Origin of the sequence: Caballeronia sp. LZ024 (genome assembly GCF_031451455.1) — a bacterium.
In the GTDB taxonomy this organism is placed as follows: Bacteria; Pseudomonadota; Gammaproteobacteria; order Burkholderiales; family Burkholderiaceae; genus Caballeronia; species Caballeronia telluris.
Genome location: NZ_JARUXL010000004.1, coordinates 738,281 through 793,421 on the forward strand (window position 1 = coordinate 738,281; position 55,141 = coordinate 793,421).

Below are 55,141 nucleotides of genomic sequence, written 5' to 3' on the forward strand. Positions count from 1 at the left end.
ACGAAACGCCCATTCTGCATCGGCGGGCACGCGGCCGAGCGCTTTCCTGTTAAATAGCGGGCATGTTCCACCGACCCGGACCCGCCATGACCCTCGATTCCACCCTGCTGAACGCGTTCGCGCCCACGGGCAAGCTGCGCGCGTCGATCAATCTCGGCAATCCGCTGCTCGCCAATCGCCACGCCACGACGGGCGAGCCCGGCGGTATCTCCGTCGATCTCGCGCGCGCGTTCGCGGCGCGGCTCGGTGTCGAAGCCGAACTGGCCGTCTTCGATACGGCGTCGAAATCCGTCGAGGCCGTCACGACGGAGGCCGCCGATATCGGCTTCTTCGCGATCGATCCGGTGCGCGGTGCGGGCATCGCGTTCACGGCGCCTTACGTGCTGATCGAAGGCTTGTATCTCGTGCGCGACGATTCGCCCGTGCAGTCCAACGGCGACGTCGATCGCGAGACGAACCGCGTGGTGGTCGGCAAGGGCAGCGCCTACGACCTTTTTCTCACGCGCGAGCTGAAGCATGCGCAGATCGTGCGGGCGGCGTCGTCGCAGGCGGTCGTCGAGCAGTTTCTGCGCGACGGCGCCGAAGTCGCCGCGGGCGTGAAGCAGCAACTCGAAGCCGATTCGGCCGGCAAGCCCGGTTTGCGGCTGCTTGGCGAGCGCTTCATGGTCATCCAGCAGGCGATGGGCGTGCCGAAGAGCCGCGGCGAAGCGGCCGCGGCGCATCTGCGCGAATTCGTCGAGGAGATGAAGCGCTCGGGGTTCGTCGCGGAGGCGCTTCTGCGGCACGGCGCGAAGGGCGCGTCGGTGGCGCCGTTGGCGGGCGCATAGGCTCCGCGCGATGGACGACGTGAAAATCGAAGTCGCCGACTGGATCGACGCCGAATTCGAAGCGGACGTGAGCGGCGGCCTCGCGGCGTTCAATGCACGGGAACTCGGGCCGTCGGGGCAGCGCGATCTGGCGGTGTCGGTCTATCGCCGCGACGAGTTCGTCGGCGGACTCGCGGGCTTCACCGCGTGGGACTGGCTCTTCGTCAAGTGGCTCTGGATTCGCGACGACGCGCGCGGCGCCGGCCTCGGCGCGCGCGTCGTGCAAGCGGCGGAGCGCGAATCGATCCGGCGCGGCTGTCGCGCGGCGTGGCTCGACACGCTGAACCCCGCCGCGAAGCAGTTATATGAGCGCGCGGGCTTCGCGGTTTTCGGCGAATTGCCCGATTTCAGCGCCGGCCGCACGCGCTATTTCATGCAGAAACGGTTCGACGCGGGGCCGGCCTGACGCGCCAGTTCAGCTTGTGGCGGCGAGCCGCGCCGCCACCCGCTCCACGATTGTCGCGCGCGCCGCGAGCGAAGCCGCCGAGCGTTCGCGAACCGTCTCGACCACGCCGCGCGGCGCGCGCTCCGGCGATCCGGCGTCGAACGGCGGCGCCGGCGCGTATTCGATTTCGAGCTGGATCGCCTGCGCCTCTTCCTCGCCGACGAGTTCGGCCGCGAGCGTCAGCGCGAAATCGATGCCGGCCGTGATTCCGCCGCCCGTCAGCAGGTTGCCGTCACGCACGACGCGCTCTCTGACCGGCACCGCGCCCAGATCGCCGAGCAGCGAATGGAACGCCCAGTGCGTCGTCGCGCGGCGCCCGCGCAAGAGGCCCGCCGCGCCGAGCACGAGCGAGCCGGTGCACACCGAACTCACGTAGCGCGCGCTTTCTGCCCGCCGCCGGACGAAAGCGAGCGTTTCCTCGTCCTCCATCAGCGCGCCGACGCCCGAGCCGCCCGGGATGCAAAGCACGTCGAGCGGCGGGCAGTCGTCGAAGGTCGTGTCGGGCGTGAGCAGCATTCCGCTCGACGATTCAACGGCCGCGCGGGTCTTCCAGACCAGATGCACGGTGGCGCCGGGAATCTGCGCGAAGACGTCGTGCGGACCGGTCAGGTCGAGTTGCTGGACGCGCGGAAACAGCAGCAAGCCGATATGAAGCGTCATTTCGATTCCTCTCGTTTTCGTCAATGGGATGGACGAGTTGATCCTACGCCGCTAGGCTATGGCGAAATTGACACTAAACCCACTTTTCACGCCAACATGACGACCGAATCCTCCACGCGTCGCATCGACGTGCTCGCTTTTCCGAACGCGCAGTTGCTCGATGTCGCCGGGCCGTTGCAGGCGTTCGCGTCCGCGAACGAACTGGCCTGCGCCGCGGGCGCCGCGCCGCCTTATCTGCCGCGCGTCGTGGCAAGCGACGGCGGCGCGATCACGACGTCGGCCGGGCTCGGCATCCTGACGCATCCGCTGCCGCCCGCCGACGATCCGCCCGACACGCTCGTCATCTCCGGCGGCTGGGGCGTGTACGAAGCGGCGCGCGACCCGGCGCTCGTCGCGTGGGTGCGCGCGCAGGCGGGACAGACGCGGCGCACGGCGTCGGTGTGCACCGGCGCGTTTCTGCTCGCGGCGGCCGGTCTGCTCGACGACAAGCGCGCCGTCACGCACTGGACGCGCTGCGCCGAACTGCGCGAGCGCTATCCCGCCGTGCGCGTGGAGCCCGATCCGATCTTCATCCGCGACGGCGCCGTCTGGACCTCGGCGGGCGTGACGGCCGGCATCGACCTGGCGCTCGCCCTGATCGAAGACGATCTCGGCGCCGCGCTCGCGCTCGACGTGGCGCGCCATCTCGTCGTGTTTCTCAAGCGCCCGGGCGGACAGGCGCAGTTCAGCACCGCGCTGTCGCTGCAAAAGGCGGGCGACCGTTTCGGCGAACTGCACGCGTGGATCGCGGAAAACCTCGCGGCGGATCTTTCGCTCGCCGTGCTCGCGACGCGCGCCGGCATGAGCGAACGCAGCTTCGTGCGCCATTACCGTGCACAGACGGGCGTGACGCCCGCGCGTTCCATCGAGCAATTGCGGCTCGAAGCGGCACGGCGCCTGCTCGGCGATACGCGGCTGCCGGTCAAGCGGATCGCCGCGCGCTGCGGTTTCGGCTCAGAGGAAACGATGCGGCGCGGCTTCCTGCGGGCGATCGGCGTGACGCCGCAGGCTTACCGCGAGCGGTTCGCGTCGGGCGGCGCGTGAAAGTCGGGCGAAGACATTTGTTTCCGGGATGCTCCCGCTTTATTCTTCATACGAAACGAGCTTTCAATCGCTTACGGGTTTTCCACGATTCGGCTCAAGGCTCCTGCGCCGCTGCCGTTAGCACGAGTAGATCGAGCCATTGACACGGCCAAACGATAGCCCTTTGCCGAACCCGAACCCGACGCCGGCCGCCGACCGGATCACTCCAAAACTGGCTTTTGGCTCCAACCGCCGATGAGTGTTTTTCCCATGATTGACGCGCTGCCGGACACGAACGATGCAATGCGCCCGGATGCCGGCGCGCCTTCGATCGACGCGCTGCTCGACGCCGCGCGCGGCTGCGGCCGGCCGGGCGCCTGGGCCTGGTATCGCGCGGGCGAGCAGTTGCATCTGGCGGGCCAGGGCGACGCGTCGTTCGACTGGCCGCAGAGCATGACCGAGGAACGGTTCGCGCAGCTGTGCGCGGCGCGCGGCTGGCATCGCTGGGCGACGGGCCGCGGCGAAAGCGTGCTCGGCTGGCTCGTCGCGCCCGAGGCGCTCGCGGGCGAGGCGTGTCTGCGCGACCTCGCGCGGCGCCTCGGCGAACGCGTGCAGGCGGACGCCCTCGTACGCGCGCAGAACACGCAGCGCGTGCTGTACGAAATCGCCTATCTGGCGAGTTCGGTGCCCGAGCGCGCCGCATTCCTGCAGGGCGTGCACGAACGGCTCGGCACGCTCATCGACGCCGAAAACTTCTATCTCGCGCTCTACGACCGCAAGAGCGGCCGGATCACCTATCCGTACTACGTCGACGTGATCGACACGGAAGTGGTCGCCGCCGAGAACTACGACATCCTGAATCCCGCGCGCCTTTCGATGACCGGGCACGTCCTCACGACCGGCCAGCCGCTCCTGATCGACGCCGCGATGATCCGCGCGGCCGAAGCCGAAGGCCGCTTCTACTGTATCGGCGACCGCCCCGAGTTCTGGATGGGCGCGCCGCTCAAGAACGCGTCCGACGAAGTGTTCGGCATGCTCGCGATGCAGGTCTACGACGTCTCGCGCGTCTACAGCGCCGAGGATCGCGCGCTCTTTCTCGTGGTTGCGCGGCACGTGGCGATGGCGCTCGACCGCATCCTGCATCGCGCGGATCTCGAAGAGCAGGTCGCGCGGCGCACCTCCGAGCTGTCGCGGGTGAACGCCGCGCTGCGCGAAGGCATCGCCGAGCGCGAGCGCGCCGAGCATCTGCAGGCGGCGCTGTTCCAGATCGCCGAATTGTCGAGCCGTCCTGGCGACATGGTCGAGTTCTTCCGGAGCCTGCACGGGATCGTCGGCGAACTGCTGTATGCGCGCAATTTCTACATCGCGCTCTTCGATACCGACACGCGCGAAGTGTCGTTCCCGTATTACGTCGACGAGATCGTTCAGGACCCGCCGCCGCCGCGACGCGGTCAGCGCGGGCTGACCGAATACGTGATCCGCCAGCGCCGTCCGTGCCTGATCGACGCCGACGAAGCGCGGCGCCTGATCGCCGGGCACACCATCGACACGGGCAACGAGAACGTGCGGCTGCGCTCGTGGCTGGGCATCCCGCTCTTCGACGGCGACGACGTGCGCGGCGTGCTCGCCGTGCAGAGCTACGCGCCGCTCGTGCGTTATTCGCAGCGCGACCAGGAACTGCTGACCTTCGTGTCGCGCCACATCGACACCGCGCTGTCGCGCCGCCGCGCCGCGGAGGCCCTGCACGTGGCGAACGCCGAACTCGAAGCGCGCGTGCAGATTCGCACCCGCGAGCTCGACAACGCCAACGCGCGGCTGCTGCACGAGAACTCGCACGACTCGCTGACGGGCCTGCCCAACCGCAGTCATCTGTTGCAGCAGTTGCAGGCCGCGTGGCGTGACTATCGTACATATGGCGATCAGGTGACCGTGATGTTCATCGACCTGGACCGCTTCAAGGTCGTGAACGACAGCCTCGGCCATCATTACGGCGACCTGCTGCTGATCCAGGCGGCCGGGCGTCTGCGGGACTGCCTGCGTTCGGGCGATCTGCTCGCGCGTCTGGGCGGCGACGAGTTCGCGGTGCTCTCGCCGAATACGTCGCAAAGCGATGCGGTGGCGATCGCCGAGCGCATTCTCGCCGCGTTCGACCTGCCGTTTCACATCGACGAGCATGTGGTGTTTTCGTCGTGCAGCATCGGCATCGTGAGCGCGGACAGTCAGTTCCACACCGAACCCGCCGACCTCTTGCGCGACGCCGATACCGCGATGTATCGCGTGAAGAACGCGGGGCGCGACAGCTTTGTCGTGTTCAATCAGGAATTGCGGCGCGAGGTGTCGGATCAGGTGGAACGCGAAGGCGCGCTGCGCAATGCGCTCAAGCGCGACGACGAACTGCTGCCCTACTTTCAGCCTATCGTCGATGTGAGGAGCGGCGAGGTCGTCGCGCTGGAGGCGCTCATTCGCTGGCGTCAGTCGGACGGGCGCATCGTCGGGCCGGGCGAGTTTCTGCCGGCGGTCGAAGGCCTGCGGCTGATCGGGCGGCTCGATCTGTACATGCTGACGCGCGTCGCCGTGATTCTCTCGGACCCGCGATTCGCGAACTGGCCGCCCGTGCACGTGAACTGTTCGAGCTACAGCATGACGCGCCCGGATTTCGCCGACGACGTGCTCGCGTTACTGCGCCATCATGGCGTCGCGCCGTCGCGCGTGTGTCTGGAGCTGACCGAAGGCGCGCTCGTCGCCGAGCCCGATCTCGCGCGGCGCACGATGCAGCAACTCGCGGACAACGGCATGTCGGTCGTGCTCGACGACTTCGGCGCGGGCTTCTCGTCACTCAGCTACGTGCATCAGTACCGCTTCAGCGGCCTCAAGATCGACAAGTCGTTCATTCTGGAACTCACGGCGAGTGCGCGCAGCCGCGCGATCGTCCGCGCGATCGTGCGCATGGCGGAATCGCTCGACCTGACGCTCGTGGCCGAAGGCGTCGAGGATGCGGAGACGCTCGCCGTGCTACGCGACATGGGCGCGGCGCAGGCGCAGGGCTACTTCTTCGACAAGCCGATGCCGCTCGACGCGCTCATGCGCTCGCCCGCTGCGGGCCGGCTCGCGCACGGCTACACGGCCGCGCCGACGCCGCTTTTCAGGGCATCCCGCCGAGCGACGGGGAGATGATGCTGCCGGGCTCGCCTTCGGCGGGCCCGCTGTCGACGTGCGCGGCGCGCGTCCCGATGGGCGGATGATGCGCCTTGCATGCATCGACGCTATCGGGGCCGAGGCATTGCTGGAACGCATCGGCGACGTCCTTCGATTCGAACGTGTAGATGGTCTGGTCGACTTTGATTTCGGTGTCGGAAATGCGGTCGGCGGTGATGGTCATGGTGCTGTCCTCGCGTGGTGGCTGGGCTAACGTGGTTCATCTAAGCATCAAGCGCGCCCGCACGCGGCGACGCGGCGGGTACATGCGTTGCTGCAGTGAACGATGCAGTTCCTGCCAACTCACACGACTCGAGCAAAGGAGAAGGACATGTCCCAGCATCCCGCTCACGCCCAGAACCATCGTCATCCCGACGAACCGCGCGCGGAGGAAATCACGAGTGCGCTCAAGGGCGCCGCTTACCCGATGGGCAAGGAAAAGCTGCTCGCGCTGGCGAAAAGCAATGGTGCGGACGGCGAAGTGATGGCGGTGCTCAACCGCATGAGCGACCGCAATTTCGATAGCCCGTCGGCGGTGTTGCGCGAAGCGACCCGCGTCGAATGACGTAACGGTCTGAACAATCTGCGCGGTCCTTGTAAACCACGGTAACGATTTTCCCAGTGATGCAACCTGCGAAGAAGGTTTAGGATAGGGCTAGCGTCGGATAACACGGACGCGCGACTTGGCACGGCGCTTGCAGCACGAATTGCAGTCAACAGTCGCGCAACGGTCACGCATCGGCATGGCCGGCCATTGCAAAAGGAGGCTTTATGAAGTGGGAAACCCCGAGTTTCACCGACATGCGCTTTGGCTTTGAAATCACGATGTACATTGCCACGCGTTAAGTCCGATGCGGCCGCTCACGCGGCCGCTTTTTTTTGCGTTTCTAATCGTTTTAGTCGGCTTTCGGGTTCTTCAGGTCCGCGTTCTGCGCATCCAGCCCGCCCGCGCCCGCCGGTTCCGGCCTGTCGCCCGAGCCATACGGCACTTCCGCCGTCTGATGCGGATGCTGATCGAGACGCCTCGAGTCCGGTTCCACTTCCCCTGCATTCGGCTTGCGCACACCTTGCTTCGGGTCGCCTCCCGTCGCCGAGCCCGGCCCCGGCTGGTTGCCTATCGAGCCGCCTCCGCTCGCGCCACTGCCCGGATCGCCGAGCGGCTTGTCGGTGCTGTCGTCGCGGCTGGTTTCGTTGCGTTCGGTGGTCGCCATCTCGTTCTCCTTCGTCAGTGTCATGAACGAAGAGCAACGCGCGTACCCGTTGAAACGCAAAAGCCCGCGCTCACGCGCGGGCTTTTTCGCTAAGGCTTGCTGCTATCGCCTCAATGCGCGGCGGCCGTTCCGATCACCTGATTCGCCACCTCATCGACCGCCTGACGCACGACGCCGACGATCTCGTCGACTTCCGCGCGCGTCGTGACGAGCGGCGGCGCGAAGCCGAGGATGTCGCCGTGCGGCATCGCCCGCGCGATCACGCCGCGTTCGAGCGCCGCCGCCGACACCTTCGGCCCCACCTTCAGCGCGGCATCGAAGGGCTTGCGGCCTTCCTTGTCGGCCATGAATTCGAGGGCCGCCAGCATGCCCGCGCCGCGCACTTCGCCGACGAGCGGATGGCTGTCGAACGCGGCGTGCAACTGCGCCTGCAAATAGCCGCCGACCTCGGCGGCATTCTGCGTGAGGTTCTCGCGCTCCAGGATATCCAGATTCGCGAGCGCCGCCGCCGCGCAGATCGGATGGCCCGAATAGGTCCATCCGTGACCCATCGCGCCGTATTCCTGCGAACCTTTATCGATCACGTCCCACACGCGCTCGCCGACGATCACGCCCGACAGCGGCGCATAAGCGCTCGTCAGCCCCTTCGCGACGGTGATCAGGTCCGGCTTGATGCCGTAGTGCTGCGCGCCCATCTTCGAGCCGAGACGCCCGAAGCCGCAGACGACTTCATCGGAGATCAGCAGGATGTCGTGCTTCCTGAGCACGTCCTGGATTGCGGGCCAGTAGCCTTCGGGCGGCGCGATGATGCCGCCCGTGCCCATCACCGGCTCGGCGATGAAAGCGGCGATGGTGTCCGCGCCTTCGCGCGCGATCAGCTTCTCCAGTTCGTCGACGCAATACGCGGTGAACTGCGCCTCGCTCATGCCGGCGGGCGCCTGACGATACCAGTGCGGGCAAACCGTGTGCTTGATGCGATCGAGCGGCAGGTCGAAGTGCTGGTGAAAGCTCGGCAGGCCGGTCAGGCTGCCCGTCACGATGCCCGAGCCGTGATAGCCGCGCTGACGCGAGATGATCTTCTTCTTGTTCGGACGCCCGAGCACGTTGTTGTAGTACCAGACGATCTTGATCTGCGTTTCGTTCGCATCCGATCCCGACATGCCGTAGTAGACCTTCTTCATGCCCTCCGGCGCCCAGCCGATGATCCGCGACGACAGTTCGATGATCGTGTCGGTCGAGTGGCCCACGTAGGTGTGGTAGTACGCGAGCTTCTTCGCCTGCTCGTAGATCGCGTCCGCGACTTCGGTGCGGCCATAGCCGATGTTCACGCAATAGAGGCCCGCGAATGCGTCGATGTAGGTCTTGCCCTGATGATCCTCGATGCGGATGCCCTTCGCGCCCGTCACGATCTTGCCCGGCAGCGCGCCGCTCGCGTGATCGTGGGCGTGCGTGGACGGATGCATGAAGTGCGCGCGGTCTTCGTTGAAGAGTTGGTCGAGTTGGGTCATGTGCTTCTCCTTGTTGGTCCGGTTCAGTCAGGCAACGGCCGTGCAAAGCGGCAGGCCGAGATTGCCGAGGCAGAAATACTTGGTTTCGACGAACGGCTCGAAGCCTTCCGCGCCGCCCTCGCGGCCGAGGCCCGACGCCTTCATGCCGCCGAAGGGAATCGGCGCGCCGGTGAACTTCACGCCGTTCACCGAGACCATCGCGAAGTCGAGCCGTCTCACCAGCTGAAAAATCGTGTCGATGCGCCGCGCGCACACGTAGGCGGCGAGGCCGTATTCCGTGTCGTTCGCGAGCGCCACGGCTTCGTCGAGCGTTTCGAACGACGAGATGGCCGAGGTCGGCGCGAAGTTTTCCTCGTCGTACATGCGCATGCCCGGTCGGGCATCGGCGACCACGGTAGGTTCGAAAAACCATCCGCCCAATGCATGCGGCTTGCCGCCCGCCGTGATGCGCGCGCCTTTCGCGCGGGCGTCCTCGACGCGCGCGACGGTCGCATCGAACGCCGCCTGATGCATGAGCGGACCGACATCGACTTGAGCCTCGAACGCCGGCCCCACTTTCAGGCGCGTCACCGCCTCGCTGTATTGCGCGACGAAACGCTCGTACAGCGGCGATGCAACGAAGATGCGATTGGCCGCGCAGCAGTCCTGGCCCGAAGTCTGGAACTTCGCGCCCACGGCGATCCGCACCGCCTGATCGAGATCCGCGTCTTCGGTCACGATGAAGGGCGCGTTGCCGCCGAGTTCGAGCGCGAGCTTCTTGATGCCCGATTCCGCCGCCGCGCGCGCGACGAGTCCGCCTACGCGCGTCGATCCGGTGAAGCTCACGGCGCGCACGCGGGTGTCGCGCACGAGCGTGTTCATTGCCATCTGCGGCTCGCCGAGGACGACGTTGAAGACGCCCGCCGGAAAGCCCGCCTCTTCCGCGAGTTGCGCGAGCGCGAGGGCGGAAAACGGCGTCTCGTGCGCGGGCTTGATGACCGTCGTGCAGCCTGCGGCAATGGCCGCCGCGGCCTTGCGCGTGATCATCGCGACCGGAAAATTCCACGGCGTGATCAACGCCGCGACCCCGACCGGCTCCATCATCGTGCCGAGATGCGCGCCTTCGATATGGCTCGGAATCGTGCGGCCAGTCAGTCGCTTCGCTTCGTTCGCGAACCATTCGACGAAACTCGCCGCATACGCGATCTCGCCGCGCGCTTCGGCAAGCGGCTTGCCTTGTTCGAGCGAGAGAATGCCCGCGAGGTCGTGCTGATGACGCAGGATCAGTTCATGCCAGCGCAGCAGCACCGCGCTGCGCTTTTGCTGCGGCACCCAGCGCCACGCTTCGAACGCGCGGTGCGCGGCATCGACGGCGGCTTTGATCTGCGATGCATCGAGCATCGGCACATGACCGATCACGCTCTGGTCGGCGGGATTCTGCACGGCGACGCTCGCGGCGCTTTCGCTATGCACCCAGCGGCCATCGACATAGCACAGCGACTTGAAGAGGATGGGATGACCCAGCATCATGAACGGCTCCTGTTTGTCCTGGTATGCATCCAATGTAAGGCTTCTGCGTGCTGCGAACTTTTGGTTATCGAGCGCTTTGCTTGCGGTTTTTTCTGTTCTTCAGGTCCAGTCGGGCATATCGTCCGGCATGCTCTTCACGACCTTCGTCACGATGTAGGTGAAGTACTTCTCGATGCCGAGTTCGTCGACGAGCAGCGAGTCGATGAAACGCTGATAGTGGTCGATATCGCGCGATACGACGTGCAGCACGTAGTCCACGCCGCCGCCCGTCGCATAGCACTGCGCGACTTCCGGCGCCTCGGTCACGCGCGCTTCGAAGCGCCGCATGTCCTGCGCGGTATGCCGCGCGAGCGTCACTTCCACGACAATGCGGCTGCCCCTGAACGCCGCCGCCCAGTCGATCTCCGCGCGATAGCCGCGAATCACGCCGCTCTCTTCGAGCTTCTTCACGCGCTCCCAGGCGGGCGAGATCGAGAGGTTCACCTCTTCGGCAAGCTTCGACTTCGTGATGCGGCCATCCCGCGCGAGGATGCGCAGGATGGCGAGGTCGTAGCGGTCGAGTTTGAGCAACTTAGATCGCCACCGGAATGTTGCGCTCGACGATATCCGCGACAACGGCCACCGCATCGCCGATCTGCACGAGGCCCGGGAAGTGGCGCGCCGCCAGCAGGCCGCCACGCTTCGCCCGGTATTCAACGGGCGCGGTGCCGGTGCGCGTCGCATCGTAGACGCGCGCGAGCACATCGCCTTGCTGCACGATGTCCCCTAAATCACGGCACATTTCGAGCAAACCGCTATGCTCGCTCGTCGTGTAGCAGGAGCCGTCGGGCATGTCGAGCAGCATCGTGGTGCGCGCCTTTTCGCCGTTGTCGAAGGTCTCCTTCGACAACACGCCCGCATGCGCGAGTAAGCCGTACACGCCGCGCTCGGCGATCGCTATGCTCGCCGCCGTCGCGGAGCCGCCGCCGCCCAGTTCCGTCGACACGAACACCTTGCCCGCTTCTTCCACCGCGCTGTCGAAAAGGCCGACGCTGTCCAGTTCGAGCATGCGCATCGAATACGGCGCGCCGAACGCGCGCATCGCGGCTTCGCAACGCGCCTGCTGGGTCGAATCCGGCAGTAGATGGATCGCCGCGAACGGCACGAAGTCGAGCGTTCTGCCGCCTGCGTGAATGTCGAGCACGTAGTCGGCAAGCGGCAGCAAATGACGCTGAAAGTAGTCCGCGATCTTCTCGGTCACGGTGCCGTCGGGCTTGCCCGGGAAGCTGCGGTTCAGGTTGCCCGCATCGATCGGCGACGTGCGCGTGCCCGCCTTGAACGCCGGGAAATTCATGAACGGCACGATGATCACGCGGCCGCTGATGTCGCCGGCCTTGAGCGTCGAAGCGAGCTTCGAGAGCGCAATCGGACCTTCGTACTCGTCGCCGTGATTGCCGCCCGTGAGCAGCACGGTCGGCCCTTCGCCGCGCTTGACGACAGTGACCGGAATCATCACCGCGCCCCACGCGGAGTCGTCGCGTGAATACGGCAGTTTGAGAAAGCCGTGCTGCTCGCCGTCGGCGGAAAAATCGACCGTCGGCTGGATCGGGGACGCGCGCATGCGCTACTCCTTCACGAACAGTTTGCGAGGCGTGTTGCAGAAGGTCTCGACGCCGGTGTCGGTAATCAGGATGCTCTCCGTGATTTCGAGGCCCCAGTCGTCGAGCCACAGCCCCGGCATGAAGTGAAACGTCATGCCGGGTTCGAGGACGGTCTTGTCCCCGGGACGCAGGCTCATCGTGCGCTCGCCCCAGTCCGGCGGATAGCTTGCGCCGATCGGATAGCCGCAGCGGCTGTCCTTCTCGATGCCCGACTTGCGCAGCACCGCGAAGAACGCGTGGGCGATGTCCTCGCAGAGATTGCCGGGCTTCGCTGCGGCGAGCCCCGCTTCGATGCCCTCGACGACCGCCTTCTCCGCTTCGATGAAATGCTGCGGCGGGCGGCCGAGATACACGGTGCGCGACTGCGGGCAGTGATAGCGCTTAAAGCACCCGGCGATCTCGAAGAACGTGCCGGCGTTCGCGGTGAACGACGAGTCGTCCCACGTGAGGTGCGGCGCGGCCGCGTCCGACCCGGTCGGCAACAAGGGAACGATGGCCGGATAGTCGCCGCCATAGCCTTCGACGCCGGTGATGCCCGCCGCGTAGATTTCGGCGACGAGATCGCTCTTCTTCATGCCCGGCTCGACCTTGTCGAGAATGCGTGCATGCATCTTCTCGACGATGCGCGCGGCCACGCGCATGTACTCGATCTCGCGCGGCGACTTCACCGCGCGCTGCCAGTTGACGAGCGCGGTTGCATCGACGAACTGCGCCATCGGCAAGTGTTGCGTCAACGACGCATACGCCTTCGCGCTGAAGTAATAGTTGTCCATCTCGACGCCGATGCGGCACGTGTCCCAGCCGCGCGCCGCGATCACTTCCTTCGACAGGTAGTCCATCGGATGGCGCACTTGCGACTGCACGTAGTGATCCGGGTAGCCGACGATATGGTCGTGCTGCATGAACACGGTGCGCTTCGCGCCGTTCGCGTCCTGGCCGCGGCCGAACCACACGGGCTCGCCTTCCATCGAAAGCAGCACGCACTGATGCACGTAGAACGACCAGCCGTCGTAGCCGGTGAGCCACGCCATGTTGGTCGGGTCCGTCACGATCATGAGATCGACGCCGGCCTTTAGCATCGCACGCCGCGTCTTCGCAATGCGCGCCTCGTACTCGCTGCGCTCGAACGCAAGGCGCACGTTCGGTCGTTCCTGTTGCGTTGTTTCTGACATCGTCCCCTCTCAGAGCGTCACGTCGTTGGTGAAAATGGTGCCTGCGCCCGCCGCCTTCGCACGCGTAATCGCGAGCGCGGCGATGGCCGTGTCCTGCGCGCCCGTGCCGGTCAAGTCGCAAACAGTGATGTCCGCGTCGTCCGTGCGGCCCGGCATCTGCCCTGCGATCACTTGCCCGAGTTCCGCGAACGCGCGGTCCGCCGCGACGGCGCCTGCTTCGATCGCGTGATGCAGTTCGCCGAGCACGCGCGTTTGCTGCACGCGGTCGCAGATGTAGCGCGCGGCCGCGAAGACGTCGGGCGCGAGTTCGTTTTTGTGCTCCGCGTCCGAACCCATCGCGGTGATGTGTAATCCCGGATGCAGGTCGCGCGCGTGGATCAGCGGCTCGCGGCTCGGCGTCGTCGTGATGGCGATGTCGGCGTGCCTGAGCGCGTGATGCACGCTGTCGGTGACGTCGCACGGCACGCGTGTCTCTTCAGCAAAGCGCGCCGCGCGTTGCGGATCGCGCGCCCAGACGCTCACGTGCTCGATCTTGCGCACGAGCATCAGCGCGTTCAGTTGCAGTCGCGCCTGCTCGCCCGCGCCGATGATCGCGACACGCGTTGCCGTTCGCTTCGCGAGCCAGCGCGCGGCCACCGCGCCCGCTGCGGCGGTGCGCACGGCGGTGAGATAGCCGTTGTCGAGCAATACGGCCTCGGTCAGTCCGGTACGCGCCGAGAGCACGAGCATCAGCCCGTTCAGGCTCGGCAGTCCGAGCGACGGATTGTTGAAGAAGCCCGGGCTCACCTTGATCGCGAAACTGTCGAAGCGCGGCAGATAAGCGGTCTTCACATCGACCTCGCCCGCGTGCTCGGGAATGTCGAGACGAAGGATCGGCGGCATCGCGACGGCTTCGGTCGCAAGCGAGCGGAACGCGGCCTCGACCTGGTCGATGGCGGCGAGATCGAGCGGCACCAGCGCGCGCAGTTGCGCTTCGCCCAGAAGGGATATGTCGGCCATGTCACGAGGCTCCAATGATGCGGCGATGCGTTTCGATGTCGATGTTGCAGCCGCTGACGACGATCACGAGCGGACCGCGCGCGTCCTTCAGCACGCCGTCGAGTACGGCCGACATGCCCACCGCCGCCGCGCCTTCGACGACGAGCCGCTCCTCGCGATAGGCATGCACGATGCCGCGCGCAATCGACGCTTCGTCGAGCAGCACGACGCGATCGATCAGTTCGCGCGTCATCGCGAACGTGTGCCGGTTGTCGAGACCGATGCCGCCGCCGAGCGAATCGGCCAGCGTCTCCAGCTCGTCAACGAGGACCGGCTTGCCCGCCGCGAGGCTCGCGTGCATCGCGGCGCCGCGCGCCATCGTCACGCCGATCGTCTGCACATCGCGATTGATCTGCTTCGCCGCGAACGCGACGCCGCTGAAGAGTCCGCCGCCCGAGAGCGGCACGAGGATCGTCGCGGCATCGGGCAGCGTTTCGAGGATTTCGAGGCCGATGGTGGCCTGCCCGGCGATCACGCGCACGTCGTCGAAGGGCGGCACGAACGCGAAGCCTTCCTCGCGCACGAGCCGCAGCGCCTCGACCTGCGCGTCGTCCTGGCTCTTGCCGGCGATCACGACGCGCGCGCCGAGCGCCGCCACCGCATCGACCTTGTTCTTCGGCACGAGCGACGACATGCACACCGCCGCTTCCATCCCGAGCGCGCGCGCCGCGTGAGCGACGGCGCGTCCGTGATTGCCCGTCGATGCGGTCACGACGCGCGTCGCGCCTTCCTCTGAGAGTTGCGCGAGCGCATTGGTCGCGCCGCGCAGCTTGAAGCTGCCGGTCGGCTGCACGGTTTCGAGCTTGAGATGCACCGGCACGCCGGCGACCCGCGAGAGCGCTTGCGATTGAACGAGCGGCGTGCGGCACACGCGCCCTTCGATGCGCAGGCGCGCGCGATAGACATCGGCAAGCGAGATGACGGACATGTGAGCGCGGCTGCATTGAGTTCCAGTGCAACCGAGTCTAATGTCCTAAAAAATCGATTTGGAATGTCCTAGATCATTTCAGTTGAAGTCGTGCACATGCGGGTATTGCTCGAACACGGCGCGGATCGTTTCGATGGCGTTGCGAAAGGTCGCGTCGGTCACTTCGGCGCCTACGCAGAGGCGCACCGCGTTCGGACGCTCGGCGCCGCGCACGAGAAACGGATCGGGCGAAGTCACCGCGATGTCGCGATTGCGCAACTCGCGCGTGATGCGCTCCGCCTGCCAGTAGTCGGGCACGCGCAGCCAGACGGAAAGCGCGTGCGGATGACTGCCGAGCACGTAGCTGCCGAGCGCTTCGCGCACGATGGCCTGGCGCTTGGCGAGCCGCTCGCGCTGGATTTCGACTAGGCGTTGCGCGGTGCCGTCGAAGATCCAGCGCGTCGCCACTTCCGCGATCGGCGAGGTCGCCATCCAGCTGCTCACGCGCAGCACACTTTCGGCGCGCAGCGCGAGGCGCGGCGGCATCGTCAGGTAGCCGGTGCGCAGGCCGCTCAACACCGACTTCGTCATGCTCGTGCAGTAGAACGCGCGTTCCGGGATCAGGCTCGCAATGGGCGTCTGCGCCTTCGCGGGCAGCGCGCCGTAGACATCGTCCTCGATCACGTAGACGCCGTAGCGCTCCGCAATGCGGGCGATCGCGCGACGCCGCGAATCGGGCATCATCGCGACGGTCGGATTGTTCAGCGTCGGCGTGCAGACGAGCGCGGAGACGCGCTCGCTGTCGCACATCTCCTCGAAGTGCTCGGGGCGGATGCCGTGCTCGTCGATCTCGAGCCCCTTCAGCGTAAAGCCCAGCACGTTCGCCGAGCCGATCACGCCGTGATCCGTGAGGCTTTCGCACAGCACGGTATCGCCCGGACCGACGATGGAAGCGAGCGCGAGAAAGATGCCGTGCGCCGCGCCGTTCGTCACGAGTAGCGTGTCGGCGTTCGCCGGCATATTGAGCGACGCGAGCCATTCGACGCCCGCCTGGCGATGATGCTCGAAGCCCGCGATGGGCCGGAACGCGCGTATCCACGGCTGGTCGTCGACGGTTGCGAGCGTCGCGCAGACCTTGCGCCACATCGCGTCGTGCTCGGCGGTATGAACGATGCGCGCGATCGAGAAATCGACGACGGAGCGCTCGGCCGTATCGAGCATGTAGTTCGACATGGTCTCGGTGACGCGTTCCGCGACGAAGCTGCCGCGCCCCACCTCGCAGCGGATCAGGCCTTGCCGCTCCAGTTCCTTGTAGGCGTTCGTGACCGTCTGCACGCTGATGCCGAGGTCCGCCGCGACATCGCGCTGCGGCGGCAAGCGCGCGCCGGAAGCGAGTGCCGCGTTCTCGATGTCGTTCGCTATCGCCTTCACGAGGCGCTTGTACTTGGACTGCGCGCCTTGCACGGTTTGCACCGCCTCGCGCCATCGGTCGTTCACTTTCGCTCCTTCGATGTTCACATGTCTTTGATCGTTTCTGTGCTTCTATGGAAGCCCTTCAGCATCAAACTGCTCCGAACACCCCGGCCCGAGTGCGGCGCCGAGCCCCTTCATAGTGGCACCAAACCCGCGCGGAAAATAATTGTCCTAGAGCAATCGGAACAAATATATGGCTTTGTATGCTGCGTTCATGGCTGTGTTACGCAACACCCGCAATACCTTGCCAGTCAAGGTCGGCTAAGGGTTAGCGAGCATCCGGCCAGGGCGCCGGAAGAGTGTGCGGCGCAACCCACCACGCTGAATAACGAACCACCGAACGGGATCAACATGCAAATCAAGCGAGTGTCTGGAATGCTGGGGGCGCTGTGTGTCGTGGCAGCCACGGGGTTGGCCGCACATGCGCCGGCCGCGAGCGCGGAAACCACCTTGCAGCGCATCCAGCGCACGGGCGAGGTGCGCATCGGTTACGCGAATGAAAACCCGTTCGCCTACACGACGCCCGATGGCACCGTGACGGGCGAGTCGCCGGAGATCGCCAAGAAGATCTTCGCGAAGCTCGGCGTGAAGAAAGTCGATGCCGTGCTGACCGAATGGGGCGCGCTGATTCCCGGCCTGCGCGCAGGCCGCTTCGACGTGATCGCGGCCGGCATGTACGTGACGCCCGAGCGCTGCAAGCAAGTGGCATTCGCCGATCCGCAGTACGAGATTCCCGACACGCTGCTCGTGCTGAAGGGCAATCCGAAAGGTCTGAAGAGCTACGGCGACGTCGCCAAGGCACCGGACACGAAACTTGCTGTGATGGCCGGCACGGCCGAACTGGGCTATTCGCGCGAAGCCGGCATCAAGGACGACCAGATCCTCCAGGTGCCCGACACGACCGCGCAACTGCAGGCCGTGCGCGCGCGCCGCGCCGATGCTGCCGTCGGCACCGCGCTCACGATGAAGGGTCTCGCCACGAAGGGCGGCCCGCAACTGGAAGCCATCGCCGACTTCAAGGACGATCCGAAGCACACCGGCTACGGCGCCCTGGCCTTCCGTCCCGACGACACGGACCTGCGCGACGCAGTGAACAAGCAGTTGCATGCCTGGCTCGGCACGGAAGACCATCTGAAGACGGTCGCGCCCTTTGGCTTCGACAAGAGCAACCTGCCGAAGAAGACCACCGCCGAGTTGTGCGGCGGCTGATGTGAAGTGAAGCGGCGTACCGTTACGCCGCTTCGCGTGATTCAGGGCGCACCGGATCTTCCGTCACGCGCCAGCCAGTTCAAGCGAGGAACCGCCATGCGTGAACTCATGCCCCTGTTGATGAAGGGCACCCTCGTCACCATCGAAATCGCGTTCTACAGCATCCTGCTCGCGATCGTGATGGCAGGCGTCGCGACCGTGCTGCGCACCGCGCCGTGGCGACCCGTGCGATGGCTGGGCAATGCCTACGTCGAAGTCTTTCGCGGCACGTCGCTGCTCGTGCAGCTCTTCTGGTTCTTCTTCGTGCTGCCGCTGCCGCCGTTCAATCTGGAACTGACTCCGTTCACGGTAGCCATTGTCGGCCTCGGGCTGCACTATGGCGCGTATGGCTCCGAAATCCTGCGCGGCGCGCTGCGTTCGGTGCCGGGCGGACAGTATGAAGCCGCCATCGCGCTCAACATGCCGGCGGCCACCCGGATGCGCCGCATCGTGCTGCCGCAGGCGATGATCAACGCGCTGCCGCCCGCGACCAACCTGATGATCGAACTGCTCAAGGGCACGTCGCTCGTCTCGCTCATCACGCTCTCGGACCTCACGTTCCGCGCGCGCCAGCTCGACGAATCGACGTTCAAGACGGCCGAAATCTTCGCGCTCACGCTCGTCATCTACTTCGTGCTCGCACAGGTCATCTCGCTCGTTATGCGGCACTTCGAACGGCGCTTCAGCAGCCACATCGCCCGCCGCACGCCGAGGACCGCGCCATGACCCATTTCTTCGACATGAACTATGCGCTGCACATCCTGCCGGCTCTGTTGCGCGCCTCGATGTACACCATCGGCATCACGCTCGTCGGCTTTGCGATCGCGCTCGTGCTCGGCCTCGTTCTCGCGATCCTGCGCCGCAGCGAGATTCAGGCGGTCTCGAAGCCGACCGCGCTCTTCGTCGAATTCATCCGCAGCACGCCGCTCCTGATCCAGGTCTACGTGCTCTTCTATGTCGCGCCGCTTTACGGCATCACGATGTCCGCGCTGATGGCGGGCACGATCGGCATTGCGGTGCACTATGCGTGCTACGTGTCCGAGGTGTATCGCGCGGGACTCAACGGCGTCGCGCGCGGCCAGTGGGAAGCGGCCTGTGCGCTGTCGCTCTCGCCGTGGCGCACGTATGGCGGCGTGATCCTGCCGCAGGCGATCCGTCCGATCATTCCCGCGCTCGGCAACTACCTCGTCGCGATGTTCAAGGACACGCCGGTGCTCTCCGCGATCACGGTCGTCGAGCTGATGCAGCAGGCGAAGAACATCGGCTCCGAGACGTTCCGCTATCTCGAACCGATCACGATGACGGGCCTGTTCTTTCTTTTGATCAGCGTGACGTTCGCCTCGGGCGTGCGCCACCTCGAACGACGCGTGAGGCTGCCATGATCTTCAATCCGCAAGTCCGTATGCTTCACGCAACCCAGACCCGGCCCGGCGGTGCCCGCTGATGGAACTTCAGGAGAAGCAGATGAAACGAGATCTCGACCCTGCGCTCGGCGCAGCCGCCGACGCAGCCGCCACCGCGCCGATGGTCCGCTTCCGGGGCGTGACGAAGCGCTATGGATCGCTGACCGTGCTCGACGCACTCGACCTCGACGTCGCGCGCAACGAGAAGGTCGCGATCATCGGGCCGAGCGGCTCGGGCAAGTCCACGCTGCTGCGCGTATTGATGACGCTCGATCCGCTGACCGATGGCGTGATCGAAGTCGAAGGCGAGCCGCTCACGCACCAGATGAAGAACGGCGCGCTCGTGCCCGCATCCGACCGCCACGTGCGTCAGGTGCGCAGCAAGATCGGCATGGTGTTCCAGAGCTTCAATCTCTTTCCGCACATGAGCGCGCTGCAGAACACGATCGAAGCGCCCTTGAGCGTGCTCGGCATGTCGAAGAAGGAAGCGACCGAGCGCGGCCGCGAACTGCTCTCGATGGTCGGTCTCGCGGACAAGTGCAATCACTATCCGTCGCAGCTGTCGGGCGGACAACAGCAGCGCGTGGCGATCGCGCGTGCGCTCGCGATGCGCCCGAAGGTGATGCTGTTCGACGAAGTGACGTCCGCGCTCGATCCCGAACTGTGCGGCGAAGTGCTCAACGTGATCCGCAAGCTCGGCCACGAGCACGACCTGACGATGCTGATGGTCACGCACCAGATGGGCTTCGCGAAGGAATTCGCCGACCGCGTGTGCTTCTTCTCGCAAGGGAAGATCGTCGAGCAGGCGCCGCCGCAGCAGTTCTTCTCCGCGCCGCAGCACGAGCGCACGAAGCAGTTCCTGCGCGCGGTGACCGAAGCCATGTAAGGCCGTCGGGGTCGCGGTCCGCGAATTGCTGCGGCGTGCTCATGTGATCCACACGCGAGACACGGGAGAACGCCAATGCAGCCCTCGATGGAAAAAGTCGCGCGCCTCGCCGACTTGCCACTGGAACGCGGCACGCGCGTGAAGATCGGCGAGACGCCGATCTTGCTGGTGCGCGATGGCGACACCGTTCACGCGTACACCGCCGATTGTCCGCATGCGGGCGCGCCGCTCGAAAAGGGCGCGCTTTGTCATGGACGGATCGTTTGCCCCTGGCACAAGGGAACGTTCGAGATCAGCGACGGCTCGCTCGTCGAACCGCCCGCGCTGCATGGACTGACGCGCTATGCGTTGGCTATCGAAGATGGCGACGTGTACGTATCGCCCGAGCCGCTCGACGCGAAAGCGCGCGCGCCGGCAGGCGGAACCGCCACGATGCTGGTGGCAGGCGCGGGCGCCGCGGGCGCCGCCGCATGTGTGACGCTGCGCGAAGCCGGATTCGACGGACGCATTGTGCTCGCGGGAACCGATGCGTCGTTGCCGTATGACCGCACCGCGCTGTCTAAATTCGTTCTGGCCGGCGATATGCCGCCCGGCGACGTTCCTCCTCTCTTCGATCCCGCGCTTTTTTCCGCACAGCGGATCGAGCGGGTCGAATCCGATGTGGTCGCGCTCGATGCATCGAAGCGGCGCGCGCAATTGGCGAACGGCACGACCGTCGATTACGACGCCGCGCTCGTCTGCACCGGCGGCACGCCTCAACCGCTCGGCGTGCCCGGCGCGAAGCTCGCGAACATCCACCTCCTGCGCAATCGCGACGATGCGAGCGCCATCGTCGACGCCTTGCAGCATTGCAAGCGCGCCGTGATCGTCGGCGCGAGCTTTATCGGGCTCGAAGCGGCTTCGTGCCTGCGCAAGCGCAACATCGAGACGATTGTCGTGGCGCCGCAAAAGGTGCCATTCGCGAAGCAGTTCGGCGAGCGGATCGGCGTCATGTTCAAACAACTGCACGAGCACAATGGCGTTTCGTTTCGCATGGAGCGGAACGTCGCCGCGTTCGAGGGCGATGCCGCAGTGCAGACGGTCGTGCTCGACGATGGCGAGCGCATCGCGGCCGATGTCGTGATCGTCGGCACCGGAGTGAAGCCGGCGACATCGTTCGTATCGGGCATCGCGCTCGCGGACGACGGCGGCATCGACGTCGATTCCGGCATGCGCGCGGCGCCCGGACTTTTCGCGGCAGGCGACGTCGCGCGCTTCACGCTGCCGCGCGCGCAAACGCGGTTGCGTATCGAGCACTGGCGCGTCGCGCAGCAGCACGCGCGCGTCGCCGCATACAACATGGCGGGCGCGAGCCGCGTCTACGAAGGCGTCCCGTACTTCTGGACCTATCACTTCGGCAAGCGCTTCGACTATGTCGGGCATGTCACCGAACCGGACGACATGGTCATCGACGGCGACCTCGACGCGCAGCAGTTCCTCGCGTATCTGCTGAAGGATGGCAAGGTCGGCGCGGTGGTCGCGTGCGAGCGGGAGGAGCAGACCGCGCGACTCGCCGAAGCGATGCGCGAAACGCTCACGCTCGATGCCGCCCGCGCGGCCGCGAAGGGCTGAACGATGGCGACCCGAACGCTTCCCGGCTTCGAACCGGATCAGGAACCGGCATCGCTCGATGCGTGCCGCCGCTGCCCGCTATGGAAGGACGCGACGCAGGCGGTGCCCGGCGCCGGACCGCGACATGCGCCGCTGATGATCGTCGGCGAGCAGCCCGGCGATCAGGAAGACCTGCAGGGCAAGCCGTTCGTCGGACCGGCGGGCGCGATGCTGGATCGCGCGCTCGAAGAAGCGGGCGTCGAGCGCAAGAAGGCCTACGTGACCAATGCGGTCAAGCATTTCAAATGGGAGCCGCGCGGCAAGCGGCGCATGCACAAGACGCCCGCGCAACGCGAGATCGACGCCTGTCATTACTGGATCGAGAAGGAAACCGGCAACGTCGGTCCGAAGGTGATCGTCGCGCTGGGAGCGACGGCGCTGAAGTCCGTGCTGCAAAGCTCAAGCGCGAAGCTGCAGGCGTCGATGGGACATGCGATCGAGCATGACGGCCGCGTGGTCGTCGCGACCTACCATCCTTCCTTCGTGTTGCGCGCGCCCGATCCCGAGTCGCGCGAAAAGGCGTATCGCGCGATTGTCGAGGCGCTGCGCGAGGCGCACAAGCTCATCGGGTAACAAACCATTCGCTAACACTGGGAGTTCCACAGATGCCAGCAAGCCGCAAAACATCGAAGACGAGGCGCGGCACGCGCCAGCGTCACGCACTGGCGAGCGCGAAGAAGAAAACATCGACGGCGAAGAAGACCGCCAAGAGCCCGAAACGATGGTCGCATCACGTGATGGAAACGAGCGATGCGATGGATATCGAAGGCGACATCTTCAAGAAAGGCAATGCACAGGAGATCGCGGATTCGCTCAAGCGATCGTCGGAGAAAAGCAAGCGGCGCAAGGGCACGCCGTTCCAGTCCGCCATGTCGATGCTCAATTTCTATATCAATCGCGCGGGACGCAATCTGCCTAAGACGCGCCGCAACACACTCGATCTGGCAAAGAAGCGGCTGCGCGAAGCGTTTGGGCGCAGGCCTTGATGTAATGCGCGGCCTCGCCATGCGGCGAGGCCGCGCGCCGTCTTCAAGGTTGACGTTGACCGCCCTGATGCTGCGGCGGCGTCTGGTTCTGCTGCTTCTGGCCGGATTGCTGGCTTTGTTGCTGTTGCCCCGGTTGCTTGTCCGATTGATTCGGATTCGACGGCTGATTGCCCGACTGCTGGTGTTGCGTGTTGTCGCCCATAGTGCCTCCTGTGTCAGCCAGTGCGCGGTGTTCACCGCACATTGACTGAAGCATCGGACGTTCCCGGTTATGAATCGACGCTGGAATGTTCTTTGCTGCATCGCTCTCACTATCGAGCCACCGCGCAAGGAGCGAATCATGGCCCAGCAACCTCCCCTCAATCCCGGCGACGAAGCCGAGCCCGGCACACCCGGCAGCGGCGAGGACCTGTGTCCCGTCTGCAATGGTTCGGGCACCAAGGACGGCGCGAAATGCGAAGCGTGCGGCGGCACGGGCAAGGTAATTCAGGGCGTCGGCGGAGGCTGAACCGATGCGTCCACCCACTTCGTGTGCGCGGCGGCCGCTCGCCGCCGTTGCTGCTTCGCTCGTCGCGCTGACGCTCGCCGCGAGCAGCCATGCCGCCGATCAGGACACGATCGGCTTCGGTCTCGATCCCGAGTTGCCGGCGCCCCAGAAGAAGTCGCTGATGCCGACGGTCAACATCGCGCCCGCGTCGCCGTGGACTGAAGGCGAGAAGCCGACCGCGCCCGCCGGCTTCAACGTGACCGCCTACGCGACCGGTCTCGATCATCCGCGCTGGCTCGCGACGCTGCCGAACGGCGATGTGCTCGTCGCCGAAAGCAACGCCCCCGCGCAGCACGACGCGAACGCGGGCATCAAGGGCTGGGTGATGAAGAAGGTCATGAAGCGGGCAGGCGCGGGCGTGCCGAGCCCCGACCGCATCGTGCTGCTGCGCGATTCGAATGGCGACGGCATCGCCGAAACGCAGACCGTCTTCATCGACAAGCTGCATTCGCCGTTCGGCATGGCGCTCGTCGGCGACGAACTCTACGTGGCCGACACGGACGCCATCCTGCGTTTCAAGTATCACGCGGGCGACACGCGCATCGCCGGGCCGGGCGAGAAGTTCGTCGATCTGCCGGCCGGTCCGATCAATCATCACTGGACCAAGAACCTCATCGCGAGCCGCGACGGCAAGCATCTCTATGTGACGGTCGGTTCGAACAGCAACGCCGCGGAAAATGGCATCGACGCCGAGCGCGGACGGGCCGCGATCATGGAAGTGGATCTCGCGAGCGGCCAGTCGCGGCTCTTCGCGACCGGGCTTCGCAATCCGAACGGCATGTCGTGGCAGCCGCAAAGCGGCGCGCTGTGGACAGTGGTCAACGAGCGCGACGAACTCGGCAACGATCTCGTGCCCGACTACATGACGGCCGTGAAAGACGGCGCGTTCTATGGCTGGCCCTACAGCTATTACGGTCAGCATGTCGACGACCGCGTGAAGCCGCAGCGCGCGGATCTCGTGCAGTCCGCGATACCGCCGGACTATGCGCTCGGCTCGCATACCGCGTCGCTCGGCCTCACGTTCTACGATGCGCAGGCGTTCCCGCAGCACTACTGGAACGGCGCGTTCATCGGCCAGCACGGATCGTGGAATCGCAAGCCGCACAGTGGCTACAAGGTGGTCTTCGTGCCGTTTCAGGACGGCAAGCCGTCGGGTCCGCCCGAAAACATCCTGACGGGATTCCTCTCGCCGGATGGTCACGCGCGTGGCAGGCCGGTGGGTGTCGCCGTCGATCATGGCGGCGCGCTGCTCGTCGCGGACGATGTCGGCAACGCGGTGTGGCGCGTGGCGCCCGCCAGCAAGTAGATGGCCGCGCGCGCCGCGAAGAAGACCGCGAGCCCGGCCGCGCAGCGCGCCGGGCTCTTCGCGCTCGCCGAGCGGCAGGTGCTCGGTCTTTACGATGCCGGCGTGCTGTCGCCCGCGGTGCTGCATCACGTGATCGCCGCTTATGCCGAGCGCGATATCGACTGGCATGAAGAGCCGCACGCTCGCAGCGTCGACGATCATTCGCTGCATGAAGTCGTCGTGCTCACGATGATGCCGGGCCGCGCGCTTCGCAACGCGCGCAAGGACTTTCTCACGGTGATTGCTCATCTCGCGGATGCAGGCGCGACTGCCGTGCGCAAGAGCAAGAGCGATAGCCACAGCGAACCCGAGCAGGAGGACGACGACGAGTTGCTGAACCAGCTTTCGGGCGCCGCGCCAAAACGCGGCAAGCCACGCGCCGAGGAACCGGAGCCCGCGCCGCGCAAGAGCGCGGGTTTCAATCCGCTCGTCAAGGCGCGCGCGGTTCGCCAGGACTCGAAGGACTAAACGCGACGCCCGGCCTTACGTCAGCCCGACGGGCATGCCTGTTGCTCCGATGACAGACGCCCCAGTCCGCGTCTGTCATCGAGCCGAATCATGCCACCGCCTAGCCACCGTCGCGCCGACGACGTTTTTCGCCTCCGCAATGCCACGTATTGAGATCGCGCAGACCGCGAAGGTCATCGGCGTCATCGCGTCGATGGCCTCCCTCGCCGCGCACGCCGACGACACCGCCCCGCTCAACTATTTCCTGCACGCCGCAGGACCGGCCGCCGCTCCGACGCTCACGCTCGGCTGGATATTCACCGCGATCTGCACGGCCGTCTGCGTGATCGTCGCGGTGCTGCTCATCGCGGGCATCGTGCGCAGGCGGCCCGAGTTGCCCGCGCGCGGACTGATCCACACGAGCGGCATGCGATGGATCGTGATCGGCGTGGGCGTCTCGACGCTCGTGCTCGCCGCGATGCTCGCGCATGCGCTCGTGACGCTCGAACGCGTCGCGGCGCCCCCCGCGACACCCGCATTGACCATCACGGTGACGGCCTACGACTGGTGGTGGAAAGTCGCCTACGACGATTCGCCCGATTCGGCGCGCCGCTTCGTCACGGCCAACGAGATCCATATCCCGGCGGGTGAGCCCGTGCGCATCGTGCTGCGCAGCGCGGACGTCATTCATGCGTTCTGGGTCCCGAGGCTCGCGGGCAAGACCCAGGCGATTCCCGGCCAGACCAACGAGCAGTGGATCCAGGCCGACGCGCCCGGCGTCTATCGCGGACAGTGCACGCAGTTCTGCGGTGCCCAGCACGCGCACATGGCATTCGAAGTCGTCGCGCAGGACCGCGCGGCGTTCGCCGCATGGCTCGACCGGCAGGCGCGGCCCGTCGCGCCCGCTGCGTCGACGCTCGCGGGGCACAAGCTCTTCGTCGACAAATGCGCGGGCTGTCACGCGATTCGCGGCACCGATGCGAACGGCATGCAGGCGCCCGATCTGACGCACCTGAACGCGCGCCGCCTGATCGCGGCGGGCGCGTTGAAGAACACGCCGCAAAACCAGCTCGACTGGATCGCTCACGCGCAGTCGATCAAACCCGAATCGCTGATGCCTTCCATCGCGCTGACGAGCGACGAAGCGGAAGAGCTGTCGGCGTATCTCGCCACCCTCAACTGACGAACGACGATGAACCGCGGCAATCCGAACATGCGCGTACCCGAGCACGGCCGCGCGCCCTTCGCGGGCGAGACGCAGCAGCGCCTGCAACGGCTCTGGGAAACCGGGCCCGGCTGGCGCGGCTGGCTCTCGACGGTCGATCACAAGTCGATCGGTCTGCGTTATCTCGTGACCGCGTTCGTGTTCCTGCTGATGGGCGGCGTCGAGGCGCTCATCATGCGCGTGCAGCTCGCGCGACCGGACGCGACCGTGCTCACGCCCGCGCAGTACAGCCAGCTCTTCACGATGCACGGCGTCACGATGATCTTCCTCTACGCGCTGCCGGTGCTCTCGGGTTTCTCGAACTACGTCTGGCCGCTCGTTCTCGGTGCGCGCGACATGGCGTTCCCGCGCCTGAACGCGCTCTCGTACTGGCTCTTTCTGTTCGCGGGCGTCTTTCTCTATGCGAGCTTTCCGTTCGGGCAGGCGCCCAACGCGGGCTGGTTCAACTACGTGCCGCTCGCGGGCCTCGAACACAACAGCGGCCCCAACGTCGATATCTACGCGCTCGGCATGGTCCTGCTCGGCATCTCGACGACGGTCGGGTCCGCGAACTTCGTCGTCACGCTGTTGCGCATGCGCGCGCCTGGCATGTCGATCGACCGCGTGCCGGTGCTCGTATGGGGCACGCTTACCGCATCGGGCGGCAACCTGCTCGCGGTGCCCGCGGTGAGTCTCGCGTTCCTGCTGCTCTGGTTCGACCGTCAGTTCGGCACGCATTTCTTCGACGTATTGAACGGCGGGCGTCCGCTTCTCTGGCAGCATCTCTTCTGGATGTTCGCGCATCCGTGGGTCTATGCGATCGTGCTGCCGGCAATGGGCATCGTCTCCGATGCGCTGCCGGTCTTCTGCCGGCGGCCGCTCGTCGGCTACACGCCGGTCGCGCTCTCGACGGTGGCGACGATGGTGATCGGCTTCATCGTGTGGATTCATCACATGTTCGCGACCGGCATTCCGGCGCTCGCGCTCGCGTTCTTCGGCTCGGCGAGCATGGTGATCGCGATCCCGAGCGCGGTCGCGACCTTCGCCTGGCTCGCGACCATCTGGACCGGGCGCCCCGTCTTCAAGACGCCGTTCTACTTCTTCGCGGGCTTCATCCTGCTGTTCGTGGTCGGCGGCGTATCGGGCGTGATGACGGCCGCCGTGCCGCTCGACTGGCAACTGAACGAAACCTACTTCGTCGTCGCGCACCTGCATTACGTGCTGCTCGGCATTAACGTGTTCCCGGTGATCGGCGGCGTCTACTACTGGTTTCCGAAGTTCACGGGCCGCATGATGAGCGAGCGGCTCGGCAAGCTCGGCTTCTGGACGATGTTCATCGGCTTCAATCTCGGCTTCTTTCCGATGCACATCGCGGGACTGCTCGGCATGCCGCGCCGCGTCTATACGTATGCGCCGGACATGGGCTGGAACACGGTCAACCTGCTGACCTCGATCGGTTCGTTCGTCTTCGCGCTCGGCGTGCTCGTCTTCATCGTCGATGTCGTGTGGAGCTATCGGCGCGGACCGCTCGCGGGGCCGAATCCGTGGGACGCGCCGACGCTCGAATGGTCCGTCGCCTCGCCTCCGCCGCCGTACAACTTCGCGACACTGCCTTTCGTCGCGAGCCGTCATCCGTTGTGGGAAGACCGGCTCGGCACGCCGTCCGGCGCGGCACGCTCCCAACTCGACGAAGGCTATATCCTCGACCACGGCCGCGAAGCGCTCGCGACGACGCCGCTCGAAGCGCGTCCCGACGCGATCCTGCGCATGCCGTCCGACTCCTTCGCGCCGTTCGTGCTCGGGCTCTTCGCCGCGTGTCTCTTCGGCGCGATGGCCTTGCATGCATGGACGGGCTGCGCGCTGTCAGTCGTCGGCTGCGCGGCGTCGCTGATCGCCTGGCTGTGGCCTGAACGCGCGCTGCATCAACGCGAACCGGAAGGCGAGCACGTGCATGGAGGCGCGCATGGCTGACCCGCTCGGCGCATACGATCCTTCGCGCGCGTTGCCCGTCGGCAGCGTGGGACGCCGGCCCGGCGGCTACTGGGGCATGTGGACGCTGATCGGCACCGAAGCCGCGCTATTCGGCTACCTGATCTTCTCGTACCTGTACCTCTATTCGCAAAGCGGCACGCACTGGCCGCCCGAGGGCCTTCCGAAGATCGCATCCGCCGCGTGGAATACGGTCGTCCTGCTGTCGAGCAGCGGCTTCGTCTGGCTGTGCGAGCGCCTCGTCGTGCGCGGCAGGCCGAAGCACGCCGCCTGCGCGATGCTGGTTGCGATCGTGCTCGGCATCGTGTTCGTCGGCGTGCAACTGAAGGAGTGGCGCGATCATCCCTACGGCCCGTCGACGCATCTCTACGGGTCGCTTTATTTCACGATCACCGGCTTTCACATGGCGCACGTGATCGTCGGGCTGGTGGTGCTGACGCTGCTTCTCGTCTGGACGGCGCTCGCGTATTTCGACGAAGCGCGCCACGCGCCGCTCACGATCGGCGGCATGTACTGGCATTTCGTCGACATCGTCTGGCTCTTCATCTTTTCGACGCTGTATCTGAGCCCCTTCGTTCTTTGAGGAGACCGTTCGTGAATCCGCCATCCGCCCGGCCGCCCGGCTCCCGATTCGCGATCCGGCACACGTCTTCGCACTGGCTGAGTCTGTTGTACGGTCTGCTCGGCGCGCCGCTCGCGTGGATCGTGCAGATCTGCGTGTGCGAGGCGCTCGCCGCGCAGACGTGCTATCCGCTCCAGACACCGCTCGCGCGGCCCGTCGTGCCGTCGCTTGCCCCGCTGATCGGCGGCGTCAGCGCGGTGTGCCTCGCCGTCGCGTTCGGCGGATTCGCCGCCGCGTGGCGCAGCCTGCGCGCCACCCAACGCGAGGAGAAGCTCGAGAGCGCGCGCACCGCGCAGCCGATCCAGGGACCGATGCGCTTTCTGGCGCTCGTCGGCGTGATCGCGAGTTCGATCTTCGTGCTCGGCGTGCTCGCCACGGCGGCGGCGGCGCTGATCGTGTCGCCTTGCAAGCCGTGGTGATCGCGATGAAGCGCGGCGTGCTTTGCCTGCTGCTCGCCGTGACGCTCCTTGTGCCGCTCGTCGCGGGCGCTGAGGACGCGGCGCTCGTCGCGCGCGGCGCCTATCTCGCGAAAGCCGCCGACTGCGCCGGCTGCCACACCGCGCCCAAAGGCGGGGCGCCCTTCGCGGGCGGGCTCGGCATGGGCTCACCGTTCGGCACGATCATGACGAGCAACATCACGCCGGACCCGGTCGCGGGCATCGGCAAGTACCGTTATGAGGATTTCGCGCGGGCGTTGCGCGAAGGCGTGGCGCCGGGCGGCAAGCATCTCTACCCCGCGATGCCCTACCCGTCGTTCTCGAAAATCGACGACGACGACATGCGCGCGCTCTATGCGTATTTCATGCACGGCGTCGTGCCCGTGCCGGTCGCCGCGCCGCCGACGCGCCTGCCGTTTCCGTTCGACCAGCGCTGGGCGCTCGCGCTGTGGAACCTGGCGTTCGCGCCGTCGGGCCGCTATGCGCCGCGCACCGACCGCGACGCGCAATGGAACCGCGGCGCGTATCTCGTCCAGTCGCTTGGGCATTGCGGCGCGTGCCACACGCCGCGTGGACCGGCGTTCGAGGAGCGCGGCTACACGGAGTCGTCGTCGCGGTTTCTCACGGGCGGAACGAACGATCACTGGTTCGCGCCCAACCTCACGGGCGACCCCGGCGCGGGTCTGGGAAGGCTCGGCGCGGCGGACATCGCAACGTTCCTGAAGAGCGGCCACGGCGGCGGGCAGGTGGCGTTCGGCAGCATGGTGCAGGTGGTCGAGGACAGCACGCAGTATCTGAACGACGACGATCTCAACGCGATCGCCGTCTATCTGAAGAGCCTGCCCGCGCGCGAGAGCGCCGGGGCCTACGCGCCGCGTTCGCTCGCGGCGAAAGCCAGCGCGCAGGCGCTTCGCACCGGCGAACCGGCGCGTCCCGGTGCGGGCATCTATCTCGCCTATTGCGCGAAATGCCACCAGGCGGACGGCAGCGGCGAGCCGCGCAAGTATCCGCGTCTCGCGGGCAATCCGGCCGTGCTTTCCGCCGATACGACGTCGCTCGTGCGTCTGCTCGTCGAAGGCGGAAACAGCCCGGAAACTCGAGGCGGGCCGAAGCGCGAAAAAATGCCGTCGTTCACCGGCCAGTTGACCGACCTGCAGATCGCGCAGGTGATCACGTTCGTGCGCACGTCGTGGGGCAACGACGCGCGCCCCGTCACTCAACGCGACGTCACCACACTCCGGCACGCGCTGCACAAGTGAGCGCCGTGCCGCTCGTCACGCACCCGACGGCCGCTTGAGCATGACCTGCTCCACCGCGCCGATCAGCGCGGCGAGCGAAACGGGCTTGGTCAGATGCGCGTCGAACCCCGCGTCGAAGGTCTTCTGCTCCTGCACGACGCCGCTGTATCCGGTCACGGCGACGGCCGGCAGTCCCGCGAGCACGGAGGTCGAGCGAACTTCGCGCATCAGTTGATAGCCGTCCATCACCGGCATGCCCACGTCGCACACGAGCAGGTCGTAGCGCTCGCGGCCAAGCGCGGCGAGCGCCTCGGCGCCGTTCGTGGCCGTCGCCACCCGCGCGCCTTCCAGCGTCAGCAGCGAGCCGAGCGCGTGGCCGGTTTCGGCATCGTCGTCGACGACGAGCAGCGACAATCCCGCGAGCACGCTCGATTCGCCCGGCAGCGCGCCGGGTAGCGCGGCGTCGTCGCTCGCGGGCGGCAGCCACACCGAGATGCACGTGCCCTTGCCGTGGCCGTCCGAGCGCACCGCGACGCGCCCCGCATGCATCTCGACCAGTTGCTTCACGAGCGCGAGTCCGATGCCGAGCCCGACGCCCGACTTGCGCCGCGCCTCGTTCGCCTGCGAAAACATGTCGAAGATGTGCGGCAGGAATTCCGGCTCGATGCCTTCGCCCGTGTCCGCCACCTCGATGCACAGGTCCGCGCCGTCACGCGTGAGGCCGATCGTCACCTTGCCGCCCGCGGGCGTGAACTTCAGCGCATTGCTGACCAGGTTCCACACGATCTGTTCGAAGCGCACCGGATCGACTTTCGCGAGCGCCGGCTTGGCCGCGGCCGTCAGCGAAAGCGCGACGCCGCGCGCGGCCGCGTCGCTTTCCATCGCATCGCAGATCGACGTCAATGTCGGCGCCAGATCGGTCAGCGCGAGCTTCAGGGCGAGCTTGCCGGTGCGCACGCGCGACAGGTCGAGCAGGTCGTCGATGATCTGCGCCTGGCTCAGCACCGCGCGCTGGATCGCGTCGGCGGCCTCGACGATCGCCGGCACGCCGCGCGACTCCGGCAGGCGCGGCAGCATTTCCGCCTTCACGTTGATGAGATTGAGCGGATGTTTCAGTTCGTGCGAGAGCACGGCGAGGAAGTCGTCCTTCAGACGATTCGCGGCTTCGGCGCGCTCGCGCACGAGCCGCTCCTGCGAAAGCTGCACCTGGCGCAGGTCCTCGACCGATTTGCGGTCCGTCAGATCCCGCGCGATCTTCGCAAATCCGGTGAATTTCGGGTCCGACAACGGCGTCACCACGCCGCTGCAAAACACCTGGCGCCCGCTTTTCGCGACGTGCCAGCGCTCGTCGTCGGCGCGGCCTTCGGCGGCGGCCGTCTCGCGCTCGCGCGCGGGCACGCCCTCGGCGCGGTCCTCGGCGGTGAAGATCATCTCGATATTGCGGCCGACCGCCTCGCTCTCCGTATAGCCGAACACGCGCTCGGCGCCCGCGTTCCAGCTCTGGATCACGCCTTCCGGGTCCTGCACGATGATCGCGTAGTCGTTGGTCGTCTGGGCCGCGAGCCGCAGCCGCTCGGCGCCTTCGCGCGCTTCTTCCTCGGCGCGCCGGCGCGCGGTGATGTCGATCAGCGTCAGCACCGCGCCGTCGATGCGATCGTCGCCCGTGCGGTACGGCAAAAGACGCGCGATGAACCAGCGCTCGTCGTGGCTCGCCACCTGGCGTTCGATCAGGCGCAGCGACTGGAAGGTCGCGGCGACGTCGTCCGCGAGTTCGGGGTAATGCAGGCGGTGCGTGATGTCGAAGAGCGAGCGGCCCACGTCCGCGCCGATCAGGTTGAAGACGCCCGTCGCGCTCGGCGTGTAACGCTTCACGCGCATCGCGCGGTCGACGAAGATGGTCGCGATGTCGCTCGACGCGATCAGGTTCTGGAGATCGTCGTTGGCCTTGCCGGTTTCTTCGATCTTCGATTGCAGCTCGCTATTGACGGTGACGAGTTCCTCGTTCACCGACTGCAGTTCTTCCTTGCTGGTTTCGAGTTCCTCGGTCGCCGAGCGCAGTTCCTCGTTGATCGCCTGCAATTCCTCGTTCGACGCCTTCAGTTCTTCCGTCGACGTCTCGTACTGTTCGATCGTGCGCTGCAACTGCTCCTTGCTGCGCTGGACCTCGCGTTCGAGTTGCATCAGCACGGAATCGGCGCCGATTTCGCCGGTGGTCGGGGGCCCGTCGGTCATGGCCTCCTGCACTTCGTCGAACAGCACGAGCACGAGGTCGGCGTCGGCGTCGGCGTCGTGGAACGGGCGCACCGTCATCGTCACGTAGCACGGGCGCTCGTCGCGCACGAGGCGCACGCGCCGCGCCTCGACGCTGTTGCCCGTCTGCACCGCCTGGAAGAGCGCCGTGCGCAGGTCGAGCCGCAGTTCCGGCAGCACCAGCGCGATCACGTTGCTCGACGGCTCGCCACCTACATAGCGCAAGAAGCGGCCGACGTTCTCGGACATGTGCACGATCTTCGAATCGCGGTTCACGATGATGCTGGGCGGCGCGTATTGCTCCAGCACGCGCTGGTGGAGCGCGCTGAACGAAAAGTTGCGGCGCGCCGGAGCCAGCGCGGACGCGGGATCGGCCACGGCAGGCTGCGCCGGCGCGCCGAGACTGGCGGGCGGCATCATCGAGGGCCGGCGCGGTTGCGCGACCGCCTTCGCGCGATAAATGCGGTGTTTCTTGTCGACGACGCTGAAGAGGTCCTCCACCGAATCCGCCGATTCCGAGCTGCCGAGGAACAGATACCCGTTCGGATAGAGCGCGAAGTGGAACATCTCCAGCACCTGACGCTGCACCGTGCGGTCGAGATAGATCAGGAGATTGCGGCACGACACGACGTCGAGCCGCGAAAACGGCGGATCGCGCAGCACGTTGTGGAGCGCGAACAGGATTTTCTCGCGCACCGGTTTCAGCACCTCGTAGCGGCTCGCGCTCTTCGCGAAGAACTGGCGCAGGATGTCCGGCGGGACGTCGGTGATGATCGAGTCCGGATAGACGCCGGTGCGCGCCTTCGCGACCGCGCTCTCGTCGATGTCGGTGGCGAAAAGCTGGAGCGAAGCCGGCGAGCGCGCCGCGTTCTGGTACTCGGTGAAGAGCATCGCGAGCGTGTACGCCTCTTCGCCCGACGAACAGCCCGCCACCCAGACGCGCACCTGGTCGTGGTCGCGCTTGCGCTCGTAGATGTCGGGCAGCACGTCGCGCGCGAAGGCCTCGAACGCCTCGCGGTCGCGGAAGAAATTGGTCACGCCGATCAGCATGTCGGCGAGCAGCGCGCCCGTTTCGCGCAGATTGCCATGCAGAAAATCGCGATACGTGACGAGATCGGGCAGCGCATTCACCTGCAGCCGCCGTTCGATCCGGCGCAGCATCGTCGCGCGCTTGTAGTGGCGAAAGTCGTGGCCGGTGCGCGCGCGCAGGCTCGCGAGAATGTCCTGCAACGCTTCTTCGGCGTGCGAGCCGGCGTCCGGGCCGGGCGTCGTCTTCTTCGTGCGCGGTTCGAACGCGGGCAGGCTGATGCGCTTCGCATTCGCCCAGAGTTCGAGCAGCTTCTGCGGCATCTCGACGACCGGCAGCACCAGGTCGACCTGGCCCGTCGCAATCGCGCTCTGCGGCATCTCGCCGTATTCGGCGTCGTTGGGCTCCTGCGCGAATGTGATCCCGCCCACTTCCTTCACCCGCGCGAGGCCCACGGCGCCGTCGCTGCCCGTGCCCGAGAGCACGATGCTCATCGCGTGCTGGCCGTGCGCGTCGGCGAGACTGCGAAAAAACGTGTCGATGGTGACCGGACGCCCGCCCGACGGCGCCGCGTCGCGCACGCGCAGATGGCCGTCGATCATCGTCAGGCTCTTCGCCGGCGCGATCACGTAAACGTGGTTCGGCTCGATCCGAACCGGCTCGCTGACCTGGACGACGCGCATGCGCGTCGCGCGGCGCAACACTTCGTCGGCGGTGCTGACGTGATTCGGCGACAAATGCAATACCGCGACGAACGCCATTCCCATGTCGGCGGGCGCGTTCTCGAAGAAGCGGATCAGGGCTTGCAAGCCGCCCGCCGAGGCGCCGAGCCCCACGACGGGGAACTCCAGCGCGCTCCGGATGAGCGGGGTTTCGCTGGCGCCGGCCATTTCGGATGGATCGAGAGGCGGCTCCGGCGTTGTAGTGTTATTCGTCACTACGAATCCTGTTTTGCTTGTGAGTATGCGGATGGAGCGGCCGAACTACGCTGGCCGTCGTCGAAGATACCATTTGCGCGCATATTCCGGGCCTATCGAACGTCCGCCCGGACGAAGCCCGTGGCGCGACGCGTTAGACGGCGCCTGTGTCCCACTGTTTTGCGTCCCGGCGCAAGTCCTTATTGCAGCCGTTCAAATTCGCGCGGCGTAACGTCGCGCTTTGTATTTATCCGCTTAATTCGCTATTGGAAAGGCGCCGCGTCAGGCTTCCCTTAATCCGCGATTCCGACCCGGTTTATTCTTTTTTTGCACTGTCAACGCGCGTGCCAATCCTTTCGTTTTTTGTCTTGAAATTACCGGTTTGCACCTTGTTACATACGCCCGGGAATAACTTGTTAAAAGGGCAAAAAAATAAAAGGGATCGGTTACTTTTCCCTGTTACAAACCTCCGCTAAGGGACTGAAAAACTTACCGAAATCGAAATGTTGTTTTACGTCAATTTTTAACGGTATGTGCTTGCTTTCCCACCTGACGGTACTTACAATCCGTTTCACAGTGTTGTTACAAGTTGTAACACGCTGTATCAAAAACCAAGTAGCTGTCCGGATTTAGGTCCGGCAAGGCACAAAAAAAGATTTCGGCAAAAAATGCCGGCCAGGTTCGGGGAATTACAGGAAGCAGCAAAATTATGAACGGTCGTGAAACGCTGGAATCGATTCGCGAAATCAACCTGTCGTACATCATGCTCGCGCAGCGGATGTTGCGCGAGGATCGTGCCATCGGCATGTTCCGGCTTGGCCTGTCGGCCGAACTCGCCGACCTCCTCGCTGGCCTCACGCTGGCGCAGGTCGTGAAGCTCGCGGGATCGGACCAGCTCTTGTGCTTTTTCCGCTTCAACGATCACACGATGCTGTCGGCACTGACGCAACCCGCGAAGCACGCGGGCATTGCGCCGACGCACGCAGCCATCTTGCTCGCCGGCCAGCCGGCCGAACAGTTCGCTTGAGACGGAACCAGCCATGACCACGATGTTGAAGAAAAGCCTCACCGAAGACGCACAGGACGTGTTCCGCGCTATCGCACTGATCGAACTCGGCGCGCGGATGCAGGTTCTGGAAAGCGAATTGACGCTCTCGCGCGACCGCATGATCCGTCTTTATCGCGAAGTGAAGGGCGTATCGCCGCCGAAGGGCATGCTGCCCTTCTCGGCAGACTGGTACATGACGTGGCTCGCGAACATCCACGCATCGCTGTTCTACAACACCTACGTGTTTCTGAAGAACGAAGCGGGCTGCTCGCACCTCGACGCATTGACCAAGGGTTACCGGCTGTATCTCGAGCACTGCAACCATAGCGGCGCCGAGGCTGTACTGGATTTGACGCGGGCCTGGACTCTCGTGCGCTTCTTCGACGCCGACATGCTGCAGCTCACGCGCTGCTGCCGCTGCACCGGCAAGTTCGTTGCGCACAAACATGATTTGCAGAACAACGTGGTGTGCGGGGCCTGCCAGCCGCCGTCACGCGCGGGGAAGACCAAGAAAGCGGCGGCCGCCCGTCAGGCGACCGAAGAAGCCGCTCTGGAGGTGGTGAGCAAGAATGAAGTGCCGGACGAACCATCGGTGCTCGACAATGCGGCGCGATTTACGCCGCGCACACAAGGCCTGGTCGCACAGGCTGCTTGAACGGTAGCGGCGCCGGCCGTCCTCGAGGACCGCTCTCGGGCGGTGGACAGCGGGCAATGCCGCTACCGTTTTCCTTCTCGACCGAATTCCCTGAAGGGCCCGCCGATATTCTCGGCGGGCCCTTTTTTTCGTCGGCGCGCGCGCCACGCCTTCCGCTCTTTTCGACAATAATGCCGTGACTCCGGCATTGCCCTCAGCTGGCGAGCGCCGCCGCACCATCGAACCGACGGGGACCTCACCATTGCCGTTCAAGCTGCCGACCACCGCCACCGCTCCGTTTTGCCCGTCCGAGGTCAAGGGTTCCGTCGACGTGCCCGCGGGCGCGCCGCTCTGGAAGAAGCTCGCGCAGTTCGCCGGGCCGGGCCTGCTCGTCTCGATCGGCTACATGGACCCGGGCAACTGGGCGACCGACATCGAAGCCGGTTCGCGCTACGGCTACAACCTGCTATTCGTCGTGGTGCTGTCGAGCCTTGCCGCGATGGCGCTCCAGTGTCTCGCGATGCGCCTTGGCATCGTGACCGGACGCGATCTCGCGCAACTGTCGTCTGAGCGTTATTCGAAGCCGGTCGCGCGCGTGCAGTGGGCGCTCGCGGAGATTTCGATCATCGCGTGCGATCTCGCGGAGGTGCTCGGCGGCGCGCTCGCGTTTCACCTGCTGTTCGGCTGCTCGCTGATGTGGGGCGTGATCTTCACGGCGTTCGACACGCTCATCGTGCTCGGCCTGAAGGGCAAGAACTTCCGCGATCTGGAAGCGATCATGCTCGGCCTCATCGCGACGATCGGGCTCGGCTATGTCGTCGAACTGGCGCTGGTGAAGCCGCACTGGCCGGCGGTCTTCGGCGGGCTCGTGCCGTCGTGGCACGCGATTTCCGAACGCGAGCCGCTCTATCTCGCGATCGGTATCCTCGGCGCGACCGTAATGCCGCACAACCTCTACCTGCATTCGTCGATCGTGCAGACGCGCATCGTCTCGCGCACGAAAGCGAGCCTGCGCTCGGCGATCCGTCTGTCGCGGCTCGACACCATCGTTTCGCTCTTCCTCGCGCTTTTGATCAACGCGGCGATCCTGATTCTCGCGGCGTCGGCGTTCCACGCGACAGGCCACACGCAGGTCACCGAAATCGAGGACGCGTACCGGCTCCTCGCGCCGATCGTCGGCACCGGGCTCGCGGCGATTCTCTTCGCGGTGACGCTGCTCGCGTCGGGCCAGAGCTCGACGTTCACCGGCACGATCGCCGGGCAGGTCATCATGGAAGGCTTCCTGAAACTGAAGATTCCGTGCTATCAGCGGCGCTTCGTCACGCGCGCGCTCGCGTTGATTCCGGCGCTGATCGGCGTCGGCATGATGGGCAACGGCGCGGTCGGCAAGCTGCTGGTCGCGAGCCAGGTCGTGCTGAGCCTGCAACTGCCGTTTGCGCTCTACCCGCTGATCCGCATGACGAGCGATCGCCGGCTGATGGGCGAATTCGCCAACCGCGCGTGGACGAAGGGCGTCGCGTGGATGCTGTTCGGCGTGATCAGCGCGGCGAATCTCTGGCTCGTGGTGCAGACGGTCGGCTTCGTCACCGGGTGACGCCTAGCTGTACAGATTCGGCTCGGGCAACACGCCCGCCAGCGCAAACCGGCCGATGTCGCGCAGCTTGTAGTCGAGCGGATCGTGCAGCGTGTGCACGCGCGCGTTGCGCCAGAAGCGGTCGAGCGCGAGCGGAGCGTGCGTCGAACGCGCGCCGCAGGCGTCGAAGAGCGCCTCGCTGACGTCGAGCGCCGCGCGGTGCGCCAGCACCTTCGCTTCCGCCACCGCGAGCGCCGTGTGCGCGCGCTCCTCGGCATTCAGCGCGTCGCCGCGATCCCACGCGCGGTCGAGCGCTTCGGCGGCGCGCGTCGCGAGCGCTTCCGCGCTCACGGCCTTCAGCCGCATTTCCGCAAACCGATGCAACTGATAAGGATCGTCGACGGCGTTCGCCACGTTCGAATGAATCCACGGCCGTCCGGACTTCGCGACATACTCGCGCGCCTCCGCGAGCGCGCCTTCCGCGATCCCAACGAAGAGGTTCGTCAGCACCAGTTGCGAGACGAGCGTGCGCAGCGAGCCGCGCGGCGTCGGCGGCGCCTCGGAGCGGTGCAGCACTTCCTCGGCGCGCAATTCGACGTCGTCGAAGGCCACGCTGCCGCTGTCCGTCTGACGCTGGCCGATGGGATTCCAGTCTTCGTTGACCGCGATGCCCGCGCGCTCCGTCGGCACGACGCCGAACACCGGCTTGCCCGTGGCCGGGTCCTGCGCGGAGAGCGTCATCATCTGCGAGCCGCGCGTGCCGGAGCAAAAGCCCTTCTGCCCCGACAGACGATAGCCGCCGTCGCCCGTCGCATGCGCGATCAGCCGCGTATCGAGCGGATTCACCGCGTTGCCCCACCACCAGCGGTTTGCAACCGTGCCGCGCAGATACCGCTCGCGCTGCGCCTCGCTGCCCCACACCGCGACGCTCACCACCTGTAAGCAGGTGAATCCGAGCAGATGGGCCAGCGCGGCATCGACGCGTGCAATCGCGCGAATCGTCCGATAGACGTCGACCCAGCGCGCGCCCTCGCCGCCGTATTCGCGCGGCACGGCGATCGTCACGAGGCCCGCGTCGGCGATCAACTGCTTTTCGCGCGCGGCGTGACCGCCTTCGCGGTCGCGCGCTTCGGCGGTCTCGCGCAACGCGGCGAGCAGTTCGGTCAATGGCAGGGAATCGGGCCGATGAGGGGCGTTCATGCTGTCTCCGGTGTCGATGCGGTTGTCGTCATTATCATCCCGTGCGCCGGGTGATGCGCCGCACCAGGCGGTCGCCGCCCCACTGCACGACGCTGACGATCACGATCAGCAGCACGATCACCGTGACCATCACGGTCGTGTCGAAGCGCTGATAGCCGTAGCGTATCGCGAGATCGCCGAGACCGCCCGCGCCGACCGCGCCCGCCATCGCCGACGAGCCGATCATCGCGACCACCGTGATCGTGAAGCCGCCGAGGATGCCCGGCAGCGCTTCGGGCAGGAGCACGTGCCGGATGATATGGCGGCGTTCGGCGCCCATCGCCTGCGCGGCCTCGATCAGTCCGCGGTCGACTTCGCGCAGGCTCACCTCGGCGATGCGCGCGAAGAACGGGGTCGCGGCGATCGAAAGCGGCACGATCGCAGCCCACACGCCGATGGTCGTGCCGACGAGAAGGCGCGTCAGCGGAAGGAGCGCGACGAGCAGGATGATGAAGGGCGTCGAGCGCAACGCGTTGACGACCGAGCCGAGCGTCGAATTGACGGCCGGCCGCTCGAAAATGCCGCCCTTCGTCGTCGTGACGAGCACGAGCGCGAGCGGAATGCCGGCGACGAGCGCGATCAGCGCCGAGACGCCGACCATCACGACGGTATCGCGGATCGCGTCGAGGAATTCGGGCAGCCAGATTTCAAACATAGCCGAGCACCTCCACTTTGTCCGCGTGACGCCGCGCGCCGGCGACGAGCGCATCGACATGCGCGCGCAGCCCCGCTTCGTTCGCGCCGTGCGCGTGCAGATGCGCCGCGACGACGAGCCGTCCCTGCGCATGTCCCTGAATCCGGTCGATGCCGCCATGCACGAAGTTCACGCGGCCGCCGAGCGCGCCGAGCGCCACCGCGAGCGCGCCCAGATCGGGTTCGTGCCGCGACTCGCCGGTGAAGCGCACGTCGAGCAGCACGTCGGCGCCGTCACGCGGCGCGCTCGCGAGCCGCGCGGCGAGATCGGCGGGCAAATCGTGCACGAGCGTGCGCAAGAGCGCCTGAGTGGCCGCGTGGTGCGGATCGCCAAATACGCGCCACACGGGGCCCGTCTCCACGACTTCGCCCGCCTCGATCACCGCGACCGAATCGCAGACTTCGCGGATCACCGCCATCTCATGCGTGATCAGAAGAATCGTGAGGCCAAGGCGGCGGTTGATGTCGCGAAGCAGCGCGAGGATCTGCTGCGTCGTTTCCGGATCGAGTGCGGACGTGGCTTCGTCGCAGAGCAGCAGGTCGGGGTCATGCACCAGCGCCCGCGCGATCCCGACGCGCTGCTTCTGGCCGCCGGAAAGACTGCGCGGATACGCATCGCGTTTGGCCGTGAGGCCGACGAGTTCGAGCAGCGCATCGACTTTCGCGTCGATGCTGCGCTTGTCGACGCCCGCGATCGTAAGCGGCAGCGCGATGTTCTCGCGCACCGTTTTCGCCGAGAGCAGGTTGAAGTGCTGGAACACCATGCCGATGCGCCGCCGCAACCCGACAAGCCCGCGTTCGTCGAGCGCGCCCACCGACACGCCGTTCACGCGCACCTCGCCGCGCGTGGGCTTTTCGAGGCCGTTCACGAGCCGCAGCAGCGTGGACTTGCCCGCGCCGCTGCGTCCGATGATGCCGAACACCTCGCCCCGCGCGACCGACAAATCGACGCCCGAGAGCGCCGCCGTCGATCCGCCGAACACCTTGCCGACGTCCGCGAACACGACGCTTTTCGCCTGCGTGTCGGACCGCCCTTCGCTCACGCGTGGTTCCTCGATGATCACATCCGCCATGATGCAAGCCTCCGTTGAATGACTCACCACGCGACCGCGTAGAGCGTGCCGAACGCCTTGTCGAGCGCGGCGCGCACGGCGGGCGACTGCTGGTAGATCGCGATGAACTTGCGGATGCGCGGATCGTTCACGCTGTCGGGACGCACGACCCACTGGATCGCGAAGAGCTTGTTCTCGACGCCGTCGAAGAGCAGCGCGCTGTTCGGATCGGCCGTGCCGGCGAGCTTGATGAAGCTCGGATAGCCCTGCGCGAGATCGACGTCGTCGAGCGAGCGCGCGAGTTGCGAGGCTTCGAGCTGCACGATCTTCAGATGCTTCGGGTTCTCGACGATATCGAGCGTCGTCACGCGGTAATCGGCGCCGGGCTTCAGCTTGATGAGACCCGCGCGCTGCAATAGCAACAGGCCGCGCCCGCCGTTCACCGGATCGTTGGCAATGGCGACGCTCGCGCCGTCCTTCAGTTCGTCGAAGCGCTTCACCTTCTTCGAATAGAGGCCGATCTTCATGATCGTGCCCGGCGCGATGGCGACGAAGTCGTAGCCGCCCTGCTTCTTCGCGTTCTCCAGAAACGGCACGTGCTGGAAGTAGTTGACGTCGATGTCCTTGTTCGCGAGCGCGGCGTTCGGCGTGTTCCAGTCGGTGAATTCGATCAGCTTCACATCCAGCCCCTGCGCCTTGGCTTCCTTCACGGCGACCTTCAGCGCATCGATTTGCGGACTCGTCGCGGTGCCGATTTTCAGCGTGGCATCGGCCGCGAACGACAAAGCGGCGAACGACGTCGCGAACGCCGCGACAACGACGAGCAGAGTGGCGCGCACGCGCCCGGACACGCCGCGCAATGCGGCATTGGCATTCTTCATGATGGACTCGTCCAAAGGGAAACGATGAGCGCGCGACGTTGCGTCGCGCGATGGCATGGCGGAAGGATGATTAAAACGCGAAGCTAGTTGCCGGTCGAGCGCCGACAGTGCAGATGCAGACGATTCATCGCCCTCTCCTGATTCAAGTGAAGGCCATCATAGAAGGCGTAGCGTCGCTGGTCTACGAAGCGATTTTCCGATCGAAATCGCTAAAGCGGATATAAGCCGCGCGAGCCTCGGCCGCCCACGCTATAGTGCGGCTTTCCGACCACGCGAGTCGAGCCGATGCCTCCGCCCTCCACCGCCGCCGCCACGATGATCGACGCGTTCCATCGCACGCGCGTCGAAGATGAACAGCAGGTCGAGTTGTGGCTCGAAGAAACCGGCGACTGCGCAATCGCGCTGGAAGCGATCTGGTCGGAAGGCGCGCATCATCGCGGACACGCGCGCGTCGCGATGGAACGGCTCGTCGGGCTCGCCGACGAGCATCGCGTGATGATCACGCTGGTGCCGCGTCCGCTCGACGTGAAGGGCGACGGCGCCCACGCGCCGCCGGTCGATCGCCATGCCCCCGATGCCGCCGCGCTCGAAGCGTTCTACGAGCGGCTCGGGTTCGAGCGCAGCGGCGGCGAGTTCGAAGGCTCGCCCGTGCTCGTGCGCCCGCCGCGCTGAAAACCGCTCAGACGGCTGCGCTGCCCGAATTGCCCGCCGACGCTTCCGCCGTCGGATGCTGCGCGGCTCGGGACGGCTCCGCGCGCTGATCCGCCGACGCCTGAGCTTCGTCCTTCACCTGCGGCTCCCCGCCGTCGATGATCACGAAGTTGCGCTGCGGATTCGCGATCTCGATGCCGCGCGCCGTGAATTCGTTGAGGATGCGCCGGTTGAATTCGCGCTGCACCGGCCAGCGCGAACTGTCGCGGCACTGGATCTGTCCGGCGAGCGTGACGGTCGAGCCGTCGACGGCATCGACGCCCCAGAAGCTGAAGTCCGAGAGAATGCCGTCCTTGAACGCATCGTCGCGTTGAAGCGACGCGCCGATGTCCTTGAGCGTCGAGATCGCGAGATCGACGTCCTGGCCGAGCGCGATGGAAACCCGCACCGCCGCGTTGCCGATGCCGCGGTTGGTGTTGTTCACCGTCGATACCGAACTGAACGGCACGGTGTGCAGCGAACCGTCGCCGGCACGCAGACGCACCGTGCGGATCGACAGATACTCGACCGTGCCCGATACGCCCGCGAGCGTCACCCAGTCGCCGACCTGCATCGCGTTCTCCATCAGGAGGAAGATGCCGGTGATGAGGTCCTGCACGAGCTTTTGCGACCCGAAGCCAAGCGCCACGCCGAAGATGCTCGCGCTCGCCAACAGCGGCGCCGTGTTCACGCCGATCTCGCTCAATCCCGTCAGCACCACCACCAGCGCGATCACGATGAAGAGCGCCGTGCGCATCATCGGCAGCAGGGTTCTCAGGCGTGCCGCGCGCAGACGCTCGCCGCTCGTCGTCCAGGCTTCGAGGCGGCGCTCGACCATCACGTTGGCCGCTTCCCAGACGAGCACCGCGAACACCGCCGCGATCGCGATCGTGATCAGCGCCGAGGCGAGCCGGTTGCCCACGCCGCCCGAGGTGAAGAAGCCGATGATGTCGATGCCCCACACCTGCAACAGCGCGACGACGGTCGCCACCGCGATCACCGTCTGCACGATGCGCCGCAGGATCGGGTAATAGCGGTACGCGTGGCGATGCGCGATCGACTGGCTCGCGTAGCCGTCTTCCGCGTCGCTCTGGAAGACGCGGCCGAGCGCACCGAACGCGACGATCGCGAGCACGCGCGCCGCCACCAGCACCGCTACCGAGAGACCGCCGAGATGGAACAGCGTCTGATAGCCATTCCTCACGTCGAGCGCCCACACGAACCACAGCGCCATCACGAAGAAAATCGCGACGCTCGACCAGATGTCCGCGATCCAGTTGCCGACCAGCGACACTTGGCGATGTCCTTGCATGCGCTGGCGGATGCGCGCGGCGACCGGCGTTCTGCATTCGAAGATCACATACGCGATCATCGCGTGCACGACGAACGTGACCGCCTTCAGGATGGCGACGTGGGCTTCGTCGGAGAGACCGAGCGGCTCCGCGGCATTCGCGATCGCCACGCCCGCGCCACCCACGCAGACGATGCGCATCACCCAGCCGTGTGTGAACGCGGCGAAGCGGTCGCGCATCTGAATGAGCCGCAAGCCCGGCGCGCGCGGCGCGAGGAAGAAGAGACTGACGATCTGGATCGCGCGGCACACGAGATACACGTCGATCAGCGCGCCCGCCACGCGGGCTTCGGGCGTGTTGTCGTCGATGAAGACCGACATCAGGAGCGTCGCCGCCGCGACGAAAACCGCAAGCGGCACGACCGAGAAGAAACCATGCAGGAGCGCGCTCGGCAAGCGTTGCAGCAGCGTCCAGTGCCGCGCTGCATGACGCTTGCCGCGCACCGTGTCCGTCTTCTTCTCCGCGACATGCAGCGCGGCTTCGTCGCCACGGCGCTCGGCGGCGGCTTCGTCGCGCACCGCGGCGTGTTCCTGCCGGGCCAGGTCGGGATCTTCCTCGTCGACATCGACGATGCCGCGCGCCGCGATCCGGCCGCGCGGACCGCGCAACAGGCGCACGGCAAGCAGTTCCAGCAGCAGGGCGGGCACGAGCGAGACCAGCACGGTCCACGCGACGTGTTCGAGCAACTGGCGGGCGTCGGCGGTCGCGGTGCGTTCGCGCCACCATTCGAGCACCGATCCGTAGTCGAGCAGTGCGGACATCGAATGCCGCAGGCCCGAGCCGAACTGCACGAGCCAGTGGCTGGCCTGATGCGAGATCTGCGAAGCGAGACCGTTGCTCGTCAGCGACTTCGCGAGCACGCTCGACGCGCCACTCGCCGGTTCGGCCGACGAGGCGCCCGAAGCCGACGCCGCCTGCGGCGGCGTGGCGAGCGCGCCAGCGGCAGCGAGCGCGCGCAACGTATCAGCGAATTGCGCGCGGCGAGCGGGGTCGTTGAGGACCGCGAGCGCGTCGCGGGCCTGTTGCGGCGTGAGCGTGACGGGCGCCGCGGGGTTCGCGGAACTGGCCGGATTCGCATGGCCCGCCGCAGCGTTGGCGAGCGCCGGAGTCAAGATGGAAAGAGCGAGGAGAACGAGGACGAGCAGGGATTTGCGCATGGGCCGGATATGGAACTCAGGGTTCAGGGACTCGACGGATGATGTCGATCGGCTCGAGCCGGAACGAATCGTGCTAGACGGCTTCGATCGGATGAGGATCGAGGAACTGCCATGATGGTGCAGCTAGGTGACACGACCGGATTGTCCGGCGAAGCCGCGCGTCGAGTCCGTTAACAGAAGTAGTTATGCGGTAGCACGTCGCGCGCCCGCCCCGTTTCACGATGCGCGAAACGCGGTCGCGTTCAGGCGCCCGCCCGCGCGCCTTCGCGCACGATGTCCGGCTCGAAGAACACCCAGCGCACTTGCGGGAACGTGTTCTGCAGGTCGTCTTCGATGACGTTGATCGCGTCGATCAGCGCGCGGCCGCTCGGATAGTCGATCATCTCTGCCTGCACGGCGACCACCACATGCTTGCCCCATTGCAGCGTGATGAGGCTGATGATGCGCAGGATTTCGGGCCGCGCGCGCAGATGCGCGTCGATGGCACGGCGCACTTCCGGACTCGCCGATTCGCCGACGATCATCGACTTCACTTCGCGCGCGACCACGTAGGCGACGACCATCAGCAGAAGCCCGACGCCGATCGAACCCGCCGCGTCCCACATGGGATTGCCGGTAATCATCGTGAGCAGCACGGCGCAGAACGCGATGGCAAGACCCGCGAGCGCCGCGACGTCCTCACCCGCGACCACCAGCAGTTCCGACTCGCGCGTCTCGCGAAACCAGCGCCACAGGGTTTTGTCGGGCGTGCCCTTGCGGATCTCGCGCAGCGCGCCCGCGAGCGAGAACGCTTCGAGAACGACCGAGATGCCGAGGATCACGAGCGCGACGATTGGATTGCTCAACGGCTCGTGGTGCAGCATGCGATGCGCGCCTTCGTACACCGAGAACGCGCCGCCGACGAAGAACAACAGCAACGCGACGATCAGCGCATAGAAATAGATCTCGCGCCCCGAGCCGAGCGGATGCAGCGCGTTGGCCGGCTGCCGCGCGCGCTTCAGGCCGAACAGCAGCAGAAGCTGATTGCCGCAGTCGGCGGTGGAGTGAATCGCTTCGGCGAACATCGAGCCCGAACCGGTGAACGCCGCGGCGCCGAACTTGCACACGGCGATGCCGAAGTTGGCTGCGAGCGCATAAAAGATGGCCTTCGGCGATTCGTCGTTCATGGGGCCCTTTGAGTTAAGGCAGCGATCAGCCGACCTCGACGCGGCTCGCGCCGTCGGTCATGTCGCCGATCACGACAGCATCATTGAAACCGTCGGCGCGGAAGATCGCGAGTACCTCGTCCACCGCTTGCGGCGCGCACGATACGAGCAGGCCGCCGGAGGTCTGCGGGTCGGTGAGCAGGACGCGTGCCACATCGTCGAGCGACGACGCGAGTCCGATGTCCGCGCCATACGCGCTCCAGTTGCGTCCCGACGCGCCCGTGTACACGCCCGCTCTCGCGAAGGTCTGGACGCCCGGCAGCCACGGCAGGTCCGCATAGCGGATGCGCGCCGTGAGCCCCGCGCCGCGCGCGAGTTCGAGCGTGTGGCCGAGCAGGCCGAAGCCCGTCACGTCGGTGAGCGCGTGCACGCCTTCGAGCTGCGCGAGGTCCGCGCCCGGGCGATTGAGCTTGGTCGTCGCGGCAATCATCGCGGCGTAGCCGGCCGCGTCGAGTTGCTCCTTCTTCAACGCCGCCGACAGCACGCCGACGCCGAGCGGCTTGCCGAGCACGAGCACGTCGCCGGCGCGCGCGGCCGCGTTGCGCTTGACGAGCTTCGGATGCACGATGCCGAGCGCGGCGAGACCGTAAATAGGCTCGACCGAATCGATCGAATGGCCGCCCGCCACCGGGATGCCCGCCTCGGCGCACACCGACTCGCCGCCCTTCAGGATCTCCGCGATCACTTCATGCGGCAGCACGTTGATCGGCATGCCGACGAGCGCGAGCGCGAGGATCGGCTTGCCGCCCATCGCGTAGACGTCCGAGAGCGCGTTGGTCGCGGCGATGCGGCCGAAGTCGAACGGATCGTCGACGATCGGCATGAAGAAGTCGGTCGTCGCGACGATCGCCTGTTCTTCGTTGAGCTTGTAGACGGCGGCGTCGTCGGCGGTGTCGTTGCCGACCATCAGGTTCGGAAACGCCTGCATCGGCGTGCTGCGCTTCAGGAGATCGGCGAGCACGCCGGGGGCGATCTTGCAGCCGCAGCCGCCGCCATGCGAGAGGCTCGTCAGGCGGGGTGCGGAGCGGGGAGTCTGCGTGGTGTCGTTCATCGGGCGGCGTTCGGCTCATAGCGATAAAGCCGTATTATCGCCGCTCGCGGCACACGCCGCCCGGCGCCACGCTTCAGAGGCGCAGGAACAGCCCGGGATAGTCGATGACGAAGCCGTCCGCATCGACGGGAAGCTCGGCCGTGTAACGCGACGTGATACCTTCGTAGCGATAGCGCCGGTCGCGTTCGATGCAGGTGTAGGCCTGCTCCACGGGCGCCGCCGTGAGTTCGGGCAGCGCGATATACACGACGCGGATCACGCGGCGTTCGCCTTCGGCCAGCGTCAGGCGGCGGATCGGCAGGGTGTTGGTGAAAGGCGTCGCCGAGATGTCGATGTCGATGCAGCCCGCGAGGTCTTCGCGCGGCGTGCCGTTGCCGTCGGTCCAGTGACCTTGCGCGTCGCTCCACAGGTCGAGCGTGCCGCCGCCGATGCGCTTCACGACGACTCGCGTGACGTTCCATTCCGCGTCGCATTCGATCCGGTACACGGCGCCGAATCCTTCGCCGGCGAGCGCGCTCTCCGCTACGATGCCTTCGCGCCGAAGATCGACTTCGAGATGTTCGAGACCGTTGCCGTCGGCGGGCGTCCATCGGATCGTCTTCATCGCGCGTCTCCATTCGTGGCGAAGCTTCAGGCTTATGACGCGGCGAGATCGAAGAAAGTGCCCTGAAACAGGCACTTTTTCAGCGAACGAAGGTCAGTGGAAAGAATCGCGCGGTATACTTCGTCTCCATGTCACGCTTCATTCAAACGAGTTCCCTCATCGCATGAAAGCTTTCTTTCCGCTCGTCGCGCTGGCGCTGTCGGCCGTTTTGTACCAGGCAGTACACGCGCAGGAATCGCCCGATCTGTCGAAGGACTATGACTACCTGACCCGCATGCACGTGCCGAGCGCGGTCATTCAATGCGTCGCCGCGTTCGATCACTGGGTGGAACTCACGCCGAAGTACGACACGTTCATCGTGCCCGATCGCCGCGTGCTCTCCGCGAAGATCGAAAGCGATTCGCCGATCTTCAGCGTCGGCAATCCCATTCCCGTCGACAAGATCATCGTGATGCGCGCGTTCGCGAAGTCACGCGGCAAGCCGCAGTGGACGCGCGTCGATAGCAAGTGCGGCGTGCGCGACGGACACGTGGTCGGGGTGTCGCTGACGCCGAACGTCAAGCCCGTAATTGTTCGATGACCGTGGCCGCTGCGCTTCCGTGGAACGACCATCGAGCAGCGCAAAGCCTCACCCCTCATCCTGCTCACTGCGCGCAACGCGCTTGTTGAACGACCGCTCATCGAGCCACCGGACCACCTGCGGACCATAACCTCGCGGCGCCTTCGCCACGATGCGCGTCGCCAGATCGGCGAGACAGTCGCCCGCCAGCGCCTCGCGCATGCGCTTCTCGGCGTTTCTCATCACCGCGTGAATCGCACAGACGCCGCTCGTCGCCCACGGCGGCGGGTCCTCGTCGAACACAGCGCAGCGCGCGCGGACCTCCCTGCATTCGAAGATCGGCTTGTCGCCGTCGATCGCATCGACGACATCGAGCACGCTGATTTGCGCGGGCGGCCGCGCAAGCGCGAAGCCGCCCTTCGCGCCTTCGGTCGCGATCACGAGTCCCGCCTTGTGAAGCTTGGTGAACAGCTTCGCGACGTAATCGACGGGCACCCCTTGCAGCTCCGCGAGATCGCGCACGCTGGCATCGCGCACGCCGTGCGGCGGCTCCGTCAAATAGAGCATGCAATGCAACGCGTACTCCACGCCCGTGCTGATGTGCGACATGTCCACTCCGGTCGACTGGTTCCCTCGCTCACGCCGAGGTCGCTTGCTGGAACAACCCGAATATTTCAAACCACACGTTTGCTTACAAACGCACACCGCTTGTCATTTGCCGTTTGGCTAAATTGGCTTCACGCAATCACACGCGGATTCACACGGATCTACACGGAGAAACCAAATGAAAAAACTAGCGATCCTCGCAGCGCTCGCCGCCTTGCTCGGCACTTCGCTCGGCGGCTGCATCATCGTGCCGGATGGCGGTGGCTATCACCATCATCACGACTGGTACCGCTAAGAAGTCACACGCATCCACACACTTTCAGAGAGATCAACCATGAACAAGACGAAGAAAAGCCTGTTGCTCGCCACGCTCGCCGCCGCACTCGGCATGGGACTCATGAACCTCGCCTCGGCCGACGATCACCGCCCCGGTTACGTCCATACCGTCGCACAAGGCTGGCACGGCGACCGCTATTGGGATGGCCATCGCTACTGGTCGCGCCACGACTGGGAGCGCCGTCATCCGACGAGCTACCATCACGCGCCGCCGCCGCATCATTACTATTGATGCTTCGCTAAGCCGGGACGTGTCCCGGCTTTTTGCATGCGTGCGCGTCGTTACCAGCTCTTCGGATCGCCGCCGAGTTCCTTGCAAGTGTCGTAGGCGATGGCCTGCAGCTTCTCTTCGCCGATCTGTCCGGAAAGCGCATAGCCCGCGCGGTTCGCCGCCCAGTAATACGTCGTGCGCGGTCCGTCGCGCAGCATGCGGATCTTCGACTGGCTGCGTGAGACGGTCGTCGTGTAGAGCGTGATGCGCTCGCCGGCTGCGTTCTGATACATGAGCTGCGCCGCCGGCCCTTCCTCGCCGGGCAGCAAGCGCCCGCCGACGAGCTGGAATCCATACTCGGCAAGCGACGGAATCGTGAGCGTGCGATTGAGCCGCTTCGAGAGCCAGTTGACCAGATGATCCTGCTGCGCCGCCACCACCTCCACCGCATGACGCTGCTCGGGCGCATAAACCGCGTAAGCGATGTCGGCGCGCTGCGCGAACGGGGGCCGTTCGTCGTGGAGCGCGGGCAGCAGCATGTGTAACAAATAGCCGCAAGCCACGCCGACGAACGCCCAGCAAGCCGCCATCAGGAACCGCTCGCGCCGCCGCGGACGCATCACGACGACCTGCGGCTCCACGGCCTCGCTTGCGAAGAGCGCGCGCAGCGCATTGTCCTGCGCGCGATACGCCGAAACAGTCGTGGCGCTCGCCGGATCACGCGCGATGCGCTCCGCCACGGCGTCGCGTTGTTCGTCGCCGAGTTCGCGGTCGAGATACGCCGACAGCGCCTGGAGATCCTGTCTCTCCTCGGGCAGATCGGGACGTTCAGGACGGTCGGGGCGGTCCGGAGTCGTCATGTGCGATTCACCACTTTCAACGACGAAGCCGACGCCGGCGACACCGACGACGTCCCGCGGCGCTGCGGCTCTTCACCGAGCAGCACGCGCATGTGTTCGCGCGCGCGCGAAAGCCGCGACATCACGGTTCCGGCCGGCACGTTCAACACCACGGAAGCCTCCTGATAACTCATTTCCTCGACACACACGAGCAGCATCACCTCGCGCTGTTCGACGGGCAAACAATAGAGCGCGCGCTGCACGTCGCGCAGCACGAGACCATCGACTTCGCCGACGGGTGCCGCCATCTGCCGCCACGGCGCGGTTTCGTCGTCCACCGCGATGTCGCGGCGGCCGCGCAACTGGTCGATATACAGATTGCGCATGATCGTGAACAGCCACGCGCGCAGATTGGTCCCGGCGCGAAAGGCCTTTGAGCGGCCGAGCGCGCGTTCGGTCGCGTCCTGGACCAGATCGTCGGCCCAGGCGCGGTCGCCCGTCAGTGCGCGCGCGTAGCGGCGCAACTGCGGCAGATGGGCGAGCAGTTCGGTCTCGAAACTCAAGACGCACCGCCCGCCAGCTTGCATGCGTGGACGCAGACACGACGCATCGTCAGTACCCGCCGCCGCCCATTTTCGGCACGTTGCCGGGGCCGTTCGCGCCGCCGCTGCTCACGCCGCCGCTCACCGTGCCGCTCGCGCACGCGGCCGCGAGCACCGTCAGGCCGAGCGCCGACACCAGCGCGAGAATTCTGATCGATCGCAGCATGTCCGCCTCTTCACTCAACGCTCAGGGTTTGGCGACGTGCCATACGTCGCGGAAGTTGTCGCCGTTCTTATCGCCTGGCTTCGTATCCTTCGCAAACCGGTAGAGCCGCTTGCCGTCGTAGGCCCATTGCTTGCCGCCCTCGGCCGATTCCGTCGTCCACTTGCCCGACGGCTGGTCGGAATCGCCCGCCATCGCGGCGGGCCACGCCTGCGCGCAACCGCCCGAACACGCGCTCGGACCGCCCTTGGTGTCCTTGTCGAAGGTGTAGAGCGTCATGCCCTTTTCGTCGACGAACATCCCGTTGTCCACCTTCGGCGGCGCCGCGAAAGCGCTCGCCGACAGAATCAGCGCGCTCAAGAGACCTCCCGTTGCAGCCATCGCGATTGGCTTCTTCATTTCATCTCCTCTCTGGTGAAGTAACCGTAGAACGTTCGGCGGCGCCGAACTATTCCGCGGTTGACGAAAAAAAGCTGCGTTCCGCTCTGACCGAGTTCCGGGGCGGGCGAAATCCTAGGCGCCCGCCTCCTCGCGCCAGCGGCGCGTGTCCCTGAGCGGCGGCGCGCCGAAGAGCCGGCTGTACTCGCGGCTGAACTGCGACGCGCTCTCGTAACCCACACGATGCGCGGCGGTCGCGGCATCGGCGATATCGAGCAGCATCAGCCGCCGCGCTTCCTGCAAGCGCAACTGCTTCTGATATTGCAGCGGACTCATCGCCGTGACGGCCTTGAAATGATGATGCAGCGACGACACGCTCATGTGCACGTCGCGCGCGATGGATTCGATGCGCAGCGGCTGGTCGAAGTTCTGCCGCAGAAGAAGAATCGCGCGGGCGATGCGCTGCGTCTGGCTGTCGGTGAGCGCGATCTGGCGCAGCCGCGCGCCCTGCCCGTTCATCAGCAGGCGATACAGGATTTCACGCTTCACGAGCGGCGCGAGGATCGGGATGTCCTCGGGCGTGTCGATCAGGCGCAACAGGCGCAGCACGGCGTCGAGCATCGACGCGCCGAGCCGGTTGACGTAAAGCCCGCGCGCGGCGTCCGAATGCGAGGCGGGCGGCAGGTTTTCGTCGCGGATCAATTCGGCGATCGCCTCGACGTCGAGGTCGAGCCGCAGGCCGAGATACGGCTCGGTTTCGCTCGCGACGGTCACCTGCCCCATCACCGGCAGATCGACTGAGGAAACGAGGTAGTGCAGCGGATCGTAGACGTACACGTCGTCGCCGACCATCAGGCGCTTCGAGCCCTGCGCGATCAGTGAGAGCGCGGGCGTCTGGATGCCGTGCTTCGGCCCGCCGGGATTCATCACGCGATGCAGGAAAAAGCCGGGCACGGACGTCTCGACGGTGCCTTCGCAGCCGGCGGTGAAGCGGTCGAGCAACGCGACGAGTTCGAGCCGCGCGCCGTCGAGGGACGGATCGGGCGCGCGGTGGGGATCGTGGCCGTCGTGGCCGTTCAGGGGATGCGACTGGTCGTGCGAAAGGGTCTCGTTCAGTGCCATGGTTTCGCGAAAGAAGGAGGTTTCAGGGACTGCAGGTAGCTTACTCGCGCGTGCGCGAGTTCGCTCACCGCGCCCCGCTGGCTTTGCAGGAACAGGCAATGATCCGACAGGATCAGGCTATGGCCGCCGTCATCGGCGGGACGATACTGCACGGGCGCCGGTTCGGCCATGCCCGCATTCAGCACGTACAAACGTCACTGCGACGCGGCCATGTCAGCCGGACGGCATCCCGTCAGCCATTGAGGAGCAGTCCATGCGCTACAGAAAATTCGGCAATACCGGTCTCTTCGTTTCGGAACTGTGCCTCGGCACGATGACCTTCGGCGGCGGAAGCGGCGGCATCTGGGACAACATCGGTCAGCTCCAGCAGGCGGACGCCGACACGCTGATCGGCCGCTCGCTCGACGCGGGCATCAATTTCATCGATACCGCCGATGTCTACGCCGACGGCCAGTCCGAGATCATCACCGGCCAGGCGCTGAAAAACCTCAAGGTGCCGCGCGAGAACGTCGTCGTCGCGACGAAGATTCACGGCGAAACCGGCACCAAAAGCGTGAATTCGCGGGGCGGCTCGCGCTTTCACATCATCGACGGCGTGAAGGCGAGCCTGAAGCGCCTGCAACTCGATCACGTCGACCTGTACCAGATTCACGGTTTCGATCCGGCCACGCCGATCGAAGAGACGCTGCGCGCGCTCGACAACCTCGTGCAGCACGGCCATGTGCGCTACATCGGCGTGTCGAACTGGGCGGCGTGGCAGATCGCGAAGGCGCTCGGCATTTCCGAGCGGCTCGGGCTGGCGCGTTTCGAGTCGCTACAGGCGTATTACACGATCGCCGGGCGCGACCTGGAACGCGAAGTCGTGCCGCTCCTGAACAGCGAGAACGTCGGCTTGCTGGTGTGGAGTCCGCTCGCGGGCGGCCTGCTCTCGGGCAAGTACACGCGTGAAGGCGGCAAGGAGGAAGGCAGCCGCCGCACCAAGTTCGATTTCCCGCCGGTGAATGTCGAGCGCGCTTACGACTGCGTCGACGCGATGCGCAGCATGGCCGAAGCGAAAGGCGTTTCGGTCGCGCAGATCGCGCTCGCGTGGCTCCTGCATCAGAAGGCGGTGACGAGCGTGATCATCGGGGCGAAGCGCGTCGAGCAGCTCGACGACAACATCGCCGCGACCCGCGTGCGTCTGAACGAAGACGAACTCGCGGCGCTCGACGAAGTGAGCCAGTTGCCGGCCGAATATCCCGGCTGGATGCTGGCGCGCGTCGGCGAATACCGTTTCAAGCAGTTGAGGGAAGCGGCTGATTATTAAGCCGTTTTGCCGAACGGCAGCGTCATCAGCAGCGAGTCGTGATAGACGCCGTCGATCTTGAGCGCGCGCGGTTCGCGGGCGAACGGCTCGAAACCCGCCGCGCGATAGAGCCGGATGGCCGCTTCGTTGTCCGGCGCGACGACCAGCTGCACTTCTTCGACGACGTCGCGCGCATGCTCCAGCACCCGCGCGACGATCGCCGCCGCCAATCCCGTGCCGCGCGCGGCCGGGCGCACGTACATGCCCCACAGCATGCCCTTGTGCCGGAGCTTGGCGTGCGCCGGCACGAGCAGCCCGGCGATACCCGCGAGCGTGCCGTCGGGAAGCGAGCCGCCGAATACCGCGTGGTCCGCGATGCGCGCCTCGAACCACGCGAGCGGCTCGATCGCTTCGTCGTCGTAAGAGGCGCCGAAGCCGTCCGGATGCAAGCGCAATCCCTCCAGACGGATGTCGCGATAAGCGACGGAATCCGCGGGCGTCAGCCGGCGCAACGTGAAGGCGGACGCATTCATTTCGGCCGCGACGCGCGGTACTTCGACAGAAGGCGGTCGAGTTGCGCGGCGAACTGCTTGCCGTCGCGCGGACTGTAAGGCGACGGTCCGCCCGTCTCGACGCCCGTACTGCGCAACTGATCCATCATCGAACGCATGGTCAGCCGCTCCTCGATGTTCTCCGCGCTGAACCATTCGCCGCGCGGGTCGAGCGCGTGCGCGCCCTTCGCGAGCACGCTCGCCGCGAGCGGAATGTCGGCGGTGATCACGAGATCGCCCGGCGCTGCCATCTCGACGATGCGCGCGTCGGCCACGTCGAAGCCCGACGGCACCTGCACCGAGCGGATGAACGGCGACGGCGGCGTGCGCAGATACTGATTCGCGACGAGCGTCACCGACACCTCGACGCGCGGCCCCGCTCGAAACAGGATGTCCTTGACGATGGCGGGACACGCGTCGGCGTCGAC

Annotated in this window: 58 protein-coding genes (1 of these 58 only partly in view); 28 read left to right on the forward strand and 30 right to left on the reverse strand. The window is 66.0% G+C overall.

All coding sequences use genetic code 11. The features are described 5' to 3' along the window. The first annotated feature begins 86 nt into the window (after positions 1-86). Both QCE48_RS25530 and QCE48_RS25535 read left to right on the forward strand, forming a co-directional pair. Entirely contained in the window at positions 87-827 is a 741-nt protein-coding gene (locus QCE48_RS25530) for an ABC transporter substrate-binding protein (protein ID WP_309783133.1), read from the forward strand. A gap of 10 nt (positions 828-837) precedes the next feature. After that, a complete protein-coding gene (locus QCE48_RS25535) occupies positions 838-1,272 on the forward strand; it encodes a GNAT family N-acetyltransferase (RefSeq protein WP_309783135.1) in 435 nt (144 codons plus the stop codon). Between the two features lie 9 nt (positions 1,273-1,281). Here the strand turns inward: QCE48_RS25535 and QCE48_RS25540 are convergent, their stop codons facing one another. Then, positions 1,282-1,971, reverse strand: coding sequence for a DJ-1/PfpI family protein (locus tag QCE48_RS25540; RefSeq protein WP_309783136.1), 690 nt, complete (start codon positions 1,969-1,971; stop codon positions 1,282-1,284). Positions 1,972-2,067: 96 nt separating this feature from the next. On the opposite strand from QCE48_RS25540, the gene QCE48_RS25545 reads away from it, so the two are divergent. After that, positions 2,068-3,054, forward strand: a complete 987-nt coding sequence (locus tag QCE48_RS25545) for a GlxA family transcriptional regulator (RefSeq protein ID WP_309783139.1) — start codon at positions 2,068-2,070, stop codon at positions 3,052-3,054. A gap of 249 nt (positions 3,055-3,303) precedes the next feature. Next, positions 3,304-6,207 (forward strand): EAL domain-containing protein, encoded by a 2,904-nt coding sequence (locus QCE48_RS25550; protein ID WP_309783141.1) that lies wholly within the window; start codon positions 3,304-3,306, stop codon positions 6,205-6,207. On the opposite strand, the gene QCE48_RS25555 is transcribed toward QCE48_RS25550, so the two are convergent. Further along, on the reverse strand, positions 6,176-6,412 hold the full coding sequence (locus tag QCE48_RS25555) for a hypothetical protein (protein ID WP_309783144.1): 237 nt from the start codon (positions 6,410-6,412) through the stop codon (positions 6,176-6,178). The genes QCE48_RS25550 and QCE48_RS25555 overlap by 32 nt on opposite strands. A gap of 147 nt (positions 6,413-6,559) precedes the next feature. On the opposite strand from QCE48_RS25555, the gene QCE48_RS25560 reads away from it, so the two are divergent. Together QCE48_RS25560 and pqqA are read left to right on the forward strand one after the other, a co-directional pair. Beyond that, a complete protein-coding gene (locus QCE48_RS25560; RefSeq protein WP_309783146.1) occupies positions 6,560-6,793 on the forward strand; it encodes a DUF2795 domain-containing protein in 234 nt (77 codons plus the stop codon). A gap of 206 nt (positions 6,794-6,999) precedes the next feature. Next, positions 7,000-7,074 carry a pyrroloquinoline quinone precursor peptide PqqA gene (pqqA, locus tag QCE48_RS25565; RefSeq protein ID WP_008353049.1) on the forward strand — a complete coding sequence of 25 codons (75 nt, stop codon included), beginning with the start codon at positions 7,000-7,002 and terminating at the stop codon, positions 7,072-7,074. A 50-nt stretch (positions 7,075-7,124) separates the two neighbouring features. Here the strand turns inward: pqqA and QCE48_RS25570 are convergent, their stop codons facing one another. From QCE48_RS25570 to QCE48_RS25610, 9 genes are all read right to left on the reverse strand, one after another. Next, entirely contained in the window at positions 7,125-7,439 is a 315-nt protein-coding gene (locus QCE48_RS25570) for a hypothetical protein (RefSeq protein ID WP_309783147.1), read from the reverse strand. Positions 7,440-7,549: 110 nt separating this feature from the next. Further along, complete coding sequence (locus QCE48_RS25575) at positions 7,550-8,947, reverse strand: aspartate aminotransferase family protein (RefSeq protein ID WP_309783149.1); 1,398 nt, start codon at positions 8,945-8,947, stop codon at positions 7,550-7,552. Positions 8,948-8,974: 27 nt separating this feature from the next. Then, positions 8,975-10,456, reverse strand: coding sequence for an NAD-dependent succinate-semialdehyde dehydrogenase (locus QCE48_RS25580; protein ID WP_309783151.1), 1,482 nt, complete (start codon positions 10,454-10,456; stop codon positions 8,975-8,977). 99 nt (positions 10,457-10,555) lie between these two features. Continuing rightward, on the reverse strand, positions 10,556-11,026 hold the full coding sequence (locus QCE48_RS25585; protein ID WP_309783153.1) for an Lrp/AsnC family transcriptional regulator: 471 nt from the start codon (positions 11,024-11,026) through the stop codon (positions 10,556-10,558). A gap of 1 nt (position 11,027) precedes the next feature. Further along, on the reverse strand, positions 11,028-12,056 hold the full coding sequence (gene doeB, locus QCE48_RS25590; RefSeq protein ID WP_309783155.1) for a N(2)-acetyl-L-2,4-diaminobutanoate deacetylase DoeB: 1,029 nt from the start codon (positions 12,054-12,056) through the stop codon (positions 11,028-11,030). Between the two features lie 3 nt (positions 12,057-12,059). Then, complete coding sequence (gene doeA, locus QCE48_RS25595; RefSeq protein WP_309783157.1) at positions 12,060-13,268, reverse strand: ectoine hydrolase DoeA; 1,209 nt, start codon at positions 13,266-13,268, stop codon at positions 12,060-12,062. Between the two features lie 9 nt (positions 13,269-13,277). Further along, on the reverse strand, positions 13,278-14,267 hold the full coding sequence (locus QCE48_RS25600; RefSeq protein ID WP_309783159.1) for a cyclodeaminase: 990 nt from the start codon (positions 14,265-14,267) through the stop codon (positions 13,278-13,280). 1 nt (position 14,268) lies between these two features. After that, positions 14,269-15,234, reverse strand: a complete 966-nt coding sequence (eutB, locus tag QCE48_RS25605) for a hydroxyectoine utilization dehydratase EutB (protein ID WP_309783161.1) — start codon at positions 15,232-15,234, stop codon at positions 14,269-14,271. A gap of 78 nt (positions 15,235-15,312) precedes the next feature. Further along, positions 15,313-16,710, reverse strand: coding sequence for a PLP-dependent aminotransferase family protein (locus QCE48_RS25610; protein WP_404982164.1), 1,398 nt, complete (start codon positions 16,708-16,710; stop codon positions 15,313-15,315). Positions 16,711-17,037: 327 nt separating this feature from the next. Between QCE48_RS25610 and ehuB the strand changes: the two genes are divergently transcribed. The 7 genes from ehuB to QCE48_RS25645 all read left to right on the forward strand — a co-directional run bounded on the left by ehuB (position 17,038) and on the right by QCE48_RS25645 (position 22,859). Then, a complete protein-coding gene (gene ehuB / locus QCE48_RS25615) occupies positions 17,038-17,895 on the forward strand; it encodes an ectoine/hydroxyectoine ABC transporter substrate-binding protein EhuB (protein WP_309783163.1) in 858 nt (285 codons plus the stop codon). A 96-nt stretch (positions 17,896-17,991) separates the two neighbouring features. Next, positions 17,992-18,660: an ectoine/hydroxyectoine ABC transporter permease subunit EhuC gene (gene ehuC / locus QCE48_RS25620; RefSeq protein WP_309783164.1), complete on the forward strand. Its 669-nt coding sequence runs from the start codon at positions 17,992-17,994 to the stop codon at positions 18,658-18,660. Then, on the forward strand, positions 18,657-19,316 hold the full coding sequence (gene ehuD, locus QCE48_RS25625; RefSeq protein WP_309783166.1) for an ectoine/hydroxyectoine ABC transporter permease subunit EhuD: 660 nt from the start codon (positions 18,657-18,659) through the stop codon (positions 19,314-19,316). Before ehuC ends, ehuD begins: the two co-directional genes overlap by 4 nt. 82 nt (positions 19,317-19,398) lie before the next feature. Then, a complete protein-coding gene (gene ehuA, locus QCE48_RS25630) occupies positions 19,399-20,223 on the forward strand; it encodes an ectoine/hydroxyectoine ABC transporter ATP-binding protein EhuA (RefSeq protein WP_309783168.1) in 825 nt (274 codons plus the stop codon). A gap of 75 nt (positions 20,224-20,298) precedes the next feature. Next, complete coding sequence (locus QCE48_RS25635; protein WP_309783170.1) at positions 20,299-21,834, forward strand: FAD-dependent oxidoreductase; 1,536 nt, start codon at positions 20,299-20,301, stop codon at positions 21,832-21,834. 3 nt (positions 21,835-21,837) lie between these two features. Continuing rightward, positions 21,838-22,446 (forward strand): UdgX family uracil-DNA binding protein, encoded by a 609-nt coding sequence (locus QCE48_RS25640; protein WP_309783171.1) that lies wholly within the window; start codon positions 21,838-21,840, stop codon positions 22,444-22,446. Positions 22,447-22,478: 32 nt separating this feature from the next. Further along, positions 22,479-22,859: a DUF3175 domain-containing protein gene (locus tag QCE48_RS25645; protein WP_309783173.1), complete on the forward strand. Its 381-nt coding sequence runs from the start codon at positions 22,479-22,481 to the stop codon at positions 22,857-22,859. 43 nt (positions 22,860-22,902) lie between these two features. On the opposite strand, the gene QCE48_RS25650 is transcribed toward QCE48_RS25645, so the two are convergent. Continuing rightward, entirely contained in the window at positions 22,903-23,061 is a 159-nt protein-coding gene (locus tag QCE48_RS25650; protein ID WP_309783175.1) for a hypothetical protein, read from the reverse strand. 138 nt (positions 23,062-23,199) lie between these two features. On the opposite strand from QCE48_RS25650, the gene QCE48_RS25655 reads away from it, so the two are divergent. From QCE48_RS25655 to QCE48_RS25690, 8 genes are all read left to right on the forward strand, one after another. Continuing rightward, the gene (locus QCE48_RS25655; protein WP_309783176.1) at positions 23,200-23,367 is read left to right on the forward strand and encodes a hypothetical protein; all 168 of its coding nucleotides are present in this window, start codon (positions 23,200-23,202) and stop codon (positions 23,365-23,367) included. A gap of 4 nt (positions 23,368-23,371) precedes the next feature. After that, entirely contained in the window at positions 23,372-24,712 is a 1,341-nt protein-coding gene (locus tag QCE48_RS25660) for a sorbosone dehydrogenase family protein (protein WP_309783179.1), read from the forward strand. Next, a complete protein-coding gene (locus QCE48_RS25665) occupies positions 24,713-25,219 on the forward strand; it encodes a hypothetical protein (protein ID WP_309783181.1) in 507 nt (168 codons plus the stop codon). A gap of 139 nt (positions 25,220-25,358) precedes the next feature. Further along, on the forward strand, positions 25,359-26,381 hold the full coding sequence (gene coxB / locus QCE48_RS25670) for a cytochrome c oxidase subunit II (RefSeq protein ID WP_404982169.1): 1,023 nt from the start codon (positions 25,359-25,361) through the stop codon (positions 26,379-26,381). 9 nt (positions 26,382-26,390) lie between these two features. Next, positions 26,391-28,373: a cytochrome c oxidase subunit I gene (ctaD, locus tag QCE48_RS25675; RefSeq protein ID WP_404982171.1), complete on the forward strand. Its 1,983-nt coding sequence runs from the start codon at positions 26,391-26,393 to the stop codon at positions 28,371-28,373. Next, positions 28,366-28,974: a cytochrome c oxidase subunit 3 gene (locus tag QCE48_RS25680; RefSeq protein ID WP_309783182.1), complete on the forward strand. Its 609-nt coding sequence runs from the start codon at positions 28,366-28,368 to the stop codon at positions 28,972-28,974. Before ctaD ends, QCE48_RS25680 begins: the two co-directional genes overlap by 8 nt. Before the next feature lie 11 nt (positions 28,975-28,985). Continuing rightward, positions 28,986-29,432, forward strand: coding sequence for a hypothetical protein (locus QCE48_RS25685; RefSeq protein WP_309783183.1), 447 nt, complete (start codon positions 28,986-28,988; stop codon positions 29,430-29,432). Between the two features lie 5 nt (positions 29,433-29,437). Continuing rightward, positions 29,438-30,709, forward strand: coding sequence for a cytochrome c (locus QCE48_RS25690; RefSeq protein WP_309783790.1), 1,272 nt, complete (start codon positions 29,438-29,440; stop codon positions 30,707-30,709). A gap of 15 nt (positions 30,710-30,724) precedes the next feature. Here QCE48_RS25690 and QCE48_RS25695 read toward each other — a convergent pair whose 3' ends face one another. Continuing rightward, the gene (locus QCE48_RS25695) at positions 30,725-34,855 is read right to left on the reverse strand and encodes a CheR family methyltransferase (RefSeq protein WP_404982310.1); all 4,131 of its coding nucleotides are present in this window, start codon (positions 34,853-34,855) and stop codon (positions 30,725-30,727) included. A 736-nt stretch (positions 34,856-35,591) separates the two neighbouring features. Here QCE48_RS25695 and flhD point away from each other — a divergent pair. From flhD to QCE48_RS25710, 3 genes are all read left to right on the forward strand, one after another. After that, complete coding sequence (gene flhD / locus QCE48_RS25700; RefSeq protein WP_309783188.1) at positions 35,592-35,909, forward strand: flagellar transcriptional regulator FlhD; 318 nt, start codon at positions 35,592-35,594, stop codon at positions 35,907-35,909. A gap of 22 nt (positions 35,910-35,931) precedes the next feature. Further along, a complete protein-coding gene (flhC, locus tag QCE48_RS25705) occupies positions 35,932-36,585 on the forward strand; it encodes a flagellar transcriptional regulator FlhC (protein ID WP_309783792.1) in 654 nt (217 codons plus the stop codon). A gap of 241 nt (positions 36,586-36,826) precedes the next feature. After that, positions 36,827-38,158, forward strand: a complete 1,332-nt coding sequence (locus QCE48_RS25710; RefSeq protein ID WP_309783794.1) for an Nramp family divalent metal transporter — start codon at positions 36,827-36,829, stop codon at positions 38,156-38,158. A gap of 3 nt (positions 38,159-38,161) precedes the next feature. On the opposite strand, the gene QCE48_RS25715 is transcribed toward QCE48_RS25710, so the two are convergent. Genes QCE48_RS25715 through QCE48_RS25730 form a run of 4 tightly spaced genes read right to left on the reverse strand, consistent with a single transcriptional unit; the run spans position 38,162 to position 42,002 of the window. Then, entirely contained in the window at positions 38,162-39,337 is a 1,176-nt protein-coding gene (locus tag QCE48_RS25715; RefSeq protein WP_309783190.1) for an acyl-CoA dehydrogenase family protein, read from the reverse strand. A 34-nt stretch (positions 39,338-39,371) separates the two neighbouring features. Further along, complete coding sequence (locus QCE48_RS25720) at positions 39,372-40,031, reverse strand: methionine ABC transporter permease (RefSeq protein ID WP_309783192.1); 660 nt, start codon at positions 40,029-40,031, stop codon at positions 39,372-39,374. Next, on the reverse strand, positions 40,024-41,142 hold the full coding sequence (locus QCE48_RS25725; protein ID WP_309783194.1) for an ATP-binding cassette domain-containing protein: 1,119 nt from the start codon (positions 41,140-41,142) through the stop codon (positions 40,024-40,026). Before QCE48_RS25725 ends, QCE48_RS25720 begins: the two co-directional genes overlap by 8 nt. Positions 41,143-41,165: 23 nt before the next feature. Then, the gene (locus tag QCE48_RS25730) at positions 41,166-42,002 is read right to left on the reverse strand and encodes a MetQ/NlpA family ABC transporter substrate-binding protein (protein ID WP_309783197.1); all 837 of its coding nucleotides are present in this window, start codon (positions 42,000-42,002) and stop codon (positions 41,166-41,168) included. 285 nt (positions 42,003-42,287) lie between these two features. Between QCE48_RS25730 and QCE48_RS25735 the strand changes: the two genes are divergently transcribed. After that, positions 42,288-42,674: a hypothetical protein gene (locus QCE48_RS25735; RefSeq protein ID WP_309783199.1), complete on the forward strand. Its 387-nt coding sequence runs from the start codon at positions 42,288-42,290 to the stop codon at positions 42,672-42,674. Between the two features lie 7 nt (positions 42,675-42,681). On the opposite strand, the gene QCE48_RS25740 is transcribed toward QCE48_RS25735, so the two are convergent. From QCE48_RS25740 to QCE48_RS25755, 4 genes are all read right to left on the reverse strand, one after another. Then, on the reverse strand, positions 42,682-45,201 hold the full coding sequence (locus QCE48_RS25740) for a mechanosensitive ion channel domain-containing protein (protein ID WP_309783201.1): 2,520 nt from the start codon (positions 45,199-45,201) through the stop codon (positions 42,682-42,684). Between the two features lie 242 nt (positions 45,202-45,443). Beyond that, entirely contained in the window at positions 45,444-46,367 is a 924-nt protein-coding gene (locus QCE48_RS25745) for a cation diffusion facilitator family transporter (protein ID WP_309783203.1), read from the reverse strand. A 25-nt stretch (positions 46,368-46,392) separates the two neighbouring features. Continuing rightward, positions 46,393-47,457 (reverse strand): selenide, water dikinase SelD, encoded by a 1,065-nt coding sequence (gene selD, locus QCE48_RS25750; protein ID WP_309783205.1) that lies wholly within the window; start codon positions 47,455-47,457, stop codon positions 46,393-46,395. Between the two features lie 73 nt (positions 47,458-47,530). Continuing rightward, positions 47,531-48,061 (reverse strand): putative glycolipid-binding domain-containing protein, encoded by a 531-nt coding sequence (locus QCE48_RS25755; protein ID WP_309783206.1) that lies wholly within the window; start codon positions 48,059-48,061, stop codon positions 47,531-47,533. Positions 48,062-48,224: 163 nt separating this feature from the next. On the opposite strand from QCE48_RS25755, the gene QCE48_RS25760 reads away from it, so the two are divergent. Then, positions 48,225-48,641 carry a BspC domain-containing protein gene (locus tag QCE48_RS25760; RefSeq protein ID WP_309783207.1) on the forward strand — a complete coding sequence of 139 codons (417 nt, stop codon included), beginning with the start codon at positions 48,225-48,227 and terminating at the stop codon, positions 48,639-48,641. A 48-nt stretch (positions 48,642-48,689) separates the two neighbouring features. Here QCE48_RS25760 and QCE48_RS25765 read toward each other — a convergent pair whose 3' ends face one another. Further along, positions 48,690-49,229, reverse strand: a complete 540-nt coding sequence (locus QCE48_RS25765; RefSeq protein WP_309783208.1) for an Rrf2 family transcriptional regulator — start codon at positions 49,227-49,229, stop codon at positions 48,690-48,692. A gap of 331 nt (positions 49,230-49,560) precedes the next feature. Here QCE48_RS25765 and QCE48_RS25770 point away from each other — a divergent pair, with 331 nt between their 5' ends. After that, positions 49,561-49,794 (forward strand): hypothetical protein, encoded by a 234-nt coding sequence (locus tag QCE48_RS25770; protein ID WP_309783209.1) that lies wholly within the window; start codon positions 49,561-49,563, stop codon positions 49,792-49,794. A gap of 50 nt (positions 49,795-49,844) precedes the next feature. Here QCE48_RS25770 and QCE48_RS25775 read toward each other — a convergent pair whose 3' ends face one another. The 6 genes from QCE48_RS25775 to QCE48_RS25800 form a co-directional block, all read right to left on the reverse strand. Next, positions 49,845-50,633 (reverse strand): anti-sigma factor, encoded by a 789-nt coding sequence (locus QCE48_RS25775; RefSeq protein WP_309783210.1) that lies wholly within the window; start codon positions 50,631-50,633, stop codon positions 49,845-49,847. Further along, complete coding sequence (locus QCE48_RS25780) at positions 50,630-51,175, reverse strand: RNA polymerase sigma factor (protein WP_309783212.1); 546 nt, start codon at positions 51,173-51,175, stop codon at positions 50,630-50,632. Before QCE48_RS25780 ends, QCE48_RS25775 begins: the two co-directional genes overlap by 4 nt. 49 nt (positions 51,176-51,224) lie before the next feature. Further along, positions 51,225-51,380, reverse strand: coding sequence for a hypothetical protein (locus tag QCE48_RS25785; RefSeq protein ID WP_309783214.1), 156 nt, complete (start codon positions 51,378-51,380; stop codon positions 51,225-51,227). Between the two features lie 21 nt (positions 51,381-51,401). Further along, entirely contained in the window at positions 51,402-51,776 is a 375-nt protein-coding gene (locus QCE48_RS25790; protein WP_309783216.1) for a hypothetical protein, read from the reverse strand. Between the two features lie 114 nt (positions 51,777-51,890). After that, the gene (locus QCE48_RS25795; RefSeq protein WP_309783218.1) at positions 51,891-52,877 is read right to left on the reverse strand and encodes an AraC family transcriptional regulator; all 987 of its coding nucleotides are present in this window, start codon (positions 52,875-52,877) and stop codon (positions 51,891-51,893) included. Then, positions 52,868-53,068: a hypothetical protein gene (locus QCE48_RS25800; protein WP_309794345.1), complete on the reverse strand. Its 201-nt coding sequence runs from the start codon at positions 53,066-53,068 to the stop codon at positions 52,868-52,870. Before QCE48_RS25800 ends, QCE48_RS25795 begins: the two co-directional genes overlap by 10 nt. 62 nt (positions 53,069-53,130) lie before the next feature. Between QCE48_RS25800 and QCE48_RS25805 the strand changes: the two genes are divergently transcribed. Next, a complete protein-coding gene (locus tag QCE48_RS25805; RefSeq protein ID WP_309783221.1) occupies positions 53,131-54,183 on the forward strand; it encodes an aldo/keto reductase in 1,053 nt (350 codons plus the stop codon). On the opposite strand, the gene QCE48_RS25810 is transcribed toward QCE48_RS25805, so the two are convergent. Further along, a complete protein-coding gene (locus tag QCE48_RS25810) occupies positions 54,180-54,695 on the reverse strand; it encodes a GNAT family N-acetyltransferase (RefSeq protein WP_309783222.1) in 516 nt (171 codons plus the stop codon). The two genes, QCE48_RS25805 and QCE48_RS25810, sit on opposite strands and share 4 nt — an antisense overlap. After that, positions 54,692-55,141, reverse strand: the 3' portion of a protein-coding gene (locus QCE48_RS25815; RefSeq protein WP_309783224.1) for a YaiI/YqxD family protein. Its footprint extends 12 nt past the window's final position; only the last 450 of its 462 coding nucleotides appear in the window; the start codon falls outside the window, past its right edge — the gene reads right to left on this strand; it ends in the stop codon at positions 54,692-54,694. The genes QCE48_RS25810 and QCE48_RS25815 overlap by 4 nt, the downstream gene beginning before the upstream one ends.

Coding starts and splice junctions, on each gene's coding strand:
- QCE48_RS25665 (WP_309783181.1), top strand. CDS start 24,713: ATGGCCGCGCGCGCCGCGAAGAAGACCGCGAGCCCGGCCGCGCAGCGC.
- eutB (WP_309783161.1), bottom strand. CDS start 15,234: ATGTCCGTCATCTCGCTTGCCGATGTCTATCGCGCGCGCCTGCGCATC.
- QCE48_RS25650 (WP_309783175.1), bottom strand. CDS start 23,061: ATGGGCGACAACACGCAACACCAGCAGTCGGGCAATCAGCCGTCGAAT.
- QCE48_RS25535 (WP_309783135.1), top strand. CDS start 838: ATGGACGACGTGAAAATCGAAGTCGCCGACTGGATCGACGCCGAATTC.
- doeB (WP_309783155.1), bottom strand. CDS start 12,056: ATGCGCGCGTCCCCGATCCAGCCGACGGTCGATTTTTCCGCCGACGGC.
- ehuA (WP_309783168.1), top strand. CDS start 19,399: ATGAAACGAGATCTCGACCCTGCGCTCGGCGCAGCCGCCGACGCAGCC.
- QCE48_RS25645 (WP_309783173.1), top strand. CDS start 22,479: ATGCCAGCAAGCCGCAAAACATCGAAGACGAGGCGCGGCACGCGCCAG.
- QCE48_RS25655 (WP_309783176.1), top strand. CDS start 23,200: ATGGCCCAGCAACCTCCCCTCAATCCCGGCGACGAAGCCGAGCCCGGC.
- flhD (WP_309783188.1), top strand. CDS start 35,592: ATGAACGGTCGTGAAACGCTGGAATCGATTCGCGAAATCAACCTGTCG.
- QCE48_RS25790 (WP_309783216.1), bottom strand. CDS start 51,776: ATGAAGAAGCCAATCGCGATGGCTGCAACGGGAGGTCTCTTGAGCGCG.
- QCE48_RS25760 (WP_309783207.1), top strand. CDS start 48,225: ATGAAAGCTTTCTTTCCGCTCGTCGCGCTGGCGCTGTCGGCCGTTTTG.
- QCE48_RS25810 (WP_309783222.1), bottom strand. CDS start 54,695: ATGAATGCGTCCGCCTTCACGTTGCGCCGGCTGACGCCCGCGGATTCC.
- QCE48_RS25635 (WP_309783170.1), top strand. CDS start 20,299: ATGCAGCCCTCGATGGAAAAAGTCGCGCGCCTCGCCGACTTGCCACTG.
- QCE48_RS25765 (WP_309783208.1), bottom strand. CDS start 49,229: ATGTCGCACATCAGCACGGGCGTGGAGTACGCGTTGCATTGCATGCTC.
- QCE48_RS25735 (WP_309783199.1), top strand. CDS start 42,288: ATGCCTCCGCCCTCCACCGCCGCCGCCACGATGATCGACGCGTTCCAT.
- ehuC (WP_309783164.1), top strand. CDS start 17,992: ATGCGTGAACTCATGCCCCTGTTGATGAAGGGCACCCTCGTCACCATC.
- QCE48_RS25795 (WP_309783218.1), bottom strand. CDS start 52,877: ATGGCACTGAACGAGACCCTTTCGCACGACCAGTCGCATCCCCTGAAC.
- QCE48_RS25745 (WP_309783203.1), bottom strand. CDS start 46,367: ATGAACGACGAATCGCCGAAGGCCATCTTTTATGCGCTCGCAGCCAAC.
- QCE48_RS25690 (WP_309783790.1), top strand. CDS start 29,438: ATGAAGCGCGGCGTGCTTTGCCTGCTGCTCGCCGTGACGCTCCTTGTG.
- QCE48_RS25695 (WP_404982310.1), bottom strand. CDS start 34,855: ATGGCCGGCGCCAGCGAAACCCCGCTCATCCGGAGCGCGCTGGAGTTC.
- QCE48_RS25730 (WP_309783197.1), bottom strand. CDS start 42,002: ATGAAGAATGCCAATGCCGCATTGCGCGGCGTGTCCGGGCGCGTGCGC.
- QCE48_RS25540 (WP_309783136.1), bottom strand. CDS start 1,971: ATGACGCTTCATATCGGCTTGCTGCTGTTTCCGCGCGTCCAGCAACTC.
- QCE48_RS25560 (WP_309783146.1), top strand. CDS start 6,560: ATGTCCCAGCATCCCGCTCACGCCCAGAACCATCGTCATCCCGACGAA.
- QCE48_RS25600 (WP_309783159.1), bottom strand. CDS start 14,267: ATGGCCGACATATCCCTTCTGGGCGAAGCGCAACTGCGCGCGCTGGTG.
- doeA (WP_309783157.1), bottom strand. CDS start 13,268: ATGTCAGAAACAACGCAACAGGAACGACCGAACGTGCGCCTTGCGTTC.
- QCE48_RS25680 (WP_309783182.1), top strand. CDS start 28,366: ATGGCTGACCCGCTCGGCGCATACGATCCTTCGCGCGCGTTGCCCGTC.
- QCE48_RS25640 (WP_309783171.1), top strand. CDS start 21,838: ATGGCGACCCGAACGCTTCCCGGCTTCGAACCGGATCAGGAACCGGCA.
- QCE48_RS25660 (WP_309783179.1), top strand. CDS start 23,372: ATGCGTCCACCCACTTCGTGTGCGCGGCGGCCGCTCGCCGCCGTTGCT.
- QCE48_RS25755 (WP_309783206.1), bottom strand. CDS start 48,061: ATGAAGACGATCCGATGGACGCCCGCCGACGGCAACGGTCTCGAACAT.
- ctaD (WP_404982171.1), top strand. CDS start 26,391: ATGAACCGCGGCAATCCGAACATGCGCGTACCCGAGCACGGCCGCGCG.
- QCE48_RS25715 (WP_309783190.1), bottom strand. CDS start 39,337: ATGAACGCCCCTCATCGGCCCGATTCCCTGCCATTGACCGAACTGCTC.
- QCE48_RS25775 (WP_309783210.1), bottom strand. CDS start 50,633: ATGACGACTCCGGACCGCCCCGACCGTCCTGAACGTCCCGATCTGCCC.
- ehuD (WP_309783166.1), top strand. CDS start 18,657: ATGACCCATTTCTTCGACATGAACTATGCGCTGCACATCCTGCCGGCT.
- QCE48_RS25550 (WP_309783141.1), top strand. CDS start 3,304: ATGATTGACGCGCTGCCGGACACGAACGATGCAATGCGCCCGGATGCC.
- QCE48_RS25555 (WP_309783144.1), bottom strand. CDS start 6,412: ATGACCATCACCGCCGACCGCATTTCCGACACCGAAATCAAAGTCGAC.
- selD (WP_309783205.1), bottom strand. CDS start 47,457: ATGAACGACACCACGCAGACTCCCCGCTCCGCACCCCGCCTGACGAGC.
- QCE48_RS25530 (WP_309783133.1), top strand. CDS start 87: ATGACCCTCGATTCCACCCTGCTGAACGCGTTCGCGCCCACGGGCAAG.
- ehuB (WP_309783163.1), top strand. CDS start 17,038: ATGCAAATCAAGCGAGTGTCTGGAATGCTGGGGGCGCTGTGTGTCGTG.
- QCE48_RS25785 (WP_309783214.1), bottom strand. CDS start 51,380: ATGCTGCGATCGATCAGAATTCTCGCGCTGGTGTCGGCGCTCGGCCTG.
- QCE48_RS25575 (WP_309783149.1), bottom strand. CDS start 8,947: ATGACCCAACTCGACCAACTCTTCAACGAAGACCGCGCGCACTTCATG.
- QCE48_RS25570 (WP_309783147.1), bottom strand. CDS start 7,439: ATGGCGACCACCGAACGCAACGAAACCAGCCGCGACGACAGCACCGAC.
- QCE48_RS25720 (WP_309783192.1), bottom strand. CDS start 40,031: ATGTTTGAAATCTGGCTGCCCGAATTCCTCGACGCGATCCGCGATACC.
- QCE48_RS25580 (WP_309783151.1), bottom strand. CDS start 10,456: ATGATGCTGGGTCATCCCATCCTCTTCAAGTCGCTGTGCTATGTCGAT.
- QCE48_RS25545 (WP_309783139.1), top strand. CDS start 2,068: ATGACGACCGAATCCTCCACGCGTCGCATCGACGTGCTCGCTTTTCCG.
- QCE48_RS25740 (WP_309783201.1), bottom strand. CDS start 45,201: ATGCGCAAATCCCTGCTCGTCCTCGTTCTCCTCGCTCTTTCCATCTTG.
- coxB (WP_404982169.1), top strand. CDS start 25,359: ATGCCACGTATTGAGATCGCGCAGACCGCGAAGGTCATCGGCGTCATC.
- QCE48_RS25725 (WP_309783194.1), bottom strand. CDS start 41,142: ATGGCGGATGTGATCATCGAGGAACCACGCGTGAGCGAAGGGCGGTCC.
- QCE48_RS25770 (WP_309783209.1), top strand. CDS start 49,561: ATGAACAAGACGAAGAAAAGCCTGTTGCTCGCCACGCTCGCCGCCGCA.
- flhC (WP_309783792.1), top strand. CDS start 35,932: ATGTTGAAGAAAAGCCTCACCGAAGACGCACAGGACGTGTTCCGCGCT.
- QCE48_RS25805 (WP_309783221.1), top strand. CDS start 53,131: ATGCGCTACAGAAAATTCGGCAATACCGGTCTCTTCGTTTCGGAACTG.